Annotated in this window: 46 protein-coding genes and 1 pseudogene (2 of these 47 cut by a window edge); 18 read left to right on the top strand and 29 right to left on the bottom strand. The window is 71.7% G+C overall.

Translation table 11 applies throughout. From position 1 onward, the window contains the following. A protein-coding gene (locus G446_RS0101735) for a Gfo/Idh/MocA family protein (protein ID WP_026408833.1) crosses the window boundary here: on the bottom strand, positions 1 to 679 show its 5' portion. 668 nt of this gene lie to the left of the window's left edge; 679 of the gene's 1,347 nt are visible here — the first part of the coding sequence; it begins with the start codon at positions 677 to 679; its stop codon lies beyond the left edge, outside the window. A 424-nt stretch (positions 680 to 1,103) separates the two neighbouring features. Here G446_RS0101735 and G446_RS18565 point away from each other — a divergent pair, with 424 nt between their 5' ends. After that, complete coding sequence (locus G446_RS18565) at positions 1,104 to 2,111, top strand: glycosyltransferase family 2 protein (RefSeq protein WP_051285549.1); 1,008 nt, start codon at positions 1,104 to 1,106, stop codon at positions 2,109 to 2,111. A 49-nt stretch (positions 2,112 to 2,160) separates the two neighbouring features. On the opposite strand, the gene G446_RS0101745 is transcribed toward G446_RS18565, so the two are convergent. The 3 genes and pseudogenes from G446_RS0101745 to G446_RS15360 all read right to left on the bottom strand — a co-directional run. Continuing rightward, positions 2,161 to 3,045: a LicD family protein gene (locus tag G446_RS0101745; RefSeq protein ID WP_084778839.1), complete on the bottom strand. Its 885-nt coding sequence runs from the start codon at positions 3,043 to 3,045 to the stop codon at positions 2,161 to 2,163. Positions 3,046 to 3,104: 59 nt separating this feature from the next. Next, positions 3,105 to 4,100: a DMT family transporter gene (locus tag G446_RS15355; protein ID WP_051285551.1), complete on the bottom strand. Its 996-nt coding sequence runs from the start codon at positions 4,098 to 4,100 to the stop codon at positions 3,105 to 3,107. A gap of 98 nt (positions 4,101 to 4,198) precedes the next feature. Then, positions 4,199 to 5,083 (bottom strand): annotated as a pseudogene (locus tag G446_RS15360) (MarR family transcriptional regulator); the annotation flags it as partial. A gap of 365 nt (positions 5,084 to 5,448) precedes the next feature. Here G446_RS15360 and G446_RS0101760 point away from each other — a divergent pair. Together G446_RS0101760 and G446_RS0101765 are read left to right on the top strand one after the other, a co-directional pair. Then, positions 5,449 to 6,729, top strand: coding sequence for a lipopolysaccharide biosynthesis protein (locus G446_RS0101760; protein ID WP_156916473.1), 1,281 nt, complete (start codon positions 5,449 to 5,451; stop codon positions 6,727 to 6,729). An 86-nt stretch (positions 6,730 to 6,815) separates the two neighbouring features. Further along, positions 6,816 to 7,934 carry a glycosyltransferase family 4 protein gene (locus G446_RS0101765; protein ID WP_026408836.1) on the top strand — a complete coding sequence of 373 codons (1,119 nt, stop codon included), beginning with the start codon at positions 6,816 to 6,818 and terminating at the stop codon, positions 7,932 to 7,934. Positions 7,935 to 7,953: 19 nt separating this feature from the next. Here G446_RS0101765 and G446_RS15365 read toward each other — a convergent pair whose 3' ends face one another. The 5 genes from G446_RS15365 to G446_RS0101790 form a co-directional block, all read right to left on the bottom strand. Next, a complete protein-coding gene (locus G446_RS15365) occupies positions 7,954 to 8,400 on the bottom strand; it encodes a DUF2304 domain-containing protein (RefSeq protein WP_051285554.1) in 447 nt (148 codons plus the stop codon). Beyond that, positions 8,397 to 9,149 carry a glycosyltransferase family 2 protein gene (locus tag G446_RS0101775; RefSeq protein WP_026408837.1) on the bottom strand — a complete coding sequence of 251 codons (753 nt, stop codon included), beginning with the start codon at positions 9,147 to 9,149 and terminating at the stop codon, positions 8,397 to 8,399. Before G446_RS0101775 ends, G446_RS15365 begins: the two co-directional genes overlap by 4 nt. Before the next feature lie 39 nt (positions 9,150 to 9,188). After that, positions 9,189 to 10,796 carry a DUF2142 domain-containing protein gene (locus tag G446_RS15370; RefSeq protein ID WP_156916474.1) on the bottom strand — a complete coding sequence of 536 codons (1,608 nt, stop codon included), beginning with the start codon at positions 10,794 to 10,796 and terminating at the stop codon, positions 9,189 to 9,191. 8 nt (positions 10,797 to 10,804) lie between these two features. Next, positions 10,805 to 12,241 carry a sugar nucleotide-binding protein gene (locus tag G446_RS0101785; RefSeq protein WP_026408838.1) on the bottom strand — a complete coding sequence of 479 codons (1,437 nt, stop codon included), beginning with the start codon at positions 12,239 to 12,241 and terminating at the stop codon, positions 10,805 to 10,807. A gap of 66 nt (positions 12,242 to 12,307) precedes the next feature. Beyond that, positions 12,308 to 13,444: a glycosyltransferase family 4 protein gene (locus tag G446_RS0101790; protein WP_026408839.1), complete on the bottom strand. Its 1,137-nt coding sequence runs from the start codon at positions 13,442 to 13,444 to the stop codon at positions 12,308 to 12,310. An 80-nt stretch (positions 13,445 to 13,524) separates the two neighbouring features. Here G446_RS0101790 and G446_RS0101795 point away from each other — a divergent pair, with 80 nt between their 5' ends. Both G446_RS0101795 and G446_RS0101800 read left to right on the top strand, forming a co-directional pair. Continuing rightward, positions 13,525 to 14,676 carry a glycosyltransferase family 4 protein gene (locus tag G446_RS0101795; RefSeq protein WP_245574545.1) on the top strand — a complete coding sequence of 384 codons (1,152 nt, stop codon included), beginning with the start codon at positions 13,525 to 13,527 and terminating at the stop codon, positions 14,674 to 14,676. Beyond that, positions 14,673 to 15,698, top strand: coding sequence for a glycosyltransferase family 2 protein (locus tag G446_RS0101800; protein ID WP_051285556.1), 1,026 nt, complete (start codon positions 14,673 to 14,675; stop codon positions 15,696 to 15,698). The genes G446_RS0101795 and G446_RS0101800 overlap by 4 nt, the downstream gene beginning before the upstream one ends. Here the strand turns inward: G446_RS0101800 and G446_RS0101805 are convergent. Continuing rightward, a complete protein-coding gene (locus G446_RS0101805; protein ID WP_084778845.1) occupies positions 15,689 to 18,229 on the bottom strand; it encodes a glycosyltransferase in 2,541 nt (846 codons plus the stop codon). The two genes, G446_RS0101800 and G446_RS0101805, sit on opposite strands and share 10 nt — an antisense overlap. 1 nt (position 18,230) lies before the next feature. Next, complete coding sequence (locus tag G446_RS0101810) at positions 18,231 to 19,724, bottom strand: hypothetical protein (protein ID WP_156916475.1); 1,494 nt, start codon at positions 19,722 to 19,724, stop codon at positions 18,231 to 18,233. A gap of 170 nt (positions 19,725 to 19,894) precedes the next feature. Between G446_RS0101810 and G446_RS0101815 the strand changes: the two genes are divergently transcribed. Continuing rightward, a complete protein-coding gene (locus tag G446_RS0101815; protein WP_026408844.1) occupies positions 19,895 to 20,800 on the top strand; it encodes an ABC transporter permease in 906 nt (301 codons plus the stop codon). A gap of 2 nt (positions 20,801 to 20,802) precedes the next feature. Continuing rightward, positions 20,803 to 22,008: an ABC transporter ATP-binding protein gene (locus tag G446_RS0101820; RefSeq protein ID WP_034468682.1), complete on the top strand. Its 1,206-nt coding sequence runs from the start codon at positions 20,803 to 20,805 to the stop codon at positions 22,006 to 22,008. Positions 22,009 to 22,075: 67 nt separating this feature from the next. On the opposite strand, the gene G446_RS15375 is transcribed toward G446_RS0101820, so the two are convergent. After that, positions 22,076 to 23,593 (bottom strand): N-acetylmuramoyl-L-alanine amidase, encoded by a 1,518-nt coding sequence (locus G446_RS15375; RefSeq protein WP_051285558.1) that lies wholly within the window; start codon positions 23,591 to 23,593, stop codon positions 22,076 to 22,078. Between the two features lie 300 nt (positions 23,594 to 23,893). On the opposite strand from G446_RS15375, the gene rfbB reads away from it, so the two are divergent. After that, a complete protein-coding gene (gene rfbB / locus G446_RS0101830) occupies positions 23,894 to 24,889 on the top strand; it encodes a dTDP-glucose 4,6-dehydratase (protein ID WP_026408846.1) in 996 nt (331 codons plus the stop codon). Between the two features lie 12 nt (positions 24,890 to 24,901). Here rfbB and G446_RS0101835 read toward each other — a convergent pair whose 3' ends face one another. The 3 genes from G446_RS0101835 to G446_RS0101845 form a co-directional block, all read right to left on the bottom strand. Further along, the gene (locus G446_RS0101835; RefSeq protein WP_026408847.1) at positions 24,902 to 26,803 is read right to left on the bottom strand and encodes a DUF6541 family protein; all 1,902 of its coding nucleotides are present in this window, start codon (positions 26,801 to 26,803) and stop codon (positions 24,902 to 24,904) included. A 160-nt stretch (positions 26,804 to 26,963) separates the two neighbouring features. After that, entirely contained in the window at positions 26,964 to 29,027 is a 2,064-nt protein-coding gene (locus tag G446_RS0101840; RefSeq protein WP_051285559.1) for a DUF6541 family protein, read from the bottom strand. 42 nt (positions 29,028 to 29,069) lie between these two features. Continuing rightward, positions 29,070 to 30,374 (bottom strand): nucleotide sugar dehydrogenase, encoded by a 1,305-nt coding sequence (locus G446_RS0101845; RefSeq protein WP_026408849.1) that lies wholly within the window; start codon positions 30,372 to 30,374, stop codon positions 29,070 to 29,072. 133 nt (positions 30,375 to 30,507) lie between these two features. On the opposite strand from G446_RS0101845, the gene G446_RS0101850 reads away from it, so the two are divergent. Beyond that, a complete protein-coding gene (locus tag G446_RS0101850; protein ID WP_026408850.1) occupies positions 30,508 to 32,106 on the top strand; it encodes an asparagine synthase-related protein in 1,599 nt (532 codons plus the stop codon). A gap of 37 nt (positions 32,107 to 32,143) precedes the next feature. On the opposite strand, the gene G446_RS0101855 is transcribed toward G446_RS0101850, so the two are convergent. From G446_RS0101855 to G446_RS0101865, 3 genes are read right to left on the bottom strand one after another with little or no spacing between them, the layout of a single operon-like run. Further along, positions 32,144 to 34,261, bottom strand: coding sequence for a DUF6541 family protein (locus G446_RS0101855; RefSeq protein WP_026408851.1), 2,118 nt, complete (start codon positions 34,259 to 34,261; stop codon positions 32,144 to 32,146). Beyond that, positions 34,258 to 35,670, bottom strand: coding sequence for a glycosyltransferase (locus G446_RS15380; protein WP_084778846.1), 1,413 nt, complete (start codon positions 35,668 to 35,670; stop codon positions 34,258 to 34,260). The genes G446_RS0101855 and G446_RS15380 overlap by 4 nt, the downstream gene beginning before the upstream one ends. Then, complete coding sequence (locus G446_RS0101865) at positions 35,667 to 36,821, bottom strand: glycosyltransferase (RefSeq protein WP_026408852.1); 1,155 nt, start codon at positions 36,819 to 36,821, stop codon at positions 35,667 to 35,669. The genes G446_RS15380 and G446_RS0101865 overlap by 4 nt, the downstream gene beginning before the upstream one ends. 143 nt (positions 36,822 to 36,964) lie before the next feature. Between G446_RS0101865 and wecB the strand changes: the two genes are divergently transcribed. Next, the gene (gene wecB / locus G446_RS0101870; protein ID WP_026408853.1) at positions 36,965 to 38,050 is read left to right on the top strand and encodes a non-hydrolyzing UDP-N-acetylglucosamine 2-epimerase; all 1,086 of its coding nucleotides are present in this window, start codon (positions 36,965 to 36,967) and stop codon (positions 38,048 to 38,050) included. A gap of 56 nt (positions 38,051 to 38,106) precedes the next feature. Further along, positions 38,107 to 39,252 (top strand): glycosyltransferase family 4 protein, encoded by a 1,146-nt coding sequence (locus tag G446_RS15385; protein ID WP_051285560.1) that lies wholly within the window; start codon positions 38,107 to 38,109, stop codon positions 39,250 to 39,252. 42 nt (positions 39,253 to 39,294) lie between these two features. Here G446_RS15385 and G446_RS0101880 read toward each other — a convergent pair whose 3' ends face one another. The 5 genes from G446_RS0101880 to G446_RS0101900 are packed head-to-tail and all read right to left on the bottom strand — an operon-like array spanning position 39,295 to position 44,700. Further along, positions 39,295 to 40,539: a glycosyltransferase gene (locus tag G446_RS0101880; protein ID WP_026408854.1), complete on the bottom strand. Its 1,245-nt coding sequence runs from the start codon at positions 40,537 to 40,539 to the stop codon at positions 39,295 to 39,297. Between the two features lies 1 nt (position 40,540). Beyond that, positions 40,541 to 41,896 carry a lipopolysaccharide biosynthesis protein gene (locus G446_RS15390; protein WP_051285561.1) on the bottom strand — a complete coding sequence of 452 codons (1,356 nt, stop codon included), beginning with the start codon at positions 41,894 to 41,896 and terminating at the stop codon, positions 40,541 to 40,543. Positions 41,897 to 41,955: 59 nt separating this feature from the next. Further along, positions 41,956 to 42,948: a Gfo/Idh/MocA family protein gene (locus G446_RS0101890; RefSeq protein ID WP_026408855.1), complete on the bottom strand. Its 993-nt coding sequence runs from the start codon at positions 42,946 to 42,948 to the stop codon at positions 41,956 to 41,958. A gap of 1 nt (position 42,949) precedes the next feature. After that, positions 42,950 to 44,077, bottom strand: a complete 1,128-nt coding sequence (locus tag G446_RS0101895; protein ID WP_026408856.1) for a DegT/DnrJ/EryC1/StrS family aminotransferase — start codon at positions 44,075 to 44,077, stop codon at positions 42,950 to 42,952. After that, complete coding sequence (locus tag G446_RS0101900) at positions 44,077 to 44,700, bottom strand: acyltransferase (protein WP_026408857.1); 624 nt, start codon at positions 44,698 to 44,700, stop codon at positions 44,077 to 44,079. Before G446_RS0101900 ends, G446_RS0101895 begins: the two co-directional genes overlap by 1 nt. An 81-nt stretch (positions 44,701 to 44,781) precedes the next feature. Here G446_RS0101900 and G446_RS0101905 point away from each other — a divergent pair, with 81 nt between their 5' ends. Both G446_RS0101905 and G446_RS15395 read left to right on the top strand, forming a co-directional pair. Next, a complete protein-coding gene (locus G446_RS0101905) occupies positions 44,782 to 45,501 on the top strand; it encodes a glycosyltransferase family 2 protein (RefSeq protein WP_026408858.1) in 720 nt (239 codons plus the stop codon). Positions 45,502 to 45,547: 46 nt separating this feature from the next. Then, positions 45,548 to 45,967, top strand: coding sequence for a DUF2304 domain-containing protein (locus G446_RS15395; RefSeq protein WP_211228217.1), 420 nt, complete (start codon positions 45,548 to 45,550; stop codon positions 45,965 to 45,967). 107 nt (positions 45,968 to 46,074) lie between these two features. Here the strand turns inward: G446_RS15395 and G446_RS15400 are convergent, their stop codons facing one another. Further along, a complete protein-coding gene (locus G446_RS15400; protein ID WP_084778848.1) occupies positions 46,075 to 47,013 on the bottom strand; it encodes a glycosyltransferase family 2 protein in 939 nt (312 codons plus the stop codon). 187 nt (positions 47,014 to 47,200) lie between these two features. On the opposite strand from G446_RS15400, the gene G446_RS15405 reads away from it, so the two are divergent. Then, a complete protein-coding gene (locus G446_RS15405) occupies positions 47,201 to 48,499 on the top strand; it encodes an LCP family protein (protein WP_034468686.1) in 1,299 nt (432 codons plus the stop codon). 445 nt (positions 48,500 to 48,944) lie between these two features. Beyond that, positions 48,945 to 50,177, top strand: coding sequence for an LCP family protein (locus G446_RS20515; protein WP_245574546.1), 1,233 nt, complete (start codon positions 48,945 to 48,947; stop codon positions 50,175 to 50,177). A 54-nt stretch (positions 50,178 to 50,231) separates the two neighbouring features. On the opposite strand, the gene galE is transcribed toward G446_RS20515, so the two are convergent. From galE to G446_RS15410, 3 genes are read right to left on the bottom strand one after another with little or no spacing between them, the layout of a single operon-like run. Continuing rightward, entirely contained in the window at positions 50,232 to 51,221 is a 990-nt protein-coding gene (gene galE / locus G446_RS0101930) for a UDP-glucose 4-epimerase GalE (protein ID WP_026408860.1), read from the bottom strand. Between the two features lie 10 nt (positions 51,222 to 51,231). Next, positions 51,232 to 51,744 carry a 5-(carboxyamino)imidazole ribonucleotide mutase gene (gene purE / locus G446_RS0101935; RefSeq protein ID WP_026408861.1) on the bottom strand — a complete coding sequence of 171 codons (513 nt, stop codon included), beginning with the start codon at positions 51,742 to 51,744 and terminating at the stop codon, positions 51,232 to 51,234. Beyond that, positions 51,737 to 53,209, bottom strand: a complete 1,473-nt coding sequence (locus tag G446_RS15410; RefSeq protein WP_425393862.1) for a 5-(carboxyamino)imidazole ribonucleotide synthase — start codon at positions 53,207 to 53,209, stop codon at positions 51,737 to 51,739. The genes purE and G446_RS15410 overlap by 8 nt, the downstream gene beginning before the upstream one ends. 231 nt (positions 53,210 to 53,440) lie before the next feature. Here G446_RS15410 and G446_RS0101945 point away from each other — a divergent pair, with 231 nt between their 5' ends. The 3 genes from G446_RS0101945 (at position 53,441) to G446_RS15420 (ending at position 56,280) form a co-directional block, all read left to right on the top strand. Then, the gene (locus tag G446_RS0101945) at positions 53,441 to 54,649 is read left to right on the top strand and encodes a hypothetical protein (RefSeq protein ID WP_084778858.1); all 1,209 of its coding nucleotides are present in this window, start codon (positions 53,441 to 53,443) and stop codon (positions 54,647 to 54,649) included. Positions 54,650 to 54,872: 223 nt separating this feature from the next. Further along, on the top strand, positions 54,873 to 55,430 hold the full coding sequence (locus tag G446_RS15415; protein WP_315216918.1) for a GtrA family protein: 558 nt from the start codon (positions 54,873 to 54,875) through the stop codon (positions 55,428 to 55,430). 85 nt (positions 55,431 to 55,515) lie between these two features. Then, positions 55,516 to 56,280: a VTT domain-containing protein gene (locus G446_RS15420; RefSeq protein WP_425393863.1), complete on the top strand. Its 765-nt coding sequence runs from the start codon at positions 55,516 to 55,518 to the stop codon at positions 56,278 to 56,280. Between the two features lie 97 nt (positions 56,281 to 56,377). Here G446_RS15420 and G446_RS0101960 read toward each other — a convergent pair whose 3' ends face one another. Both G446_RS0101960 and G446_RS0101965 read right to left on the bottom strand, forming a co-directional pair. Further along, complete coding sequence (locus tag G446_RS0101960) at positions 56,378 to 57,457, bottom strand: sensor histidine kinase (protein ID WP_026408863.1); 1,080 nt, start codon at positions 57,455 to 57,457, stop codon at positions 56,378 to 56,380. Between the two features lie 200 nt (positions 57,458 to 57,657). Continuing rightward, a protein-coding gene (locus G446_RS0101965; protein WP_026408864.1) for a response regulator transcription factor crosses the window boundary here: on the bottom strand, positions 57,658 to 57,671 show its end. 655 nt of this gene lie beyond the right edge of the window; only the last 14 of its 669 coding nucleotides appear in the window; its start codon lies beyond the right edge, outside the window — the gene reads right to left on this strand; the stop codon is at positions 57,658 to 57,660.

Consider the following 57,671-nt stretch of genomic DNA (forward strand, 5'->3'; position numbering starts at 1 on the left):
CGTCCAACGCGACCGGGGTCTCGCACAGCACGTGGACCCCGTGCTCCAGCGCCTTCTTCGCGACCAGTGAACGTTTGCGCGGCGAGACCACCGCGTACACCGCGTCCACGGCCGGGAGGAGCTCCTCGAGGTCGGCCGCCTCCTCGACCGGGGATTCGCCCCCCCTCCCCGCCGTCCCGGACGGCCCCCGGTCGGCGTCGAGGCACATCGTCACGCGCAGTCCGCCCACGTGGCCGCACTCCTCCAGGAGGCGGTCGAGCGATGTCCCGTCCCCCACGACGCCCAGGCGCAGGTCGTGGCCGCCGCTGCGCAACTCGGTGCTCGAGATCCCCCGGGTCCGCGGCAGGTAGACGACCTTGCAGAACTCCGAGAGGTAGTCGAACCTGCCCGCCCAGTCGTCGCCGATGGCGAAGACGTCGACGCCGTAGCGCCTGATGTCGTCGATCTTCTGCCCCTCGTACTCCTCGATGATCACCTCGTCGGCCAGGCCCGTGGCCTTGACGGCCTCGACCCGCTCATTGAGGGACTGGCGCACGAGGAGCTTGCCCCGCATCTTGTCGAACCCCTCGGTGGTGACGCCCACGATGAGGCGGTCCCCCAGGGCGCGCGCGTTGCGCAGGAGGTTGATGTGTCCGCGGTGCAGGAGATCGTACGTGCCGTACGTGATGACGGTGACCATTATTCTTTCCAATCGGGCGGAGTCGGGATCTTCGTGGCTCAGGGCTCATCCGGATGCGCCCGGCGATCGGCGGCACACCGACGCCGGACCCCTCGGGCCCCTCGATCCACCGCGTGAACGGCCTTGACGCGGTCATGGTACTCGTGCGCCGCCCAAGAGGCTCGCCGCCGCGACCGGACCCCGGCGCCGCCCGCCGCGGGCGTGCGCCCGGAGCGCCGGCGATGTCCAGGCCACTGGATCGCCCCCGCGGAGCCCGCGTTGCACTCCCGGTCAACACGCCGAGAACCCGGGGCACCGGGCAACCGGCCGCAGGCTTTGCCGCCCCCTGGCCGGAGGCCGGGCGCCGTCGTATGCTTCCGGGTGCTGGCTTCCCCCTTCAGCCCTAGGCCGATCAGGGCTCCATTGACGTCAGAGTGAGGCTTCATTGACTTTCATCAGCATTATCATCCCGGTGTACAATGCGGAGGAATTTCTGGACTCCTGCCTGACAAGCATTATCGGACAGACCCACGATGACTGGGAAGTCATCGTCGTGGACGACGGCTCGTCCGACCGGTCTCCCGAGATATGTGACGGGTACGCCGCCCAGGACCCGCGGTTCCGCGTCGTCCACCAGGACAACGCCGGGACGAGTGCGGCGCGCAACGCCGGTATCGCCATCGCCGAGGGCGACTACATCACCTTCATGGACAATGACGACTGGTGGCTGGACTCGACGTGCCTCGCCAAGGTCGTCGCCTCTCTGGTCGAGCGGCCCGTGGACCTGTTGTGGCACATGAGCTGCCGGTCGAACTTCGACGGCACGCAGATTCAGGACACCGAATCGACCGCCCTGGCTCGACGCGTCGCCGAGTTGCCAGTCGGAGATGCGATCCGCCTCATCATCGATAGCGGGATGACGACGAGCGCCGTGTGGACCAAAGTGGTGCGTCGCCGCCTGCTGGCAGAGCATGGCATCGTCTTCCCCACGGGGATGCGCAACGAGGACACGGAGTGGAGCGCCAAGGTCCTGGCCCATTGCGCGTCCGTCGGCTGGTTCGACGAACGCTTCTACGTGTATCGCATGGGGCATCCCTATGCGCAGACCTCGCACAGGCTCGCGCCTTCGTCGGTCATTGATCTGGAGAAGATCCTGCGCGAGAACCTCACTCTGGCAGAAACACTGCCCGGTGATCGTTGCGCCGCGCTCAAGGCATTCTTGGCGTACCCGTTCATCGTCTGGGTCGGTCAGGCGTCCGCGCTGAAACTGCTCAAGGAGCACGACGTCGCGCGACGGGAACTGCTCTCCCAACTGGGCCCGGTCACGGGCTTCAGCCGCGACTCGACCGCCCGCGCGGTGAGTATCGCGTGCCGCGTCCTGGGTGCCCGGAATACTGCGCGTCTGCTGGGGCTGGCCTTCAGGAGGAAGCACCCCCAGCACACAGCCGCCTGAGCGGAAGCGGATCGGATCCGTCGCCGCGGGCCGCGGACGGGCCCCGGCATCAGCTCCGGGGGGCGTGGGGCCCCAGGATCACCGTCGACGCCTCGTGGTTGACCCGCTGGTCCTCCGGCGGCAACTGCATGTAGTCGCCGTAGTGGCGGGTCAGGATGGTGTCGAAGTCCCGGGCGGTCATGACGGTGGTGTCCTCGAAGGGGACGCGCTGGGCGGGGAACAGTTCGTCCAGTGAGGCCGACCAGTGCGCAGGATCCCGGGTCGAGAAGTCCCCCAGTCTCGTCGATCCGCTCCCCTCGTAGCGACGGGCGGCGCGCTCCCAGCGCCTTTCGAGGGTGATCGGCTTGACGCGGGCGGCGCGCAGCCCCCAGTGGATCAGGTGCATGATGGCGCCGGCGAGCTGCTTGACGGGGAAGGGCAGATCGACCTCGGGGGTCGGGGTCCCGTGGAGGAACAGCAGACGCCCCCACAGCCACGTCGACCGGGCCTGGCGGGAGAAGGCGGACGGGTCCTCGGGGATCGGGTCGAGCGGGAAGAGGTCGATGCCGATGGGAATGGGGAATTTTCGGTTCCTGGCCACCTTCGGGGTGAAGGTCGACCCTACCAGCCCCAGGATGCCGAAGGTTTTGGGGTAGTCGGGGTGCGACCGCGAACTGAGGACCTCGAACTCGGGCGGCAGGATCGCCGGCGCCTCGGCGAGGAAGCGCTCGTAGTCCCCACGAGGCATATACACGTCGATGTCGTCGTCCCAGGGGATGAATCCCTTGTGCCTCGCGGCGCCGATCGCGGTCCCGCCGCACACGACGTAGGAGATTCCCAGCTGCTCGCACACGGCGTCCAGCTCCCGGAGAATCATGAGGAGCGCCGCGTGGATCTTATTCAGCAGCTCGGGGTCGGTCGTGTCCTGAGGATCTTTTTGTTGCGAGTCACTCATGGCGGTCCTTCGCACGGAGGCGTACCTATCGCGGGCATACTACTCGTAGTCGAGGCGGGTCATGCTGCGGTTACGCCGCCGTCGCCGTCAGGACTGGCGCCGAGCCCGCCGTCAACGCCGGCCCGCCTCCGACCGCGCAGTGGTCGCAGGTCCTCCCAGCGGGGGGTCGCCGCGAGCACCGTGCCCGTGAGGATGACGACGCAGCACCCCACCTGGAGCGGGCTCGGCGCGGTGCGCAGCAGGATCAGGGCGAAGACGACGGCCCAAGCGGAGTAGGAGATGTTGAGCGCCATGCCCCGGGAGGCCCCGATGGTGCCGATCGCCTTGTAGTAGAACAGGTAGGAGGCGGTCCCGGCCAGGGCGGCCAGGGCGATGACGCCGGTGGCGGGGGTCGGCACGGCCCGGGCGGCGAAGCCGAGGGCCCCCGAGACCGGTGCGACGACGACGAGGTAGGTCAGTCCCGACGTGGTCTGCCGGATGTGCAGGGCGGTCTCGTTGTCCACCTTGTCGTCCCTCATGCCCCAGGCCAGGACGACGGCCTCCGAGCCCCAGCCGAAGACGCAGCCGAGCGCCGCGAGCACGCCCACGAGCGCGGAGCCGCGCGTCTGCTCGGCGGAGGAGGACCAGCCGATGAGCACAATGGCGCTCAGGGCGACCAGGAGGGCGGCGATCTGGCGGGGCCGCATCCGCTCGCCCAGCAGGAGGAGGGCCAGCAGGGTCCCCACGGCGGGGTAGAAGGTGGAGATGATCGCGGTGTACCCGGGGCCGATGTTATTGATGGCGATGAGGTAGCCGGTCATGCCGACCGGTCCGCCGAGCAGGGCCCCGACCACGACGGCCAGGCCCGAGCGCGTCCTGATCGCGGCCAGGGTGTCGCCCAGGCGCCCCCGCACCGTCATGTACACCAGGAGGATGAGGGCGCAGACGGCGTCGTGGAGCGCGGCACTGGCCAGGGAGGCCTGTCCCGCGCCGAGGAAGGGCGCCAGTGCCAGGGCCATGCCGAGCACAACCGTGTCCAGGCCCCACAGGGCTCCGGAGAAGATGCCGTACCTCATGCCCGGGCCCCCTTCGCGGTCGCGCGGGCGGCCGACTCGTACTCGGCCAGCAGACGATCGACGTGGTCCGCGGCGTGGCGGTAGTAGATGAACAGCCACTCGCCGACGAGCTCCAGGGAGGCGGTCTCGGCCCGCCGGTCGATGATCTTGTCGGTGCCGATGCCCGGATGCCGGTAGACGTACTCCCGGTCGTCGACGGCGAAGTGGCAGAACGGGTTGGTGATGCCCTGCTTGAGGGGGTAGAAGTCGTGGATCTGAGACTTGGCGCAGCCCAGGGCCGAGGAGATGATGCCGATCACCTTCGAGTCGACGTTCTCCATGAGCATCGGGTCGAAGCCCCTGATCTCGTCGACGGAGTCGAACTCGTTGATCACCCCCGCCGGGTAGCGCCGGATGACCATGTCGAGCTCCTTGACGTGGTCGAGGTAGATCGACTCCCGCAGCAGGGGGGCGGTGCGGGGCAGGTCGTAGACCTCCTCCGGGATCCGGGTGAAGGCGGCGGAGAAGGCCCGGTCGAAGTAGGCGTGGCCGAGCATGATCCAGGCGTCGCGCCCTCCGATGGTCGCGCCGAACTGCTCGGCCAGGTGGAAGAAGTACTCCTTCTTGCAGCCCACCACCACGGCGACGTCAGTGATGCCCGCCTCGTGGAGCTGGCGGATCTGGCACTCGATGAGGGTCTCACCGCGCACGCGCAGGGTCCCCTTGGGGTGCTCGTAGGAGATGGGGGCGAAGCGCTCGGACAGGCTCGCAACCATGATGACGGCGTTGTTCACGCGGTACGGCTCCGTCGCCTCCAGGCCGGCGTCCGTGATGCGCCGCCGGCCGACGACGCAGCCGCGGGCCTCGAGCTCGCGCACGGCGGCGTTGACGCTTCCCAGGGACATGCCCGTGGCCTCGTGGAGCCGGCACTGGGTGAGGGGCTCGTCGGCGCGCGCGAGCGCGTGGAGGACGTCGAACTGGGACTGGGTGAGAGAAGTGGGCATCGGTCCACCATTCGTTCGTCGAGGTCGAAGTGCCGGCGTGCGTTCGAATGTAGCCGGTGGCCGGGAGGCGCGAGCGCCGAGGAGGTGTCGTCTTCCTCTCGGCGCTCGCCCCAGGGTGTCGGCGAGGCCGGAGGCGGATTGTCCGATGTCCGGTGTTCTCGGGGTGCCGGCGTGGCGGGGCGCGGCCGATCCGCGGGATGGACGCTGGGCGTGGCGCGCCCCGGGACGTTCCTCGAGAACTGGCGCGACAGGCCGGTCGTGATGGATGATGGCGCCGGCCCCGGGGCGGGGCTCGACTCTCAACACCACCCGTCGTCCCCGCAGTACCGTCGGCGCCCACCAGGCCCTACCCAGTCAGGTTTTTGATGACTCCACCAGATCCCTCAGTCGGGTCTTCCGATCAGCCCGAGCAGCTCCCGCTGCGGACCAACATCATCTGGAGCTCGACGGGCTCCTTGACCAAGACGATGTGCAACTGGCTCATCACCATCGCCGCGGTCCGCCTCTCGTCGGGTTTCGACACCGCCGGCGTTCTCGCGCTCGCCATGTCCATCTCCAACCTCGTCGTCCCGATCGCCGAGTACCGCCTGCGCACCGTGCAGGTCACCGACGTCCGAGGAGAGCACACCGCGCGGCAGTATCTCGGCATGAGGGTCCTGTCCTCCGCGGCGGCGATGATCATCGGCGCGGTCTACACGCTCGTCACCAGCAAGCTGAGCCTGTTCCTCGTCATCACCGTCTACTGCGCCTCGCAGGTCATCGCCACCTTCCTCGAGGGGTTCCACGCGACGGAGCAGAGGCACATGCGGATGGACTACATCGGCATCTCCTACCTCCTCCAGGGCGGTGGCGGGCTCATCGCCTTCATCGTCGGCATCTCTCTTCTCGACTCGCTCCTGGCAGCGGTCAGCCTGCTCACGCTCATCACCCTCGTGATCGCCGTCGCCTACGACATCCCCCGCGCGCGGCGGTTCGGCAGCATCCGCCCGGTGATCGACTGGAGGGACGCGGGACTGACCTTCGCCAGGCTCTTCCCCCTCGCCATGGTCACCGCCGCGCTCAGCGTCGTGACCCTGGTGCCCCGCCAATACCTCGACACGCATCTCGGCTCCAAGGCCCTCGGGATCTACGCCTCGGTCGCCGTCCCCGCCGTCATCATCCAGGCGAGCGCCGCGTACATCTACACGCCGATCCTCGGCCGCCTCATCGAGCTTCTGACCACCCGGAAGCGCAAGGCCCTCACGCTGCTCGCACGGATCCTGGCCCTGTTCATCGGCGTCGGCGCTCTCGCCGCCATCGCCTTCCGGATCGCCGGCGAGTGGTTCCTCACGCTGCTCTTCGGGGCTCAGATCGCCCCGTACACCTACCTCATCCAGCCGGCTCTCGTCCTGTCGCTGATCACCGCGTTCGTCTGGTTCGCCAACGACATCCTGCTCGGACTGCGCGACTACCTCGGCTGCTTCCTGGGCGGGGTCGTCGCCGCCGGGGTCACGGTGCTGATCACCGGGCCGTTCACCCGGATCTTCGGCCTGAACGCTCCGAGCGCCGTGGGCATCGCCGCGAGCGCGTCCGCGCTGGCGCTCATGGGCTGGTTCTTCGCCCGCGATTACTCGCGCCTGCGCCCCGTGGTGGCTGCCGTAGACTGAGGCGCCCGCGGGCCCAGGGCCGAGCCGTCCCGCCGACCAGTCTCCTCCCCGGGGTGAAGACCCGCCGCTACCAGGAAGGCACTCCCGTGAAGATCGCCATGATCGTCAACAGCTACCCGCCCCGGCTCGGCGGGCTCGAGTCCCACATCCGCAATCTCGCCCACGGCCTGGCGGAGCAGGGGCACCGGGTCTGGGTCCTGACCATCTCCGACTCCCCCGGCCGGCGCACCGACGACGGCGTCCGCGTCCTCACGGGGCGCTCCCACCTGCCCGTCGCGGAGGTCATCAGCTTCCCCTCACCGGGGGCCCGCCGCGGCATCACCCGCTTCCTGCGCGCCCACGACATCGACGTGGTCTCGACCCACACGCGGTTCTTCCCCATGAGCCTCATCGGCCTGCGGGCCGCCCACGCGGCGGGAACGCCCGTGATCCACACCGAGCACGGCAGCGGGTTCGTGGCCACGCCCTCGCCCGTCATCGCCCTGGGATCGCGCGTCGTCGACCTCACCGCCGGACGCTACGTCCTGCGCCGCGCCGAGAGGGTCCTGGCCGTGTCCCCGCAGGCCGCCGCCTTCGTCAAGCGGCTGGGCGGCGTGGACGCCGACGTCTTCTACAACGCCATCGCCCCGTCGGCGTATGCGGACCGGGCCCCGCAGCGCCCCGGCCGCCTCGTGTTCGTGGGGCGGACGGTCGCGGGCAAGGGCTGGGACGTCTTCCTCGACGCGGTGGCCGCCCTGCGCAGCCGGGGGACGGATGTGGACGGCGAGCTCCTGGGGGATGGCGCCGAACTCGATAAGGCCCGCCGCCGCGCGGACGAGCTCGGTCTCGACGGGGTGGTCGCCGTGCGCGGGCGGGTCAGTCCGGACGAGGTCCGCCGGGCCCTGCGGGGGGCGACCCTGGTCAACCCCACCGTCTTGTCGGAGGGATTCCAGACGACGCTGCTGGAGGCGATCGCCGAGTCCGGACGCGTGGTCACCTTCGAGGTTCCCGGCGCCCGCCTGCTGCGCGACTCCGGTGCGCCCGTGCGCATCTGCCCCGACCGCACCGCCGAGTCCCTCATCGACACGCTCTCGGACGCGCTCTCCGCCCCGGATCCCCTGGCCCCGCCCGAACTCATCACCGGGTGGACCTGGCCCGTGCGCGCCCGGGAGTACAGCCGGATCGTCGAGGAGGTCGTCGAGGCGCACCAGAGGGCGCGAGCCTGAGGCGCGCCCCGTCCGGGATTCACCGACCGCCGTCGTTCCCGGTGTCCTCGCCATCCTCCTTACTCGCGTCCTCCTCACCGGCCCCGGGACTCCCGGGATCGGACGACGGCGATCCGCCCGCCCGCGCCTGCAGCGCCTCGACCTCGGCCCGTAGGATCGCGATCTCCTCCGTGAGCCTGCGCCGGTCCTCCGACGACTGGGACAGATCCACGCTGAAGCGCAGGGACAGCAGCAGCAGCGCGATCCCGGCGACGAAGAAGGCCAGGTTGAGGGGCACCTGGACCCCCAGCGCCGTCGAGACCGCCTTGAGCGCGCGGGGGAAGATGGAACCCAGGATGGAGCCGACGGCGATGACGATCCACCACGTCGCGTAGTGCTCCTTCATCCCGGAGTTGCGCATGCGCAGGAAGATCGCCACCAGCACGACGCCGGCGAACAGGACTCCGAGCCAGTACGTGGAGGTCATGAGTCCGCCTTCTGCGGCGCCGAGATGTCTTTCCGCCCCGGGCGGGTGGCCGCGATCCCGAGCGCGAGGAAGGCGCGCAGCAGGAACCTCGCCGCCTTGAGGGGGTTGTGGGAGGGCGCGCCGCCGGCGCGGGGCCTCATCTCCACGGCGGCCTGCCGCACGACCAGGCCATTGCGGCTGGCGATGACGAGCGCCTCGATCGTGTCGCCCAGGTACTCGGCCGGGTACTCCCGGGAGAACAGGCGGATCGCCCGGCGGCCGCACAGCTTGAACCCGGAGGTCGTATCCGTCAGGGTGGTCCGGCAGATCCGGGACAGGATGAGGGAGAGCACCTTCATGGCCCACTGCCGGGGGCCGTGCACCTCGTAGTCCCCCTTGCCCGCGAAGCGCGCCCCGATGACCAGGTCCGCCCCGGTCTCGCGCGCCCGGGCGCGCAGGTCCTTGATCTCGCGCGGATCGTGCTGCCCGTCCGCGTCGAGCTGGACCACCCAGTCGTAGCCGCGGCGCTGGGCGTAGAGATAGCCCGCCCGCATGGCCCCGCCGACGCCGAGGTTGAGGGGCAGGTCCAGCACCATGACCCCGGCGCGTCTGGCGATCTGCGCGGTCGAGTCGGTGGACCCGTCGGAGACGACCAGGACGTCGGCGCCCCCGCCCAGGACCTCACCGACCTCGTGGAGCACCGCCTCCAGGACCGCCTCCTCGTTCCACGCGGGGATGACGATGAGCATGGCGTCCGATCGCTCCGGCATCGGGCTCCCTTCTGTGAGCGCGGAATATTGGAGGCCGGGTCAATTCGAGACCGCGACCCCGATGGTAGAATCTGTCTCCCGATGCGCCTTCGGAGGAACAACGGGATTACGGATGGCATTGCCCGGCCCGTCCGTCCGGCGGCGGGCGAGACACATTGTCGTAGAAACCGCGCCGAGGTAGGCCAGCACTCCCACCAGCCAAACCCCCATCGGACTGATGGGGATGCTCCACCACCACGTCACGCGCGCATTGAGGCTGAAAATCCGGTCGCCGGGATCAGCCCCGATCGCACTGACATAACGTTGAATCAACGTGTGCAGCGCAATGGCGTGGACCGTTGTGGACAGAAGGACGAACAGCACCGTCTGCCCCCGGGAGAGCAGGGTGCGGCGATCGTCGATGACCAACCAGACCAGAAAGGTCACGGCCAGCAGCGGGAGTACGTAACGGGACTGGTACTCCCATACGCGGAAGGATCCCGTCATGCCGATGACCACTGGAATACCCGCCATTGCGCCGAGCATGATCGTCATCGACGCCGCCCGTCGCCAGCTCATCGCACGCGCACCGGCGAAGACGGCGGCGCCGGCCAGCCCCACGGCGAGCACCGCAGCGGGTCCGTCGAGCGGGATGTCGAGCCAGCCCATCCCCCGTCCCCGCCCCTGTCCGTAGAAGCCTGCGAAGTAGCCGGGAATCTCCATGAGATTGCGGTACAGCCGTGTGCGCCACGGAATACCTTCATCCGGCGCCCCGCCCAATGCGGAAGTCTGCCCGAGACCCGACATGTTGATGATTCCCACGACGCTCGCAGCGGCGGCGACAACCGCATGGGGAATCAATCCACGACGCCATCGGACTCCTGCGAGCACCGCGAGAGAGACGACGAACACATAGAAACTGGAATCCGCCCGCGAAGCGAAGGCGAGCACGGCGCCGAGCAGTCCGAGGCCGAGAAGAACCCACTGCCGCCCGCCCTCGGACCGAACCGAGGCGTACAATCCCAGAGCATAGGCGAATACGCCTGTTATCGCCCACGAACTGGGATTGTTGGAGGCTACGAAGTAGATCCCCATCGGAATCCAGGACGCCAGCAGCGCCATAGCGACCCCTTCTCGCAGGCGCACCGGCATAAAATAAGCGATAGCCCCCAGAAGCGCTACTGCGATGAGCACATTGACGCCGCGCATGATGAGCACCGACCGCTCCACGTCGTGCCCCACCAGAAGGTGGTGGAACCGATAGTATCCGGTAGGATAATTGCCGTCATCGTAACGCCTCGAGTACGAACTCCTATCGTCTGACAGGGAAAGTCTGCAGGCCGCGGAGCGATCAAATACAAAGGCATAGCACACGGGGCGACCGACGGCTTCCGGAACCATGACCTCGGTCACGCCGTCGACGACGCGCGTCTGACACCCCGAGGAGGCCACGGGCCGGGGGCACCAGATGCTCCCGAGGTGGTAGTCGTCATCCGGAGAGCCGGCGACGGGTGAGGACACCACCCAAGCCGCTCCGACGATCAGCACCGCAAAGACCAGCACGACGCAGGCCGCTCGCCCCCGATGGAAGCGCCTGACTCGACCGATCCAACGGCTGCGTCCCGTCTGCGCCACCGTACTACTGGTGGAGCGCCCATTCATGTCCATCGACGTTCTCACAGGATCGTGGGAACGTAGGCATCCAGTCGCTCCATGGAGTCACCGGGAACGAAACCGGCGGACTCGATCTTGCTCAGGTCCAGGGCGCTGCTGAGCGGGCGCGGGGCGATGCCCTCCTGTCCGGCGTAGTACTCCTCGGTGGTGACCGGCGTCACCTCGTCCGGGCTGTGCCCCACGAGCTCGTAGACGCGCTTGGCGACGTCGCACCAGGAGACCACCGGACCCTCGCCCGAGAGGTTGTAGGTGCCGAACTCGGCCCGCGTCGTCAGCAGGTGGATGATCCCGGCGGCCAGGTCCGCGGTGAAGGTCAGGCGCCCCGTCTGGTCCGCCACGACCTTCGGGGCGACGCCGCGCCCGGCCAGCGAGGCCATGGTCCGCGCGAAGTTCCTGCCGTCGCCCACGACCCAGCTGGTGCGCACCAGGTAGTGCCTCGGGGCCGCCTGGACGGCCGCGTCCCCGCCGGCCTTGGACTGCCCGTAGACGCCCAGCGGGCTCGGCGGCTCATCCTCGGTGTGGACCGGGACGGTCCCGTCGAAGGTGTACTCGCTGGAGATGTGGACGAGTGTCAGACCGCGCGCGGCGCACTCGCGGGCGAGATTCGCCGGCCCGGTGGCGTTGGCCCTCCAGCTCTGGCGCCGCCCGTCGGGAGTTTCGGCGCCGTCGACATTCGTCCAGGCCGCGGCGTTGATGACGACGTCGTAGGCGGACCAGTCCACCTCCGCCATCTGCGCGGCGTCGGAGATGTCGAATTCGGGCAGGTCCACGCCGGTGGCCGTGAAACCGGCCCGCGGCAGCTGCGCCATGAGCTCGCGGCCGAGCTGGCCGAGCGCGCCCGTGACCAGGACGCGCCGGCCGGGCGCGTCGGCCGCGGGGAAGGGGGTGACCTGCGCCATGCGGGGGTGGGCCCGGTCCTTGTCGGACAGGATCGCCCGCTCCAGGGGGATGGGCCACGGCACCGCGGCGGTCTCGTCGGCGAGGTTGAGGGAGGTGTACCGGGCCGACGGCGACCAGTGGTCGTTGACCAGGTAGGTGTAGGCCGTGTTCGGCTCGAGGGTCTGGTAGGCGTTGCCCACGCCCCTGGGCACGTAGACGGCCACGGAGGGGTCGATCTCGGTGGTGTAGACGGTGCCGAAGCTCGGCCCCTCGCGCAGGTCCACCCATGCGCCGAAGACCCGCCCCGTGGCCACGGAGACGAACTTGTCCCAGGGCTCGGCGTGGATGCCCCGGGTCACCCCGGGCTCGTCGTTGAAGGAGATGTTGTTCTGAACCGGGCCGAAGTCCGGCAGACCCAGCGCGACCATCTTCTCGCGCTGCCAGTTCTCCTTGAACCAGCCGCGGTTGTCACCGTGGACGGTCAAATCGATGCGCAGGAAGCCGGGGATCGGCGTGGTCTCGACGCTCAGGGACTTGGACGTCTCGGTGCTCGCAGTCATAGTCTCCATCCGGTTCATTACAAGCGACTGATATCCGTGCGCCGGTGCAGGACCGGCCTTGATACTCTACCGGCGACTGCGTGCGACCGCCGACTTATAGGCCTCGACGTGGGAGCGGGCGGAGGCGGCCCAGGTGAACCGCTCGCCCAGCGCCCGCTCCTGGGCGGCGGCGCCGAGGGCGGCGCGCCGCTGCGGGTGGGCGTCGAGCTCGACGAGGGCGCGGGCGATGGCCGGGGCGTCCAGGTCGCAGTAGGCCACGGCGTCCCCGCCGACCTCGGGCAGGCTCGTCTCGCGCGTGGTGAGCACCGCGGCCCCGCAGGCCATGGCCTCCAGGACGGGCAGGCCGAAGCCCTCGGCGATGGAGGGGTAGGCGAGGATCTCGCAGCCGGACAGGAAGCCGGGCAGGTCCTCCAGCGGCAGGTAGCCGGGCCGCAGGACGGTCATTCGGTCCGGGACCTCGGCAAGGGCCGGTTCGATCCCCTCGTCCCAGCCCTTGCCGCCGGCCAGGACGAGGGCGGGGGCGTCGGGGTCGTCGTGGAAGGCCCGCACCCAGGCGCGGATGAGGTTGGGCACGTTCTTGCGGGGCTCGAGCGTGCCCAGGAAGCCGATGTAGCGGCGCCCCGCGAGTCCCAGCGAGGCGGCCACGCGCTCTCGCTCGGCGTCGTCGACGGGGTGGAAGACGCTCGTGTCCACCCCGTGGTGGGCGATGTGGAAGCGGGCGGGGTCGCCGTCGACGAAGCGCAGGGTCTCGTCGCGGGTCGCCGCGGAGGGCACGACGAGGGCGTCGGCGCGCCGCACGGCCCGCCTGATCGCGGCGGTGAAGAACCTCCGCTTCAGGCGCGAGTGGGCCCCGGGGTGGGTGAAGAAGGTGGCGTCGTGGAGGGTGACGACGACGGGCACGCGGTGCAGGGCGGGGAAGGTGTAGTGCGGGCTGTGCAGCAGGTCGGGGCGGATGCGGCCGATGAGGGCGGGCAGGCCGGTCTGCTCCCAGGCCATGCGGGCGCCGCGGTTCGTCAGCAGCCCGGGCACGGGGAAGAGGTGGGCCCGCGGCGCCTTGGCGCGGAAGTGGGCGGCGTCGCGCTCCTGGACCGCCAGGGCCAGGTTGACGCCCGCGTTGATGAGTTCGGGGACGAGGTCGTCGACGTATCGGCCCACCCCTCCCAGGTCGGCGGGGATGGCGGTGGCGTCGAGCAGGACCTTCATGGGGGCAGGGTACCGGTATCGCGGGGCGGCGGGGGATTCTCCCCGCGCCGGCGCCGCGGGCGGGCCCGTAGGCTGGGCCCATGGAGTGCACAACAGGCGCGGCGGCGCCCGACCGGGGGCCGCGCGTGGCCATGGTGGTGGAGCAGTTGTGGCAGAGCGTGCCCGGCGGCTCGGGGACCTACATCGTCGAACTCGCCCGCGCCCTGAGGGGGCGCGGCGTCCGGCTGGCGGGCCTGGCGGCCCGGCACGGCGCCTCCCCCTCCCCCGCCGAGCTGGGCCTGGCGGACGTGCCCGTCCGCTTCGCCCACCTGCCCCGCCCCGCCCTGTACGAGTCCTGGAACCGGCTGGGCCTGCCCCGCGCGGAGTCGACGCTGCCGGGGGCCGAGGTCGTCCACGCGACCACCTGGGCGATCCCGGGCACGCGCCTGCCGCTGGTCGTCACGGTCCACGACGTCGCCTTCCTGCGCTCCCCCGAGCACTTCACCCGCCGCGGCAACGCCTACTTCGCCACCGCCCTGGAGCGCACCCGCAGGGAGGCCGACGCCGTCGTCGTGCCCTCGACGGCCACCGCCGACGACTGCGTCGCCGCCGGCCTGGACGCCGGGCGCATCCGCGTCATCCCCCACGGGGTGCGCGCCCGCGCCGTCACCGGCGCCGAGGTCGCCGCCCTCCGCGCCGCCCACGGCCTGGAGCGCGAGTACGTCCTGTGGACCGGCACGCGCGAGCCCCGCAAGAACCTGCCCGTCCTCCTGCGCGCCTTCGCCCTCCTGGCGAAGATCCGCCCGGATCTCGATCTCGTGCTGGTCGGCCCCGCCGGCTGGGGCGACGACGCCGAGGAGCGGACCCTGACGGCCGAACTGTCCGGGCGCGTCCACGTCCTGGGGCGCCTGCCCGACGAGGAGCTGGCCGCCGCCTACACGGGGGCGCGCGTCTTCGCCTTCCCCTCGATCTGGGAGGGCTTCGGCCTGCCGGTCCTGGAGGCCATGGCCTACGGCGCGCCGGTGGTCACCAGTCGCGGCACGTGCATGGAGGAGGTGTGCGGGCCGGCCGGGCTCCTGGCGGACCCCTCCAGCCCCGAGGAGATCGCGGCGCAGCTCGCCGCGGCCGCCGGTCGCGCCCACGACGACCTCGTGGCGGCCGGCCGGGTGCGGGCCCGGGCCTTCACCTGGGAGGCCTGCGCCGCGGCCCACGCCGAGGTCTACGCCTCGCTGGCGGACGGGGCCGCCCGGTGAGCTGCGCCGGTCCCCGCGCGCCCGCCCCCGGCGGCGCCGACTCCCGTCCGACCATCCGCGTCGTCGTCGTCAACTGGCGCCGGCCGGATCTGACCATCCGGGCCTGCGAGTCCATCCGCCCCCAGCTGCGGGGCGGCGACCGGCTCGTCGCGGTCGACAACGCCTCGGCGGACGGCTCCGCCGCGGCCCTGCGCCGGGCGGGGCTGGATGTGGTCGAGACGGAGCGGAACCTGGGCTTCGGCGCGGGGGTCAACGCCGGCGCGGCGGGCCTGGGCGAGGACGTCCTGGTCCTGCTCAACAACGACGCCGTCGCCGCCCCCGGCTTCCTCGACGCCCTGACCGCCCCGCTGGGGACCGGCGGGGACCCGTCCCTGGCGGCGACGACGGCGCTCATCCTCCTGGCGGGCCGCTGGCGCCCCGCCCGCAACGGGGAGACATTCCTCACGGGTCTGGACGGGAGCCGGTGGACGCGGGTTCCCGCCGACGCCGAGGCGCGCGGCGAGGGGGAGGTGCTCGTCAACTCCACCGGCAACCTCGTGGACCCCTCCGGCAACGGCTACGACCGCGACTGGCTGGTCCGGGCGGACCGGCTCGACTCCCCGGCCGAGGTCTTCGGCCTGTGCGGGGGCGCCTGCGCGATCCGCCGCGGCGTGTGGGAGGAGCTGGGGGGCCTGCGCGAGGACCTGTTCATGTACTACGAGGACACGGACTTCTCCTGGCGGATCCGGGAGTCGGGACGCCGGGTGGAGTTCGTGGCCGGCGCCGTCGCCCGTCACGAGCACGCCGCCTCCTCCGGGGCCGACTCCCCCATGTTCGTGCGCGTCAACACCCGCAACCGGATCCTCGTGGCGGCCGAGCACGCGCCGTGGCCGGTCCTTCTCCGGGCCCTGGCGCGCACGACGGCGCGGGCGGCCCGGCACGGCCTGCGCGGCCCGGTGGCCCGGGGGCTGCGTCAGGCGCTCAGCAGGTTCCCCGCCGAACTCGCCCGGCGACGACGCCGACCGAAATTTTATCAGCGCTGAAGACCCATCTGCCGCCTGATGCGCCCCTGGACGCGTCTGACGACCTCTTTGGGCCCGCCCGCCTTCATATAATCGACCGCCAGCTTGAGATCGCCCTTGATGGAAGGCTTACGAGGCGGAAAGGCGTGAGCGCGAAGGCCGGAACCCGCCGGCGTCTTGCCGGTCAGGACAAGGTCCCGAGCACGGTGCGGGTCGGCGCAGAACCTGACGAGGGGCTCCAGGACGGTGGCCCACCGGAACTGCTCGGCGTACCGAGCCACGCGCTCGCGCGCACTGGCCGCCGCCTCCTCGTCGTAGAGCATCTCCTCCAGCGCCGACTCCAGGGCGTCCACGTCCTGCGGCGGAACGCCGCGTCCCAGCCCCTCGGCGTCGAGCACGTTGCCGAAGGAGTCGCCCGTCGTGGCGACGATCGGCAGACCCGTCCACAGGTAATCGAGGATGCGGGTGCGGAAGGAGAAGGCGGTCTCGACGTGCTCGAAGTGAGTCGATACGCCGACGTCGGCGTCCATGAGGACGTCAGCGCGTTCGTTGTAGGGCACCCAGTCGGAATTGAAGAAGATGTATCTGCCCGCCAGCCCCATCTTCTGAGCAAGCCGTTTGGTCTCCCAGGCCATTTTCATGTCGGGCACTCCGGGATTGGGGTGCTTCATGCCCATGAAGTACAGGCGGACATCCGGATGGCGCTGTGCGAGCCTGCCGACGGCCCTCACGAGGGTGAGCGGATCGAACCAGTTGTAGACCCCGCCGCCCCAGATGATGATCTTATCGTCCATGCCGATTCCGGGCACGGCGCCACGGATACCATGTCTCCTCTGCACGGGCGCCTCATCCTGGATCCCGAAGGGGACAACAGAGACCAGGGAGTCGAGGTCCTCATTGGGAGCCACGGTGAGGGGGTTGATCCGGTTGACGCTCGCAAGTTGCCCGAGCCAGAAGAGCCTCTGCTTCTCGGAGGCGCACAAGAAATAATCGGCCCGCATCAACTGCTTGTTCAGGACGTCGGTCACGGAGAAGATGGCCTCGCGACGACCGACGGTTCCAAGGTCCTTGGCCTGCTCCAGCTGCTCCAGGTGCATCGGATCGTAGATATCGGCGACGATGATCTTATCCGAGTCGATGAGCCATGGCGCCCCCTCGAGGAGGAAGCCCTGGAACACAATGACATCCGCCCAGTCAGTATGAGCGCGCAGATGATCGCCCTGGGCGTAGTGGATCTCGAAGCGAGGGTCCTCCACATCCTTCACGCCGGTCGTCGAGAGCAACCGCACCGGATGGGACTGGGAGAGGGCCGCCGCCATCTCCCATGCGCGGATGGCGGGGCCGGCAAGCTTGCTGGACAGCGGCTCCCCCGTGACAACCAGGACGTGGGGGGAGGAGATGAAGAGCCGGTCAATCCCGAAGGAGTCGACCAGGACCTCGTGACCCTTGAGGTAGTGCTCGACGGGGTAGGCGGGCTCGATGGCGTGGCGGAAGAGCGGGAACAGATCCTTGTCGCTCACGGCACGAGCCCGCTGGAGCTGTGCACGGGTCACCGCGAGGGAGTCGAGCTGCTCGTTGAGGTAGTCGACGGCGTAGACGCCGGTCAGACCCATCTTCGGCACGGAGACCTCGGCGTCGTCCGGCAGCGTCGTCGTGTCGACGTCCGCGCGGGCCGTTCCTCGTCGCACGGCCAGGGAGATGGCTGCGGGCAGGGCGACGCGCAGCGTCTCGTCCTCGTAGTTCTTATACAGGGAGAGCAGCGCGTTGCGCTCCAGGAGATAGGACTCGCGATAGTTGCCGAATTTCTTCATCGTCACATGGTGACGGTGATAAGCCACGGAGCCGGGCACATAACGGACCCTGCGTCCCAGCAGATTGATCCTCCACCCCAGATCCACGTCTTCGTAGAACATGAAGAACCGCTCGTCGAATCCGCCGATCTCCCGGAAATAGGCGGCGGGCACGAACATGGCGGCACCGGTTCCGAACAGAACGTCCTTGGGCGTCTCATAAGAGCCGTCATCGATCCATTCCGCCTCGCGCTTGTAACCCATGCCGTACCAGGTGAGCGAGCCGTCGACGTAATCCACGAGCTTTCCATCCCAGTCGAGCACCTTGGAGGCCACTGCGCCGATGGTGGGATCGGCCTCCATCGCGTCGACCGCTGCTTTCACCCAGCCCCGCGCGGGACGAGCATCGTTATTGATGAAGGCGACATACTGTCCGGTCGCATTCTCAACGCCGAAGTTGCACCCGCCGGCGAAGCCGAGGTTACTGCCCGAGGGCAGGACGCGTACGCGGGGGCAGGCCTGGGCGATGGTCTCAGCGGACCCGTCCTGGGAGTCGTTCTCGACGACGATGAGCTCAAGACGGTCCTGGGGCCAGTCGATGTTGTCGAAGTATCTCAGACAGGCGATGGTGTCCTCGGCGCCCTTGTAGTTGACGAGAATGACGGAGACGACGCCGTCGCGGATCTCATGCTCGCGCTGGAGCAGATGGGCTCTGGACGGATCCGGATTGAGGGCCTGCGGAATGCAATTCTCGATCGGCATTTTAGTTGTTCCCCCTCGCAGTGGCGACGCGTCGGATACGACTCCCGACCTTACCCATCACATTCTTCACTCCGCCCTCGCGCATGTAGCGCACGGCCAGAGCGAGGTCACTGGGCCTGCCCGCCTGAGCGACGGCCTCCGCGGCCGAGGAGGAGCCGGCGTCGGCGGCGCGCAGCGGCCGACGGCAGAAGGCCTCCAGCACCTCGCCGTCCGGATCCGCGGCCACGAGACTGTTGAGCGACGGGTCGTTGTCGTACACGATGTCGTTGACGCGCCCCGTGCCCGCGAGCGCTCCGAGGACGAGGTCCCGCTGAGCCTCATCCGCCACGAGGATCCGGTCGGCGCGTTCCATGAGCGCTTCCAGCGCCTGGGCGCGGTTGCCGGTGCGTGCGGTGTTCATGAGCCATCCGAGCACGTCGAGCGTCGACAGGTCCACGATGAGGGGCACCTGCGAGAAGCCGGCGCCGGGGGCGTCGTCGAGAACCGTCTCAATGAGAACAATCACATCCGCCCACTCCGTGTGATCGGCGGTCAGCCCCGGCAGCACGGTGCCGTCCTCGGTGACGACGTTCGCGGGGCCGTTCACCCGGCGGACCCGCACATCGCGTCCGAGCCGCGCCAGAAGCTCGTCCGCTCGCGCGGATCCGCGGCCCTCGGCCGGGGTCACGACCAGGACGTGCATCGGTTCCCACATCACCTCGTCCAGTCCGGTCAGTCGGGCGATCCTGTCGAACTCGCGGCCGTGAGCCGCGGAGTCGATACCGAGGATCGTGGGAAGCGCCACCGCGATCATCTGCGCCAGCGCCACGTCCGGCACTCGACGCACGCGCTGGATGTAGTTGCGCACGCCACGGGCGTCCGAGAGGTTGTCGAGCGCCCCGTCAACGGCGTAGGCGCCGACCAGGCCCCGCGTCGGCACGCGCAGGTCGCCGATGTCGTCCCCCCCGGGCGAGCGCTGAAGGTCGAGCGTCGTGGTGTCCGTGCCCGAGTCGGCCAGGACCCCGGTCACCGCGAGCAGTTGCGCCGCGGGCAGCAGTACACCCCGCCATCGATCGCTCAACACCACGTCGAGTACGGTGAGCAGCCCGCGACGGCGGAGCATCCGGCCCTGGTCCGTGGCCGGCTCCTCCACCCGCGGCGACCCGGCCACCGTGACAACGTGCTGGCCGAGGAGGTTCAGGCGCCACTGGACGTCGAACAGGGCGGTCTCGGGATCGGCGAAGCGGCCCTCCCCCCCGACGTCCACCAGGACCTCCCGGCCCAGCCAGTCGAGAAGCTCCTCGCGCACCAGGAGCGTGTCGGTCAGGACGCCGATGACACGAACGTCCGCGTCGTCGCGCGTGTAGGCCAGGGCGCCGGCGTCGCCGAGCAGCAGGTCATGCGCGTTCCCCTTCAGAACGTTGAGGGGGACGCATGCTTCCCGGCCGCGCACCGTGAGGGCGCACACCCCCGGAACCACGGGATGAACCGCTGCGAGATCCGCGTATGAGGCCATGTGGCACTGCTCCTTCCCAAGCGCACCAGCGAGCATCGTAGCAACAAGAGGGGCCCGGTACAGGGGCGCCCCAGCGCCCCGCGCATCTGCTGATGGGGTCTTGAGGGTACAGTGACCGGGTCGACCGTATGGGGCGACGAACCCGACGCCCGGCCTCCAGGAGGATTCACGTGTCAGCTGCCTCGGAGCGAGAGATGCGGATCGCGCACGAGTCGTTCAGACCCGCCACCCCCAGAGTGACCTTCGTCACAGGCACTCGTTCTTCCCTTCTGGACCTGTGGAACAGGCGCGATCTTCTGATCCGGCTCACGCGCCGGGAGATACGTGCGCGCTACAAGGACTCGGTGCTGGGGATCGCATGGAGCCTTATTAAACCGATTGTCAGCCTTCTGATTTACGTGCTCGTGATCGGCAAGGTCATGGGTGCAGAGCGCTCCATCCCGGATTTCGCGATATACGTTTTCACCGGCCTGACCGCCTGGCAGCTCTTCAGCGATATCATATCGGCGTCGACCGGCTCCATCGTCGGCAACTCGGGGATCATCAAGAAGATCCACCTGCCTCGGGAAATATTTCCACTGGCTTCGACGGGCGCCTCGCTGTTCAATTTCGCAATGCAGTTCCTCATCCTGGTGCTCGCAACGTTCATCATCACCCCTCCCCTCGTGGGATTCAATCTTCTCTATCTGCCCTTGGGGCTCATTCTCCTCGTCGTGTGGGCCACAGCATTCGGTTTGATCCTGGCAGCGGCCAATGTATACTTCCGAGATATCCAGTACCTTGTCGAAGTCGTGCTCCTCGTCGGCATGTGGGCCTCACCGATCGTGTACTCCTGGAGCATGGTCACCTCCATCACCGGAGGGGGCGTCGCGATCGAGGAGGCCTACCTGACCAATCCGGTCACGCTGTCCATCATGGGCTTCCAGCGGGCCATGTGGGCCTCCGGGGCGAATGTGCCGACAGCGCCTCACCTGGGCATCAGGATGATTCTCGCCCTGGCGATCGGGATAGTGGTCCTCGTGATCGCCCAGCGGGTGTTCTCCGTCCTTCAGCGCAATTTCGCCCAGGAGTTCTGAACATGACCGACATCGTCCGAATCCGCAACGTCGCCAAGCGCTTCGTCGTCCACAAGGACAAGTCGCTCAAGGAACGACTCGTCAACGCCCGGTCCTCGCGCGCCCATCGTGAGGACTTCTGGGCCCTGCGCGATATTGATCTGGATGTGCGCGTCGGGGAGACGATCGGTCTCGTCGGCGCCAACGGCTCAGGCAAGTCCACCCTGCTGAAAGTTATCGGCGGCATTCTGACCCCCGATGCGGGCTCCGTTTCCCTACGAGGCCGCCTGGCCGCTCTCCTGGAGCTCGGTGCGGGATTCCACCCGGACCTGACGGGACGGGAGAATGTCTACCTCAATGCGGCGATCCTGGGGCTGTCGGAGGCCGAGACCCAGCGTCACTTCGACGAGATCGTCGCCTTCTCGGGCATCGAGGACTTCATCGATACCCAAGTGAAATTCTACTCCTCGGGCATGTACGTGCGCCTCGCCTTCGCGGTTGCCGTGCACGTGGACCCCGACGTTCTTCTCGTCGATGAGGTCATGGCGGTCGGGGATGAGCCCTTCCAGCGGAAGTGCATGGACAAGATCCATGAATTCCAGGACGAGGGGCGCACGATCATCCTCGTCTCGCACTCCGCCGCGCAGGTGAGCGAAGTGTGCGACCGGGCGGTTATGCTCGAGCATGGCCGGATCGTTGTGGATGGGTCGACCGATGAGGTCCTGGGCAGGCTCCGGCACAACTACGAACTTGTGATCGAGGCCGAGGAGGCCGCCGAGGCGGAACGGCGCGGGGAACCCGTCGTCGTCCGGCCGGCCGAGCAGTTCATCACCTCAATCGCGCTCAATAACACTGCACCCGAGACGCGATTGACGATCGCCCCGGGCGACGATCTCATCGTCTCCGGCACGTTGTCCGCCGCTCCCCCTCTCATTGGCTGGGGGATGTCCCTGACAATATCCACGGTTCTGGGAGGCGCTGTCCTGGGGACGGACACGAAGATGCTCGGCATCGATCCCCCCGTTATCGACGGCGAGGGCAGTTTCGAGTTACGACTTCCCGATCTGCGCCTCGGCGAGGGCGACTACTTCGTATCCCTTTCGCTCCTGGACGGGAACCTGGCTGAGATCCACAAGATGCGTGACGCGGCATGCTTCACGGTTCACACTCCCGGGCATGCGATAGGCGCCGTCTACAGCGAGCCGCTGCTCTTGGTGATGCCGAGTTGACGGACCTTTCCCGCACCACCCCGCGCAACCGGACAAGCCGACCGGCGCCGGGCCGTGGGAACGGGGCCTACCAGGCGCCGCCGTCGATCTGCTCCTGGGCGATGTCGCGGATCTGCCCCATGGCGGAGTAGCCGGCGTCACCCGGGCAGGTGGTGTAGCCGACGTCGCGGTGGGCGGAGATGGTGTCCAGGTCGATGGTCTGGCCCCTGCGGTACTTCTGGGTCGCGCGGAAGGTGAAGCCGGAGGAGCCGTGGGCGTCCGCGATGCCGGCCCGGGCGAGGAACCAGCCGGCCATCTGGCCGACGCGCTCGATCTGGATCTCGGAGGGGCTGACGGAGCTGTAGTTGCCCATCATGGAGATGCCCATGGTGCCGGTGTTGGCGCCGTAGGCGTGCCCGCCGACGACCATGGTGCCGGGGTCGGAGTCGAGCGTGCCGTAGCGCCCCTCGAAGACCTGCCCGTACTTGTCCACCAGGAAATTGTAGCCGATGTCCCCCCAGCCCAGGATGACGGCGTGGTAGTAGTAGATGCCCCGCACGATCGAGGGGGACTGCTCGGCGGTGTAGTCGTTGGTGCCCGCGGTGTGGTGGACGATGACGTGCTCGGCGGGGGCGTAGTTCGGCCTCCAGTTCAGGTAGGCGGGGTTCGCGCCCCACTCCTCGCGCGTGGTCACGAGCGCTGACGGGTCGTCCGCCGCGGCGGCCGGGGCGACGGCCGGGAGCTGGGCGGCGCTCGCGCCGACCGGGTCCTCGGCGGGCCCCCGATCGTCCCGCCGGTCCGGCTGCGCGGCGGCGACGGCGTTCTCCGCCCCGGGCGCCGGGGCCCGCCCGTCCGCGGGACCGTCGTCGGCGGCCGCGGCGGCCACGCCCGTCGGCTCGGCCTCGGCGGTGCGCACGTCCGCGGCCCCCAGGTCCCTCTCCCCCGAGGGGCGGTCGGGCACGAGGGCGAGGGTGAGGTCGGCCGGCAGGTCGGCGGCGTTCCCGACGACGGAGGCCTGGACGGCGTCGGCGCCGCCGGTGACGAGCTCGTCGGTGCCCGCGCGCCCGGCGCCGTCATCGCGTCCGGCGTCGGAGGGCTCGTTGAGATACCAGGGGGACCACTGGCCGTTCTGGCGCACGCGCAGGTAGATGCGCACGCCGTCGGGCGGGGCGTCGCCCTCGCCGCCGGTCCACGTGAAACCGGCGACGAGGAAGTCGTCGACCTTCAGCGGGTCGGTCAGGATGACGGCGTCGAGCTCGGGGTCGACGGCGTCGGCCCCGGAGTCGGGGGCGCCCTCGGGACCGACGTCGCCGGCGGCGGCCGTCAGGGCGTTGACCGCATCGGGCGCGGCAGTCGGGTCCGTGCCCGCCGCGGCGTTCGCCAGGGCCGGGGCCCGGGAGGACCGCGCCCCGTCGAGGCCGGAGCGCGCGATCTCGGTGGCCCGCCCGGACTGCGTGGTCAGGTCCAGGAGCTGGACCGGCGCCGGCGCAGGGGCCGCGGACGCGCCCGGGGCCGGGCCGCCGGGGCAGACGGGGGCGGAGGCGACGAGGCCCGCGAGGACCACGGGCACGACGAGGGCGGGGCGTAGGTATCGGGGGACCGGCATGATGCTCCTTCGGGCGGCGGCTCCACACACCTGTGTCGTAAGCAACACATGATATTGATGTGACTAATGATGTTCATGATGAATCCTACTGCTCCTGTGACGATTCGCAAGGGTCTTTCGGGCACCGCTTCATCACGACGGCGGTCCGGTCGCGGGGCCGTCCCGCCCGAACCGGCCCGGGCGGCCCCCGCAGCCGGCCGGCGGGACCGCCCGCCGCGCCCGGTCCCGCGCCCCTGTGGCATCATGGCCCTGGCCAGCGGCGATCACCCGCCCTCGACTCGGCACAACGGAGCTCCACCCATGAACGTTCTCATCACCGGGGGCGCCGGCTTCATCGGCGCCAACTTCGTCCACCAGACCCTCGTGCGTCACCCCGACGCCAAGGTGACGGTGCTCGACAAGCTCACCTACGCCGGCAACCGGGGGTCGCTCGCGGACCTGGGCGAGCGCGTCGACCTCGTCGTGGGGGACATCGCCGACGCCGACACGGTCGACCCGCTCGTGGCGGGAGCCGACGTCGTCGTCCACTTCGCCGCCGAATCCCACAACGACAACTCCCTGCGCGACCCCTCCCCCTTCATCCGCACCAACCTCGTGGGCACCTTCACCCTCCTGGAGGCGGTGCGCCGCCACAAGGTGCGCTTCCACCACATCTCCACCGACGAGGTCTACGGGGACCTGGAGCTGGACGACCCGGCCAAGTTCACCCCCACGACGCCCTACAACCCCTCCTCCCCCTACTCCTCGTCCAAGGCCGGAAGCGACCTGCTGGTGCGCGCCTGGGTGCGCTCCTTCGGGGTGGAGGCCACCATCTCCAACTGCTCCAACAACTACGGCCCCTACCAGCACATCGAGAAGTTCATCCCGCGTCAGATCACCAACCTCATCGACGGTGTGCGCCCCAAGCTCTACGGCGCCGGTCAGAACGTGCGCGACTGGATCCACGTTCTGGACCACAACGACGCCGTGTGGGACATCATCGAGCGGGGCCGCATCGGCGAGACCTACCTCATCGGCGCCAACGGCGAGAAGACCAACAAGGAGGTCGTCGAGCTCATCTGCGAACTCATGGGCCGCGACCCGCACGACTACGACCACGTGGCCGACCGCCCCGGCCACGACATGCGCTACGCCATCGACAACTCCAAGCTCGTCACCGAGCTCGGCTGGGAGCCGAAGTTCACCGATTTCCGCTCCGGCCTGCAGGCGACCATCGACTGGTACCGCGACAACGAGGCCTGGTGGCGCCCGCTCAAGGCCGGGGTCGAGGCCGGCTACGCCGCCCGGGGGCAGTGAACCGGGCGCCGGTCACTTCTCGCACGCGGTGATCCTGTAGACAGTCGCCGTGTCCAGGGTGGCGATCGGGATGAAACCGGTCGAGGTGTCAACGTCGAGGTAACCCGGGTAGCTCTCGCCGATCTCGTCCGAGCTGGCCGTCGAATCGTCGTAGAACAGCGGTGTACCCCCCTCCTGGCGGATGATCGCGCACACCTCGGGATCCGTGTGCAAATCGCGGAAGTGCCACGCCAGGTAATCCTGCCGCGGATCGGACGGGCTCCCCACGGAGCCGTGAACGCTCCTTCCGCCGGTCAGCACCCCGACCAGCCCCGCACCGGTCTGCGGCGCCCCGTAGACGACGGCGTCGTCGAACACGAAGCGGTCGGTCGTCTCCATATCGCGGCGCTCACCGTCACCGAGCCACGCCGGGTGCACAAGGAAGGCGGAATCGTAGCCGCGCTGCACCCACATGCGGTTGGACGGCACTTGGCTCAGCGTGATGACGAGGCTGATTACGGCGAGCGCCGCGCTCGCGGGAACTCCTGCCCGATGCCGTGAGGCCCAGTCGATGGCGGACTGCGTCCCGAGGCCGGCCAGGGCTCCGACGAGCAGAGCCATGAGGGCGAGGTAGCGGTTGTAGTCCCCCCACCACGCGCCTGTCACGGCCGCGAGGGGCGCCACCGCCGATTGGGCGAGTACTATCAGGGCCGCGCAGACCGACCAGGCCAGAACCAACAGTCTCCTGCTGCGTTCCCGCCCCAGCGCGATCAGACCCAGACCGGCCAGGAGGAGGAACCACGCGTAGTCCCAGGCGCGCCCCTCCCTCGGTGTGAGGAACAGGGCCAGTTCGACGCGCTGAAGCAAGGTGCGGGGCTCTCGCGGAAAGGCCGCCATGCGTTGGAGCTGTGCATTCGCCATCATGAGCGCCAGTATCAGAAGACCCGCCGCCCCGACGAGCACTCTGGACCGCAGCGCGGGCTTCGCGATCTCCGCCGACCCGGACTCACTACGAGCGATCAGCCGACCGGTGAGGGCCATGACGCAGGCGAGCACGATGAGAACCTGGCCTCCCCCGGGGTGTGCGCATCCGGCTCCGAGGCTGAGACACGCGACCAGGACGAGACGTCCGCGGAGGCCGTAGGTCCGAAAGGCCTTCTCCATCGCAGCCAGGGCCCCCGGCAGAAGGGCGATGGCCAGGCCCGTGGGCGTCTGCCCGTTGAAGAACAGGAGGAAGGGCGTCCACATCGTCGAGGCGCAGGCTGCGCCTGCGACGAGGCAGGCCATCGTCCGGCCGTCGTAGGCCCTGACGAGGACCACGACTTCCACGATTGTCAGACAGATCCCGACGCCCACCAAAGTCGCGTTGAAAGCTGTGGGAACATCCGTCACCCCCGTCAGGAGCACCGCGACGGCATGGAAGACCGACGGGTAGAAGGAACCTCCGCTGATCGCAGCCGAAGCGCCCAGGCTGGAGGCCCAACCTGTTGAGCGCATGAGCTCGATGAGGTTGAGATGGAACATGACATCATGATTCTGCAGAAGGGCCCCCGGTCGCCCCATGGCCCTGGTGATGAAACAGACCTGCAGAAGCACCGGGATCGCCGCCAGAACCAGGACGCGATGCCCCTCCCGCCACATCCCGATGGCTGCCGTCTTGACGCCGCTGCGGGGCTCGCCGCCCCGGATCAGACCCATCCCCAGCGCTCCGACGGCGATGAGGGACAAGGATCCGATCCCGGTGAGCGGTCCCCACGGCACGCCGATCCGGCCGAAGACCTCCGTTAAAACGGCGACGAGCAGCACGGTCACCGTCGGCCCGGCACCCCATACGACCATGGGCTCCTGACGCAGAGCCGTCAGAAGGCAGGCTCCGGGCAGCACGACTATGGCCATGACGAGCACGGCCAGGCCCAGAATCACGAACACGCCCACGCCTCGCTCCTTCGTCACACAAGCACAACGTCCACCGCACTCGCGCGTGCCTGCAGGGGAGGAGAACCGCGGGGACGGCGCGCCTTCATACCGAGAGTCCAGGGCACCCGGACCCTCCTCACTGATTCTATGGCACTGGGATCCTACGGGAGACTCGCCCTCACCCGCAGGCGGTGATGCGCCACAGGGCCACGGCCCCGCGTCCGGTATCCGCCCAGCTCACCAGCTCCATGCCCCTCGTCGACCAGGCAACGAGCCGATCATCCCAGCGCAGGGAGGCGTTGCCGTAGCGCAGGCCGTGCGGGCTGCGCTCGACGCTCACGTAGTACTGGGCGCCCAGCCGTTTCACGAGGTCGCAGGTGGCCGAGCCGGGGCTCGGATCCGGGGCCGCCCGCGCCAGGTCCAACTCCGCACTGCCCGCCATGGGATGGACCCGGGTGGGGTAGACCAGCTCGACGTCGGCCACCAGGCCCAGATAGGTCACGCCGCGCGACGGCGAGCCGACGACGACGGCGCCGGCGGGCAGCACGTCGCCGACGGAGGCGTAGAAGGCCAGTTCCTGGGGGGTCGTGAGCGTGCCGAAGGCGATCCGCTCGGCGTCGTAGACGCTGCGGGCGAGCGCGATCTGGAGGGGGATCCGACCGGCCACGGCCACCAGCGCGAGCGAGGCCAGCACCGCGGCGGGTCTGCGCAGCCGCCCCGGGCGCACGGCGCCGTCGGGCGACAGCAGTGCGACGGTGCCGTGGGCCGCCAGCACGAGCATGGGAATGAGCAGCACCGGTTCGATGCGGCTCTTCTGCAGGTACCACGGGAAGCCGACCTGGCGCCCGGGCCACTGGGGGCCGCCGACGAGGACGACGAGGACCAGCGCGACGAGCGCGGCCGCAGCCCACGGGCGCACGCGCTCGTCGCGAGCGCCGCGCAGGCCCAGGACCGCCAGCGCGAGCAGTACGACGCCCACGGGCAGGCCGTGGGAGGCCAGCGGCCCGTACTGGGGCAGATCGATGAGCGCCTGGAAGAGTGTGCCCACGGCCGAGCCGCCCTCGCGCTCGTAATTGAACATGGTGGTCAGCGGCCCGCGCATCGTCCACGCCCCGGCGGCGGCGGCCAGGGCGGCCGCCACGAGGCAGACCAGTGCGATCAGCCGGGTCCTCCCGCCGCGGCGCAGCAGCTTCGCCACAGCGCCGACGGCGACGGGCAGGAGCAGGATCGCGGCGTTGAACAGGCCGGTGCCGTGAGCCAGCGCGACGCCCAGGACCGCCAGGACGGCCGGCGCCGCCGCCTGCGCGCGCCCGTGGCGCTGCGCGACGGCGCGGCGGGCGCGCACGACCAGGGTGAGAGCACCGGGCAGGGCGACGACGCTCAGCGCGTAGGGCCATACCGCCAGCGCGGTGAGCAGAAGCACGGGGGCGCCGGCCGTGGCCGCCGACAGCAGGATGCTCAGCGCCACGGCCTTCTCCCGCGCTCGGTGAGCGGCGCGGGCGTCACGGTCCGCTTCGGCGGCGACGGAGTCAGCGGCGGGAGCCGGTTCGCGCGGGCCGTCGCGCAGCGCCTCGGTCAGGAGCCCGGCGATGCCCAGCGGCCACGCCACCGCCCCGACGACCAGGATCATCGCGTTGGAGGACTCCACCGCCCCGCCCGGCAGGAGGGCGACCATGCCGTGCCACACGCTCGGGTAGTAGACGGGGGCGCCCTGGTACAGGGCGGACAGCCCGCCCAGGCTCGAGGCGCTGCCGCCCTCGCGCACGGCGCCGACCGCGGCCAGGTGGAAGACGGCGTCGAAGGCCTGGGGCGGGGTGGTCGGCGAGCCCATGCCGATGATCAGGGCCGCGCCCAGCGCGCAGACGGCGGCGCCGACCGCCCCGGTCACGAACCGGGAGGTCCCAACGCCCCCCGTCGCGTCCGCGCCTCCCCCCGGGCGCGACGGTGCGGACGGACCGGGGGCGCGGGTGCGCCGTCGTGCGCGCAGCAGCGGGCCGGGCAGGGCCAGGGCGCAGGTCAGGGCGGCGATGACCGCCCATCCCCAGGGGAGCCAGCGCGCACCGATCCTGGCCGCGAGGATCTCCGCCAGGCCCACGACGGCCGAGCCGAGGGGGATGGCCGCACCGGCCGCCGCCCACCGGCGCAGCCCCCACGACCGGGCGATGACCAGTCCGGGGCCGAGCAGGAGGATCAGGGCCGTCGCCGCCGCCGGGACGGCCCGCCACCAGTCGAGGGCGCTCATGCGGTTGCGGCGCGGCGGGGCGCGGGTGTCGTCGTCACGTCATCACTCGCCTCCGCCGATGGTCAGGCGGGGGGTGCCCGCCCACCTGGCGGGGTCGGTGGCGCGGCGCCCGTCCAGCAGGAGGCGCACTCCGGGCAGGTCGGCGGGGGCGAGTTCGCGGTAGGCGGGGTGGTCGGCCTGGACGATGGCGAGGTCGGCCCCCTCCCCCAGGTGGTAGGGGGTCCAGCCGAAGGCGGCCAGCTCGTCGTCGGCGTACATGGGGTCGTGGACGAGCGCCTCGGCGCCGGCCTCGCGCAGGGCCTCCACGACGGGGAAGACGCCGGAGAAGGCGGTCTCCTTGACGCCCCCGCGGTAGGAGGCGCCCAGCACCACGGCGCGCAGGCCCGTCAGCGAGCCGAGGACCTGCTCGGCGCGGCCCACCGCGTAGGCGGGCATGGTGGCGTTGAAGGCGCGGGCGGTGCGCACGATCGAGGCGTCGGGGTCGGTGGACAGGTACAGGCGCGGGTAGACGGGGATGCAGTGCCCGCCCACCGCGATGCCGGGGCGGTGGATGTGGGAGTAGGGCTGGGAGTTGCAGGCCTCGATGACGCGCTCGACGTCGAAGCCGGCCTTGTCGGCGTAGACGGCGAACTGGTTGGCCAGGCCGATGTTGACGTCGCGGTAGGTGGTCTCGGCGAGCTTGGCCATCTCGGCGGCCTCGGCGGCGCCCATGTCCCACACGCCGTTGGGGCGGGGCAGATCGGGGCGGGGGTCGAAGTCGAGGACGGCCTCGTAGAAGGCGATGCCGGCCCGGGTCCCGGCCTCGCTCAGCCCCCCCACGAGCTTGGGGTAGCGGCGCAGATCGGCGAAGACGCGGCCGGTCAGGACCCGCTCGGGGCTGAAGACCAGGTGGAAGTCGACGCCCTCCCTCAGTCCGCTGATCCGCTCGATGAGGGGTTTCCAGCGGCCGCGGGTGGTGCCCACGGGCAGGGTGGTCTCGTAGGAGACGAGGGTGTTCGGGGTCAGGTGCTCGGCCAGGGAGGTCGTGGCGGCGTCCATGAGCGCGAAATCCGGCTCCCAGGTGGCGTCGTCGACGAACAGCGGCACCACCAGGACGATGGCGTCGGCACCGGGGACGGCCTGGGCGTAGTCGGTGGTGGCGCGCAGGGCGCCGCTGCCGGTGGCGGGGCTGAGCGCGGCGAGCTTGTCGGCCAGGCGGGCCTCGCCGGGGAAGGGCTCGATGCCGGCGTTGACGGCCTCGACCGTGCGGGGGTTGACGTCGACGCCGATGACCTCGTGGCCCTTCTCGGCGTACTGGACGGCCAGGGGCAGGCCGATCTTGCCCAGGGCGACGACGGCGATGCGCATGCGGGTTGGTCCTTCCGACGGGTGGGAGTCGGGGCCCATCGTATGACACGGCTCGTACGGTGCGGCGGCCGGAGGGGCGATAATGGGCGCGCACCGCTTTCCCGCCCCGAGCCCACGAGGACCACAGGACCGTATGGACACGCCCGCCGCCGCGCCCGGATACCGCCTTCACCTGACGTCGCCGACGTGGACCCGCGGGTCCTCCCCCGCCGCGCACCTGTGGCGCCCTCTGCCCCCCCGGGCCGGGGACCTCGCCTCTGTGCTGCGCCGCCCCCCCGAGCAGCGCAGGGGGGCGTGGACGCTCGTCGAGGAGCACGACGGCGGTCTGCGTCTGAGCACCGACCGTGCGCGGTCCCATCACCTGCTGTTCGCGCGCGCGGGCGGAACCTGGGTCGTCTGCGACGATCCGCAGGAAATGCGCCGGCTCGTGCCCTCCTGGCAGCGGGACGAGGCGGCTGCCGAGGTCTTCCTCCACACCGCTTTCACCGTGGGCACCACGACCCTGGTCCGCGGGGTGCGCGCCACGCCCGCGGGGGCCGTCGTCGAGCTGCGGCCCGACGGCTCCTGGACGAGCCGGCCGTGGGAGACCTACCGCTACGACCCCGAGCCGATCACGGCGCCGGAGGAATTCTCCGCCGTCTTCCGCGACGCGCTGGACGCGGCCGTCGAGCGTATGCTCCGGGACGCCGGCGATCGCCGGCTCCTCGTGCCCCTGTCCGGCGGGCTGGACTCCCGGCTGCTGGCCGCCTGGCTCAAGCGCCACGGGGCCCGCAACGCCGCGGCCTTCACCTACGGGGTGCCCGGCAGCGCCGAGGCCGCCGTCTCCCGGGACGTCGCCGAGGCCCTGGGACTGGACTGGTTCTGCGTGGAGCTGGATCCCGCCGAGGTCGCCCGCGCCTGGGCGGGCCCGGACGGCGCGGACTTCCAGGAGCGCACCTGGGGGGCGACATCCCTGCCCCATGTCCAGGACTGGTACGCGCTGCTGACAATGCGCGAGCGGGGCCTGGTGGACGCCGACGCCGTCTTCCTGCCCGGCCACACGATCGTGGGCAATATGCACGACGAGGACCTCCTGGACGGCGAGCCCTCGCGCACCCGGGTGCTCACGGCGGTGGCCGCCCACCACTGCCCGCTCCAGGGCGAGAAGAGCGCCTGGCGGCGCCTGCCGCGCCTGCGCCGGGAGGTGGTGCGGGCCGCCGACGAGGTCTCCTTCCCCGACGGCGCGCGCTCGGTCCAGGAGCTCATCGAGTGGTTCAACCTCCGCGAGCGCCAGGCGAAGTACATCAACGGCTCGATGAAGGCCTACGAGGCCTTCGGCTACGGCTGGGCCCTGCCCATGCTCGACGTCGAGGTGTGGCGCACCTGGCTGCGGGGCTCTCAGGAGCTCACCGCGACCCGTCGGTGGTACAGGAGCTTCACGGCCGAGGCCTTCGCCGAGGCGACGGGCACGACGACGCGCCTCTTCGAGCCGCCTGCCGCGCGGATCCCGGCGGCCCCCAGGCGAGTGCTCCTGGCGGCGCTGCGCGCCACCGGGATGCGCGCGGCGGTGACGCGGGCGGTGTCCGTGCGCACCATGCTCCACCACCCGATGGCCTTCGAGGCCTTCAACGAGCCCATGGCGCGCCCCGAGCAGCTCATGCGCATGGCCCGCGGGGCCGGCTCGCTGGGCCTGTGGACGAGGCTGTTCCTCGACGGGACCTGGGGGGAGCGGCCCGTCGCCCCGCCCGTCTGAGGCCGTCCGGCGCCGAGGCGGGCCCTTCGGCGCGACGCTACCGACAGGCGTCGATGCGCCACACCGATGCCGAGCCCCCGTGGTCGATGAGGGTGAAGCCCCGGGAGGTGTCGACCCGGTACAGACCGGGGCGGAGCTTGTCGAGCCACACGCCGTTGAAGTAGGTCGTCACATCGGCGTAGTAGTAGTCGATCTTGTGCCGCCTGAGGATCTGACACACCCTGGGGTCGTCGTGGATCTCGTTGAAGTGCTCGCGCAGGTATATGCCGTCCTCGTCGTCGGGCGCCTCCCCGGGGAAGACCCACACGCTGCGCAGACCGGTGAGGATGGGGATGTACCCCGCGCCGGCCACGGCATCGCCCAGGACGATGGCGTCGTCGGGCAGCTCGTCGGGCAGACGGCGGATCATGGCGAGCTCCTGGTCGTCGACGATGAAGCGCGTGTCCCCCCGCGCGGGCAGGTAGCCGTAGCGCACGTCGGAGGCGATGGCGCGCCCTTCCACGAACAGGGCGCCGGCCAGGACGGCGATGCACAGGAGCGCGACGCCGCCGTTGGTGATCGAGCGCGACGCCGTTCCCGCCCCGGCGGCGGGCAGACCGGCCTTCTCCAGCGCCTCTCCGATTCCGGTCCTGACTCGATTCACGACCGGTGCGAGCCGAGTACGCAGGAAGTCCAGTGCGAGGACGACGACGAGCACCGCCAGGGCGGCGGTCATCGCCTTGATCCGGTGGGGATTGCGGTAGAACAGGCCGGTGATCCGCGAGATCACGGGAACGGGGGCGGTCGCGGCGAGAATGAGGGGCAGGCAGAAGGCCCAGCCGACGACGACCTTCCAGTGCCGCCGGCGCCGCAGCGAGACCACGGCCCCCAGGACGCTCAGCACCGCGAGCGGCGCCTCGATCCAGCGACTGATCCAGTCGCCGAAGTAGGTGAGCGTCAGGGGGATGAGGAGCTTGGTGGTCAGGTGGCTCCAGTCGAGCGCGGTGGACCGGCCGAAGTGCTGCTGCTGGGGGCCGGGCAGGTAGACGAAGGCCACCGCGAGGATCAAGGCGACCGCGGCGATCAGCCGCCATGCCCTCGCCGCCTGCGCCTGGTGGAGGCGCCGGGCCCTCATGGCGCGCAGCACCGTCCAGCACCAGGCGATCCCGATCAGCGGCCACAGCAGAATCGCGGCCGCAGAGGTGTGGATGAGGCAGGCTCCGATGAAGAAGGGCATGACCGCGCCCATTGCGGTCGCGGCGCGCAGCAGCGCGTCCCGCCTCGAGGCACCCGGCTCCCGGGCGGTGACCGTGACGAGTGTGCGCGCGCGGCGCCAGCACTCGATCGCCAGGGCGCTCACGGCGGGGCAGGCGGACACGGCCATGCAGTAGGGCCACAGGGCGGCGCCGTAGGTGATCCGCCACGGGAAGACCGGTACGAGGAGCGAAGCGGCCAGGGCCAGGTAGGGGGCGTGACGGATGTCCGGCAGCGCGGTGCGGGCGAGGTAGACCAGCCCGAGGTACCACACGAGCGCGACCGCCAGGAGCAGGACGTTGTTGGCGGTGAGGGTCTCCCGCCAGCTCCACGCGCCCAGGCTGGCGACCTGGTGCCACACGATCGGGTAGAAGCCCGAGTGGCGCGTGAGGCCGAACATGCCGGCGTTGGGGTCGAGCATCGAGGCGTAGTCCTCCCGCTCGATGAGGGCCACCTGCATGTAGTGGTAGAGGGCGTCCCCGCTCTGGGACACCGCCCCCGGGGGAATCGTCAGGACGACGGATCCGGCGGTGATGACCCAGGTGGCCAGGACGGTGAGGAACAGGCGGCGCTCGGCGCGCCCGCCGTCGGTGCGCGTGGTCATGCCCTCGCGCTCCTGCGCGGGCATCATGAGAATGCCGGGATCCCAGCGGTCGATCACGCGCTTGGCGCAGTAGGCCGCGATCGCGGTGATCGAGGTGGTCGTCATGACCGAGACCCAGCCCCAGGTCCCGTGCACGGCGGCCTGGATGAGCCCGTCGACGGTGAGGATGAGAGCGCTGATCGTCGGCGCCAGCGCCACGGGCCTGAGGCCGCGCATACCGGCGGCGCGCAGGACGATCCACCCGACGCCGAAGAGCGCGCACAGCAGGAGAACCGCGGTCGGCAGGGTGTTGAACCAGTCGACCAGCCTGTCGGTCACCACTGCCGCCCCTCGTGAATCGGATGCGGTCCACCGACCCGGGCGGCGCCGGCGGCGACCTCGTGGAGAATGCGCCCGACGGACTCGCCGGTGGCCCGCAGGGACCGGTGATCCTCGACCCAGTCGTGGAGCCGCTGCGCCGCGGCGCGCTCGGCCGACCCGGTCCCGTGGGCGTCCAGGGCCGCCCGCATGGCCCGGGCGACCGCGGCGGGCTCGTGCTCCGCGGCCCATCCCAGGTCGAAGTCGCGGATATCGGCGACTACGGGCCCCCGGCCCGCGTAGAGCACGGGCGTCCCGCAGCCCAGGGCGGAGAGCACCTTCGTGGGGTAGGCGAAGTCGTAGCCCTGCCCGGGCCTGATGGACACCAGGGCGGCGACGGCGGCCCGCTGCCACCGGGCGGCCTCGGCCGCGGGCACCAGGGGGTGCATGACGACGGCGGGGGCGCCGTCGGGCCCCGCGGGCAGCCGGGAGGCCGCCCGCTCGATCTCGTGCCAGGCCGATCCCTGTCCGAGGAAGAGCAACTGGACGCCGGGGCGAGTGCGGCGCACCTGCTCCAGGGCGTGGACGAACACCTCGGCCCCCTGCCACTCTGAGGCGGTCCCGGCGTAGACGAAGTAGTGGCCGGTCAGTCCCATCCCAGCGCGCTCCCGGGGGTCGGGCCGCGGGCCGAGGACGTCGAAAACGGTCGTATCGACTCCATTGGGAACCACGCGCACGTTCTCCCTCCGCACGGACCGGGGGACGGCGGCCGCGGCGCCGTCCGAGCGCGCCGCCCCGCCCCGGGCGAGTCCGCTCACCGCCCGGGCGACCTCGTCATTGACGGCGATGACGCGCGCGGCCCCGCGGACCGCGAAGGCCTCCAGCGCCCGGACCGCGCGGACGACCGGCCCGGGGGCGCCGGTGGACAGTGCGGCCGTCGACCACACGTCCGGGGCGTACCACACGTAGGGCACGCCGCGCAGGGCCGCCACCACCCGCACGACGGCGCCGGTGGTCGGCGGCGGCTCGACGAGGACGACGCCGGGTCGCGGAACCAGCAGGAGCCGCAGCGCCAGGGGCAGGTCGAAGGAGAGATAGGGCGCGTAACCGCGCAGGTAGCCCGAGGAGTCGCGCAGGGCGGGCCAACGGGACACGCGCACGCCCTGAGCCTCGCCGTCCGCGTGCTCGACGTCGGCGGGCGGGCGGGTGGTGAGGACCCGCACGGGGACGCGACGGGCCGCGAGCGCCCTCTCGACGCCGTCGAGCCGGAAGGAGGCGGCGGCCGCCTCGGGCAGGTGGATGCGGGTGGCCACGAGGACCCCGCCGCGCTCGCCCGCACGCGCCAGCCGCCACGCGGCGACGGGCGCGGCCAGTGCCGCGGCGGCGCCGGCGACGCCCAGGCACACCCTCAGGACGCTGCGCGCGCTCACTGCCCCGCCCCCGTCCGCGGGGCCCGCGCCCGGGGCAGCTCACCCGCACGCACCGCCCGCATGTCCTCGACGACGGTGTGCGCCCGGCGCAGCCAGGTGTGCTCGGCGCGGGCCTGGCGGGCCCGCCCGGCCGCCTCCTCGACGGCGTCGGGAGCGGTCAGGAGGCGGCGCAGGAGCCCGGCGAGCTCGGCGGCGTCGTAGGGGGGCGTCCAGCCCGCTCCGCAGGCGGCGACCGTCTCGGCGGCCAGCGTGCCCGCGGAGGCGATGACCGGCTTGCCGTGACCGAGGTACTCGTAGAGCTTGACCGGCGCGGCGAACTCCCGGTACGGATCGGGCTCGACGAACAGGACGCAGGCGTCGGCGCGCTCGTACAGGGCCTCCAGCTCCTGCCCCGAGCCGTGGACGACATCGATGCGCCCGTCCGCGGCCTCCACCAGGGGGGCGTACTGCTCGCGCGCGGCCTCCCACTGGGCGGCCCTGGTGCAGATCGTCAGGCTCGCCCCCGGAACGCCGGTGACGGCTCTCAGGCACTCCTCCAGGCGGTAGTGACCGCCGAGTCCCCCGATGTAGAGCAGATGCAGGCCGCCGGAGGACCGGCACGGCTCAGCCCCGTCCACGACCTGGCAGCCGGGGGGCAGCGGCGCCATGCGCTCGGCCGGGAAGCCGGGGACGTGGGGGCCCATGCGCGAGGAGGGGATATAAAGACGATCGATATAGTGGGAGTACCAGGCCAGATCGTAGCGGTAGACAAGACTCATCGCCCCCGCCACCGCGGCGCCCACCCGCTCGCGATAGTCGGGGAAGGCCCAGTAGATATCCCGGTAGAACAGGGCTGTGGGCACGCCGTGGCGCCGCACCAGACGCATGAGCGCGGGATCGAGGAGGGGGTGCGGCGGCAGGTGCCGGGGCTCTGTGAGCATTGTGGGGATTGTCGCACTCTCCGAGTAGAGGAACTCGATGCTCTGCCCGCCCTCCAGCCGGGCGCGCAGGGCGCGCAGGCGCCGGGAGCGCTCGCGCGCCGAACCGGTGACGGTGAGAACCTCGAAATCGAGTTCGCGGAAGGCGTCGAGCATGCGCACGGGGCGGATGCCGGAGGCGGAGGCCGCCCGCCGGTCCAAGGGGAAAGGGGCATGGTAGACGATCGCAGCCATATGCGACCTCCTCTCGGGAGCGGGGGGTGGGACATTGCTGGGACCAGGCGCGACCGCCCAGGCAATCGGTGGTGGGTGCGCGACATACTACCATTGGGGGATCTCGGCGAGAACCGCGACGCCGAGGCGGTAGAGTGTCGGGCGTGCGAATCATTTCAGTCGTGGGCGCCCGACCCCAGTTCGTCAAGCTGGCCCCCGTCGACGCGGCCTTCCGGGAGATCGGCATCGAGCATGTGATCGTCCACACCGGACAGCATTACGACCCCATGCTCTCCGACGTCTTCTTCGACGACCTGGGCATCTCCGCCCCCGACGTCCACCTCGGCGTCGGCTCGGGCTCGCACGGCGTGCAGACCGGCGCCATGCTCGCCGCCCTGGACGAGGTCATCGCGGACCGCCGCCCCGACCGGGTCCTCGTCTACGGGGACACGAACTCGACGCTGGCCGGGGCGCTGTCCGCCGTCAAGCTCCACGTGCCGGTCGCCCACCTGGAGGCGGGGCTGCGCTCGTTCAACCGGGCCATGCCCGAGGAGATCAACCGGGTCCTGACCGACCACGCCGCCGACCTCCTCCTGGCCCCCACCGACGTCGCCGCGGCGCACCTGGCCAACGAGGGCCTGGCCGACCGGACCGTCGTCGTCGGCGACGTCATGACCGACGTCCTGCTCTCCGTGCGCGACTCGGTGGCCGACTCCCCCTCCCCCGTCGCCGCCGAGCTCGGCCTGCCCGACGGCGGTTACTCGCTGGCCACCATCCACCGGGCCGAGAACACCGACGACCCCGGGCGCCTGCGCGCCATCCTGGACGCGCTGGCCGACGTCGACCACCCGGTCGTCCTCCTGGCCCACCCGCGACTGGCGGCCAAGTGCGCCGCGCACGGCCTGCCCCTGGAGGATGCGGGGAATCTGCGGGTGCACCCGCCCCTGGCCTACCCCGGGCTCATCGCATCGGCCCTGCGCGCGCGCGGCGTGATCACCGACTCCGGCGGCCTGCAGAAGGAGGCCTTCCTCCTGCGCGTGCCGTGCACCACGGTGCGCCCCCAGACCGAGTGGGTCGAGACGGTCGAGCTGGGCTGGAACCTCCTCGTCGAGCCCGGCCCCGCCCTGGTCGCGGCGGCCTCGCGCCCGCGTCCGGCCGAGCCCGCCCCGGAGCTGGCCCATCCCTACGGGGACGGCCGCGCCGCGGCGCGCGTGGCCCGGGTGCTGCTCGCCGAGCACCTACCGGGTTGAGAACGGGCTCGACGGCGATGGCGCGAAGAGAATGAAGAGAATTCGGTGAGAACGCAATGCGCGTAACGATCGTCACCACTTGGTTCCCTACGGAGCGCTCGCCGGGGCTCGGCATATTCGTCGCACGGCACGCCGCTTCAATGACGGCTGCCGGACACAGCATCCGCGTCGTCCACCTTGCGGTCGCATCCATAGATGACGGCGTGCGACGCACCCGCGTCATGGGCGTGCCGGTGGTACGGCTGCCCATGACTCCTTCACGGCCCCACGAGGTACTTCAGGCCAGACGGGCTCTGGGACCGTTGACCGCGGGCAGCGACGTCGTCCACACCCATGCCGTCTCGGCCCTTCTGCCGTACACCTTGGCCAGACCACGGGAACCCTGGCTCCACACCGAGCACTGGTCGGGAATCGCAAACCGCGGCGCCGCTCTTGGCATCGGTTCCCGCCTGGGAGCCCAATGGATACTGCGCATGGAGAGGCGGCCTGACGTCGTGACCGCCGTCTCCGACCAGCTCGCCGCCGATCTGCGGATTCTTCGTCCGCATGGCGAGATCCGCACGGTGCCCAACGAGGTGACGCGGCCGGCGGTTCTGACTCCGCGCCGCGAAGTGGTCCTCGGGCGAGATACGCTGCATCTTGTAGGTGTCGGCTGGATGGGCGAGGGGAAACGACCCGACCTGGCAGTCCAGATCGTCGCAGCGCTGACCGGCCGGGGCGTGCCGGCCCGACTGACCTGGGTGGGCAGTGGACCTCTGGCCGAGCGCTGCGCTGTTCTCGCCGAGCATCTCGATGTGAACCTCACGCTTACCGGGCAGCTACCGGGTGAGCGCGTTGCCGAGGTGTTGGCGGATGGCGACATCTTCCTTGTACCGACGCTCTCGGAGACCTTCTTCCTCGCGGCGGCTGAGGCCATCGCCGCCGGCCGCCCGGTGGTCACCGGCGATCGCGGCGCCCACACAAGTTTCCTCGATCCCTCCGTCGCCGCCTTCGTCGGCCGGAAGGACTCCGCCGACACGTGGGCCGATGCCGTCGTTGACCTGGTGCAACGTTGCAGGACAATGTCGGCCCAGAGCATCCAGGACACGCTCCCACGGGCCTTCACGCCTGAGGAGGTGGCACGCGCTTACGGGCGGGCCTACGAGGCCGCTGTCACGATAAGCTCAATGGAGCGCCGTTCCACGCGCATCCACATCCAGTAGTCCCAAGCCTGACCCCGGTTGGCCAGATGGACAGCGCCCCGGTCACTCGTTCAGCGTCCTGCCCCTTAGCGCCTGCTCATAGAATTCCAGACTGGCACTCACGAATATTTTCTCGCCGAAGCGCTCGCGGGCCCGGGCGCGAATCGCCTCGGGCCGGTAGTCGCCGTCGCGCACGGCGGCGGTCACCCGCGTGAGCGCCCGCGTCAGAGCGCTCACGAGGACCTCGCCGCCGGCCTGCGCGGCGGCGGGCAGGACGACGCCGCACTCCGGCTCGACCATGAAGCGCCCCGCCCACGTGGGGGTCGCCACGCAGGCCAGGCCGAGCGCCTGGGCCTCGGCCAGGACGGTGCCGCCGGCCTCGACCCCGCTGGCCAGGACGAAGACGTCCGAGCGGGCCATGAATCCGGCCACCTCCTCGTGGGGGACGCGCCCGGTGAAGGTCGAGCACTGCGCGATCCCCTCGGCCCGGGCCAGGGCCCGCAGCGGCTCGATCTCACCGGGCTCCCCGCCCACCAGGAGCAGGCGGGTGGGCTCGCGCCCCGCCGCCCGGTCCGCCCGGGCGAGGCGGGCGACGGCCCGAACGGTCTCCTCGGGGCGCTTATTGGGGCCCAGGTGGGAGACGTGGCAGACCGTGAGCGGGCCGGAGTCCCCCCCGCCGCCCGCGCGCCGTCGGTCCTCGGGGCGGGGCACGTCGAAGACGGCGTCGTTCACGGGCAGGGCGATGACCTCCCAGGACCCGACCCCCCAGTAGTCCTCCAGCGCCCGGGCGAAGGGCGTCGAGACGGCGGCGCGGGCCCCGGCCCGCCGCAGGTCGCGGCGCAGCGCCCGATACCTCCAGCCGAGCCTGGAGCGGTCCGTCGAGCTGGGCCGGTGCTCGGTGATCGCCAGCCCCGCGCCCCAGCGCTCGGCCGCGCGCAGGCCCACGTGGATCCCGGTGAACACCGAGTGGGCGTGCACGACGTCGGGAACGGGGTCCGTGCCGCCCAGCTCCCGGACAGTCCTGTCGTAAAGGTCCGCGGCGCGCCCGGCCGCCGCGCGGGCCGAGGCCCGATCTCCGGGCGCGATCCCCTTGGGCACCAGGGGAACGTCTCCGCGCACGACGACGACCCCGTCCTCGACGTCGACGCTCAGCCCGCGCCGGGCCCGCCAGGCCGAGGTCGGCGTGAGGGCGATAATGCCCACCCGCATGCCGGCGCGCCGGAGCATGCCCGCCTGGTCGCGGAAGAAGGAGCCGTTGTTGGGGTGGCGCCGATCGGGGTACCACGAGGGGGTCAGGACCAGATGCACCTCAGCCCTCCTCCTCCCGAACGCCCGCTGCACCGGGGGCGTCCGCAGCGCCCTGCGCCGTCGCGTCCTCCGCGCGCTCCCCGGCCGCCTCGTACTCGCCCTCGTTGGCCTCCGAGCGGGGCGGGCGGGCGTCGAAGCCGCGGGCGGCCAGGTCCGCCATGACGGTCATGCCCACGAGGATGACGCACATGATGGCGCCCAGGACGTAGGTCGTCGTCAACAGGGAGTAGGGACTGAGCCACAGCCAGGCCAGGGGGACCGCGGCGTAGACCACCGAGAAGACGAGCATCCAGTCCTGGTTCTCGGTGACGACGAAGAGGTTGGACAGGGGCGAGGTGACCAGGAGGATGAACAGCCAGGGCGTCAGCGCCCGGGCGAAGTCGCCCGACTCGGTCCACTGGCTGCCGAAGAGCAGGGGGAAGAGCCACGGCGCCGAGACGTAGATGAGGGCGAAGGGCGCCGTGCCGATGAGCAGGACCCGCTTGATGACCTGGCGGACGAGCGGGCGCATCTGCCCGGGCCGGAGCGTGGCGAGCTTGTGGAAGAAGACCTGCCCTACCGCGGCGTTGACCAGGGCGAGGGGGGCCTCCAGGCAGCGCCACGCCATGTTGAACTGGCCCAGGCTCGCCACCGAGTAGGTGCCCACGAGCAGGTTGATCCCGTTGAGCCGCACGGCGTCGACGAAGGCGTTGGTCCCGTTGAGCAGAGGCATGCGCCGGTAGCGGCGGGCGACCCTCCGCAGACTCGGCGCCTCGGGGGGCAGTGGCCGGCGCAGCGGCTTCGCCTTGCGCCCCAGATTGACGAAGGCCCACAGCTGGCCGATGGTCTGCCCGAGCAGCAGCCCCCCGACGCCGACCATGCCCGCCGCCCCCAGGACGAGCTGGCCGAGGGACTGCCCGACCTGCTGCTCGACGCGGTTGACCGAGATGGTCCGGTAGTCCGACTGGCGGTTGTACCAGTACTGGAAGAGCTGGACGGAGGACAGCAGGAAGGTCGTCACGCCGATCAGCGGCAGCCAGGCCGCCACCTCGCCCCCCCAGCGCGCGGCGACGAGCGGCCGCAGCAGGAGGGCGACGAGGCTCGCCGCCAGGGAGACCGCGGTGATGCACACCATCCCCAGCCGGGCGCAGGCCAGGGCCCAGGCCTCCTTCTTGGGCAGCATGATCGTCATGTCGTAACGCAGGGCGGCCACGGCGACGATGATCGACACGATCGAGGTGTAGCGCGCGAACTGGCCGAAGTCCTCGGTGGAGAAGATGCGGGCCAGGACCATGGTCATGATGAAGACGACGACCTGGGCCACCACGGTCCCGCTGACGAGGGTGAGCACGTGCCGCAGGAAGGGCGAGGAGTCCACGACGGAGCGCCCCCGGGCGAGCAGTCCCGTCCGGGGGCCCCTCGGAGCGGCCGGCCGGTTCAGAGCCCGACCACCCGGTTCTCGCTCGCCGAGGTCAGGACCGCCTCGACGACGGCGAGGGTGTCCGCCCCCTCGGCCATGGTGACGTGCTCGTGGCCGACCCCGCGCACGGCGTCGCGGAAGCGCTCCTGCTCCAGGGCCAGGGGCTCGCGCTTGGGGATGGCGTAGCGGATGACGTCGCCCTCGCTGACCCCGCGGAAGGCGGCGACCTGGTCCCAGGTGGAGGCCACGGTGCCGTTGGCGTGGAAGGTGAGGTCCCCGGTGAGGGTGTCGGCGACGAAGGCGCCCTTCTCCCCGGTCACGACGGTGACCCGCTCCTTGAAGGGGGTGAGCCAGTTGACCGTGTGGGAGACGATGACGCCGTTGGCCAGGCGCCCGGTGGCCAGCACCATGTCCTCGTTCTCGCGCCCCGAGCGGTGGGCCACCCGGGCGTGGACCGACTCGTAGGGGGCCCCGGCCACCCAGGCGGTCAGATCGATGTCGTGGGTGGCCAGGTCCTTGACGACGCCGACGTCGCTGATGCGCGCGGGGAAGGGCCCCTGGCGGCGGGTGAGGACCTGGTAGACCTGCCCGAGCTCGCCGGCGTCCAGGCGCTCGCGCAGGGCCCGCAGGGCCGGGTTGCACCGCTCCACGTAGCCGACGGCGCCCACGAGATCGCGCTCGGCGAAGGCGTCGGCGACGCGCCGGCCGGCCCGGGAGCAGTGGGCGATGGGCTTCTCCACCAGGGTGTGCACGCCCGCCCGCGCCAGGGCCAGGGCGACCTCCTCGTGGTGGATGGTGGGCACGGCCACCACGGCGGCGTCGAGCCCGACGCCGATGAGGGCCTCCACGTCCGGCAGGAGGGGCAGGGGACCTGCGACGCCGAAGCGGTCGCCGCCCGGGTCGGCCACGGCCACGAGCTCCATGCCGGGGGTGGCGCGGATGACGCGGGCATGATGGCGGCCCATCGACCCCAGGCCGATGAGTCCGATGCGCAGGCCGTCCTGTCCCATATCAGGCCCCCGCCGTCACGGCCGCGCCCACGGCCCGCACGATCCGCTCCAGGTCCGCCTCGCTCAGCGAGGGGTGGACCGGCAGGGACAGGCACTCGCGGGCGGCCCTCTCGGTGCCCGGCAGGTCCACGCCCGGCGCGTAGGGCGCCAGGGAGGGCAGGCGGTGGTTGGGGATGGGGTAGTACACGCCGGTGCCGATGCGCCACTGCTCGCGCAGGACCCTGGCGACCTCGTCCCGCTCGGCCGCGCTCGCCCCCTCCAGGCGGATCGTGTACTGGTGGTAGACGTGGGTGTAGCCCGGCGGCACGTGCGGGGTGACGACGCCGGGGGCGTCGGCCAGGCCCGCGTCCAGGGCGGCGGCGTTGGCCCGGCGGGCCGCCGTCCACCCGGCCAGCCTGGTCAGTTGGACGCGGCCGACGGCGGCGGCCACGTCCGTCATGCGGTTGTTGAGGCCCACGACCTCGTTGGCGTACTGGCGCTCCATGCCCTGGTTGCGCAGCAGGCGCACCCGGCGCGCCAGCTCGGCGTCGGCGGTGGACACCATGCCGCCCTCCAGGGAGGTCATGTTCTTGGTGGGGTAGAAGGAGAAGGAGCCCCAGGCGCCGAAGGCGCCCACGGGCTCATCGTCGATGGCGGCGGCGTGCGCCTGGGCGCAGTCCTCCCACACGGCCAGGCCGTGGCGCCGGGCGATGTCGAGGATCTTGGGCATATTGGCCGGCAGGCCGTAGAGGTGGACGACCTCGATGGCGATGGTGCGCTCCGTGACGGCCGCCTCGACGCTGGCCGGGTCGAGGGTGAAGGTGACCGGGTCGATGTCGGCGAAGACCGGGCGGGCCCCGGTGATCGCCACCGAGTTGGCGGTCGCGGCGAAGGTGAAGGAGGGCACGATCACCTCGGCCTCGCGGTCGGCGCCCGCCCCGGAGGCCAGGGCCGCCAGGTGCTGGGCGGAGGTGCCGGAGTTGACGGCCACGCAGTGGGCGCCGCCCACCACCCGGGCGGAGAACTCCTCCTCGAAGGCCGCCACCTGCGGGCCCTGGACCACCATGCCGCCGGCCAGGACGGCGTCGACCGCGGCCCGCTCCTCGGCGCCTATCAGCGGCCTGGCCGCGGGAATGAACTCCAGTGACATCAGTCGGCAACCTCCCGAATCGTGTCGTCGTGCTCCTCGAAGACACTACCCGTCCGCGGGCAGCGCCACCGGCGGACCCCGGGGCGGAAGGCCGCCTCGCCGTCGGCCACGGCCTCCAGGGGCAGTCCGGCGCGCCCCACCCAGCCGATGCGCCGGGCCGGGACGCCGGCCACCAGCGCGTGCGCGGGCACGTCCCCGGTCACCACGGCGCCGGCGGCGACCATCGCCCACTCGCCCACGCTCACCGGCGCCACGCACACGGCACGCGCGCCGATGGCCGCGCCCGTGCCGATCGTCACCCCCACGGCCTCCCAGTCGGAGGCGGACTTGAGGGTGCCGTCCGGGTTGACGGCGCGCGGGAAGCGGTCGTTGGTCAGGACGACGGCGGGTCCGATGAACACGCCGTCGCCCAGGCGGGCCGGCTCGTAGACGAGGGCGTAGTTCTGGACCTTGCAGTTGTCCCCCAGGCGCGCCCCCTCGCCGATGTAGGCGCCGCGCCCCACGATGCAGCCCGCGCCCAGAACGGCGCGCTCGCGCACCTGCGCCAGGTGCCAGATGCTGGAGCCCTCGCCGATGACGGCCTGCTCGGAGACGTCTGCGGACGGGGCGATGCGTGTGCTCATACGGCTCCTCATGCGGGGGTCCGGGCTGCCGGACGACGGCGATGATGCCATCCTAGGCTCAATCCGTGCAACAATGCGGGCGTGACGAATCGAACGGCGCAGGCCGAGGGGGCGGGCGGCCCGTCCGCCTCGCTCCTCGCCGACACCTGGCTGGTCGTGCCGCTGTACAACGAGGCCCCCGTTGTGCGCGAGGTCATCGCCGAGGCCCGCGCCGTCTTCCCCCGCATCGTCGTCGTCGACGACGGCTCCACGGACGGCTCGGGCGCCGAGGCCGCCGCCGCGGGCGCCGTCGTCGTGCGCCACCCCATCAACCTGGGCCAGGGCGCGGCCCTGCAGACCGGGATCACCTACGTCCTGGAGCGCACCGACGCCCGCTACCTGGTCACCTTCGACGCCGACGGTCAGCACTCCCCCGCCGACGCGGCGGCGATGGTGGAGCGCGCCGAGGCCGAGGACCTGGCGATCGTGCTGGGCTCGCGCTTCCTGGACGGGAGCGCCGACGTGGGGCGGCTCAAGCGCCTGGTGCTGCGCACGGCCGCCCTCGCCAGCTCGCGGACCTCGGGGATGCACCTGACCGACGCGCACAACGGCCTGCGCCTCATCCGGCGCGACGCCGCGCAGCAGCTGAACCTGACGCAGAACCGGATGGCGCACGCCTCCCAGATCATCCGCCAACTCGGCGCCACGGGGCTGCCGTGGCGCGAGCATGGCGTCCACATCGTCTACACCGACTACTCGCGCGCCAAGGGCCAGTCCCTGTGGAACTCGGTCAACATCCTCGTCGACCTGCTGTTCTCATGACGGCGCCCGCCGTCATGGCCACCACCGCCGCCGAAGGAGGGCGTCCATGAGCACCATGAGCAGCTCTCGGATCATCATTCAGGTTCTTCTCATCGTCGCGGTCGGCGTGATCGGCTGGATGATGCTGCGCTCCCCGGGCGGAGCCCGCCACCGGGCGGGCCGCCGGATCGTGACCCTGACCTTCGTCATCTTCGCCATCGTCTCCATCGCCGTGCCCGCGGTCATCTCGAGGATCGCCCACTTCGTGGGGGTCGGACGCGGCACCGACCTGCTCCTGTACGTCCTCGTCATCGCCTTCCTGCTGCAGATCCTGTCCTCCTTCCGCCGCAACGCGGCCCTGGAGCGCCAGATCACCCGTCTGGCCCGGCGGATCGCGATCGACAACACCCCCGATCCCGCCCCTTCCGCGCAGCCGGTTCGGGCGGACGACGAGACCGGTCCGGGCGGGCGCCGGGGCCGGTCGTAGGGACCGGGCGGGGCCGCCGGGGCCGATGGAACCGGCCGCCGGGACCGCTCGGACGGCCGACGGACCCGGAACGCATCGATTCGCATACCGTCTCCGCCGGTTCCGCGCTATTTCCGCCGGTCTGGGCGAGGGCGGCGGGGGGCTGAGACGCGGACCTCCAACTCCTCGCGCAGGCGCAGGCCGCCGTCGACCGCCCAGCGCAGGGGCGCCTGCCAGGGCGCCGAGTACACCCCGTCGAGGTAGCGCCGCGCGGAGGCGTGGTGCGCCCGGATCATCCGCTCCGGCCGCGCCTTCCACGAGGCGCCCTGCTCGTGCACGACGACGGCGGCGGGCACCTGGACATTGCGCCACCCGGCCCGCGCCACCCGGGCCCCCAGGTCGACGTCCTCGAAGAACATGAAGTAGCCCTCGTCGAAGCCGCCCAGCTCGCGCCACACGGGCGCGGGCAGGGCCAGGCAGGCGCCCGACAGCCAGCCGACCTCGCGCACGGCGTCGTTGCCGCCCTGACTGTGGTAGGCGGCGGAGAAGGGGTTGGACGGCCACACGCGCGTCAGGGCGGCGTGCCCGGCGCCGCGCACCAGCGTGGGCAGCGCCCGGCCCGAGGGGTAGACGCTGCCGTCCGGGTTGAGCAGGCGCGGGCCCAGGCAGCCGGCCCCGGCGGTGTTCAGGCCCGCGTCGATGAGGACGTCGAGGCTGTCCGGCCGCCACACGATGTCCGGGTTGGCGACGACGATCCAGTCCTCGCTCAGGTCCCGCGCGGCCAGGTTCGCCCCGCCCCCGTAGCCCCGGTTCGTGCCGTCCGTCACGATCTCGGCGCCGAAGCGCTCCGCCGTCTCCCGGACGAGTTCGTGCTCGGAGCCGTTGTCGGCGATGACGACCCGGACCCGTCTCCGGCTGGCCCGCCCCAGGGAGTCGAGGAAGCGCACGAGCTCCTCGCCGGGGTTGTAGGCGACGGTGACCACTCTCACCGTCCCGCGCCGCTGGACGGCCCGCCGACCGTCCTGACTGTCCTGACTCTGCGGGGCGGTGGCGTCTGTCGGCTCCATCCCACGAGCGTATCGGACTCGCCCGTCGGCGGTGACGACGACGTTGCGGTTCGGCAACGGTCGCGCGCAGCCCCGCGGGCGGACGGGCAGCGCTCCCCGGCCGAATCCGGCCTCAGAGGCGAAGATCATCCTCTGGAACGAGGGGTTCACCGGCCCACGCCCCCGCTCGATTCCATATGATCGAGGCGTGCGATCATTACCACGGCCGCGAGTGCGGCACGCCTCCAGGGAGTTCAAGCGCCGCATGGTGCGAGGGCTCCTGTCAGTCGGACTGGCCCTGGTGGTCTTCGCAGCCTCCTTCTTCGCCTTCGCCTACTACGACCTCCAGAGCCAGATCACCCCGATCGACCCCAGCACCTTCCTCGGAACGGACCGCCCCTCGCGAGACCCCGTCTCGGACGGCTACGAGGGTCACGCCGTCAACATCCTGGTCCTGGGCACGGACTCGCGCGCCGGCGCCAACAACGTCGACGGCTCCGAGGGCGACGACGACGTGGTCGTCGCCCGCTCCGACACGGCCATGATCATGCACATCTCCGCCGACCGCTCCCGGGTCGACGTCATATCCATCCCCCGCGACACCGTCGTCGACATCCCCAGCTGCACCTCCTCCGACGGCTCCACCGTCGAGGAGTCGGAGGGCCAATTCAACACCGCCTTCGCCAACGGGGCGGGCACCGGCAGCGACAAGAAGGCCGTCACCGCGGGCGTGGCCTGCACGATCAAGACCGTGGAGGCCCTGACCGACATCTACATCGACGAGTCCATCGTCGTGGACTTCTCCGGGCTGTCCACCATGGTCGACGCCCTGGGCGGGGTCACCCTCTACGTCGACGAGGACATCGACGACACCGAGTACACGGGCCTGGTCCTGGAGCGGGGCTGCCACCACCTTGACGGGGCCACGGCGCTGCAGTACGCGCGCGTGCGCCACGGCGTGGGCGACGGCTCCGACATCTCGCGCATCTCCCGCCAGCAGAACCTCATGAGCGCCATGCTCCGAACGGCGCAGTCCAAGAACCTGCTGACCGACGCCGACAAGCTCTACTCCTTCGCCCGCGAGGCCCTGGGAACGCTGACGGTCTCCAAGGGCATCGCGGACCTGACGACCCTGGCCGGACTCGCCCAGTCCATTGCGAGCATCGGCATGGACCACATCAACTTCGTCACCATGCCCCACGAGCCCGCCGCCTGGGACCCCGACCGGGTGGTCCCCTCCGAGAGCGCCGACGCCGTCTGGAAGGCCCTCAAGAGCGACAAGCCCATACCCGCCGAGTCCACCCACGCCGATGGAACCGTGTCGGGCCCCACCGCGGGCGCGAGCGAGACCCCCTCGAACGGATCGGCCCCGGACGAGACGCCCACGGACGACTCCGACCCGGACGGCCCGTCCGCGGACGAGGGCACCTCCGAGCCCCCGATGACGAGGCCGACGGATCCGAAGACCGCCACCGCGACGCAGAATCCCGCCGAGCAGTGCCGATAGCTGGAATGAGGCGCTTCGTCCCATGACTCCCACCGACAGTCTGCCCCCGTCCTTCCGCCCGGGCTCGGACGGGCCCGCCGATCGGCGTCGGATCCGCAGAGAGCCCCCGCCCCAGCCGGCGGCGACCGGGCGACCGACGCCGCGCCGCCGGTCCACCGAGGGGCGCTTCCCTCCCGCCGGCGCCGCCTCCCCCGCACAGGAGGGCGCGACGCGGGCCATGCCGAGTGAGACGAGGGCTGTACCAGGCGAGACGAGGGCCATGCGCCGCCCCGCGGTCCCCAACCGCCCCAGGCCCGCGGAACCGACCAGGGCGCTGCCCGTGCCCGGGGCGACGTCGCCCGCCGATCCGGACGGTCCTCACAGTCACGCCCGGCCAGGATCCTCGGCCGTGCCGATGGGGGGCCCCGCCGATGCGGGCGCCCCGGAGCCGACCCGTGTCATACCCGTGTCGTCGCGGTCCCGGGGGACCTCGGTCTTCCCGGAGTCCGGGGGGACCTCCGTCTTCCCGGAGTCCGGAAGAACCTCCGTCTTCCCGGAGTCCGGAAGAACCTCCGTCTTCCCGAACTCCGGGGCGCCGTCGGCCCCCTCGCGCCCCGAGCCGTGGCGTCCCGAATCCCGCCGCCCCGAGCCGTGGCGCTCGGCCCCCTCGGCGGGAGAGCCGTCCCCCCCGCCGCGACCGGCGCCCGCCCCGCGGCCGGTCCCGCCGGGGCAGGCCCCGCCCCGGCGGCGTCGGCGCCTGCGCCCGCTGCGCTGGATCGCCGTCGTCCTGGTCCTGCTCATCGTCCTCGTCGCGGCCCGCGCGGCCTGGCTGTGGCACAGGGTCGAGGACGGCGTCGGCCGGGTCGACGCCCTGTCCGGAGCCGCGGACACCGATGGCGAGACCTGGCTCATCGTCGGCTCGGACGCCCGGAGCAGCGGCGGCCCCGTCCAGGACGAGACCGAGGGGGCGCGGGCCGACTCGATCATGCTGCTGCACAAGGCCCCCAACGGCAAGGCCGCCCTCATCTCCCTGCCGCGCGACACCTACGTCGAGATCCCCGACGAGGGCGGCGACAAGATCAACGCCGCCTACTCCTACGGCGGGCCGGAGCTGCTGGTCCGCACCGTCGAGGAGCTCAGCGGCCTGACCGTGGACCACTACGTCGAGGTCGGCATGGGCGGCGTCCAGGAGATGGTCGACGCCGTCGACGGGGTGGAGGTGTGCCTGGACTACGACGTCGACGACCCGGACTCGGGCCTGACCTGGGACACCTCGCAGGGCACCTGCCAGACGGTCGACGGCACCAAGGCCCTGGCCTACTCGCGCATGCGCAAGTCCGACCCCACCGGAGACATCGGGCGCGGGCTGCGCCAGCGGGCCGTCATCTCCGCCGTCGTGTCCAAGGCGATGGGCGTGCAGACTGTTGTGAACTTCTCGCGCCAGAACGCCCTCGTCGACGCGGGCACCCAGGCGCTGACAATCGACAAGGACAGCGGCACGAGCTCCCTGTTCGGGATGCTCATGGCCTTCCGCTCGGCCTCCAGCGACGGGCTCACCGGCGCCCCGCCCATTGAGAGCCTCGACTACGAGCCCGGCGGCATCGGAGTGGCCGTCCTCCTCCAGGACGAGACCGCGCCCGACTTCTTCGCCAAGCTGCGCGAGGGCGAACTGACGACGTCGGACTTCAACCAGACCTGAGGCCGGGCCCGCCGGTCCGGTCCGCCCACCCCGGCCCCGCGCCGGGGCGCGGCGTCAGCCGATGCGCCTGCGCGCCGGGTCCGCCTGCCAGGAGGAGAAGGAGGAGGTCACGATGTCGTCCAGGTCGTGCTCGGCCCTCCAGCCCAGCACCGCCCCGATGCGCTGGGCGTCGCCGATGAGCTGGGGCGGGTCGCCGGCGCGGCGGTCCAGCTCCTCCGGCTCGACGTCCAGGCCGGTGGCCGCGATGACCTTGGAGACGACCTCGCGCACGCTCGACCCCTTGCCGGTGCCGACGTTGAAGACGTGCTCGGCCATGTCCCGGCCCCCGGCGAGGTAGTCCAGAGCCGCAATATGGGCGACGGCCAGGTCGCGCACGTGGATGTAGTCGCGGATGCAGGTGCCGTCCGGCGTGGGGTAGTCGGTGCCGAAGATCTTGGGGGTCTCGCCGCGCGAGAGGCGGTCGAGCACCATGGGGATGAGGTTGAGGGTGGCCATATCGCCCAGGTCGTCCCAGCCGGCGCCGGCGACGTTGAAGTAGCGCAGCCCCGCCCAGCGCAGGCCCCAGGCGCGCTCGCAATCGGCCATCATCCACTCGCCGATGAGCTTGGTCTCGCCGTAGGGGTTGATGGGGCGGCAGTCGATGTCCTCGGGCACGACCTCGACGGGCGGCATGCCGTAGACGGCGGCCGAGGAGGAGAAGATCATCTGCCCCACGCCGGCCCCCTCCATCGCCAGCAGCATATTCGCCAGCCCGCCGACGTTCTGCTGGTAGTACCAGGCGGGACGGGCCACCGACTCCCCGACCTGCTTGCGCGCGGCGAAGTGGATGACCGCGCTCACCCCCCGCCGCCCCATGACGTCGGTCAGGGCGTCGACGGCGCCCCCGGAGGCGACGTCGAGCTCGACGAGGTCGGCGCCGGCCACGCGCTCGGGCGTGCCGTAGGACAGGTCGTCGACGACGATCACCTCGTCCCCGCGCTGCAGAAGGAGACGGACGACGTGGGCGCCGATGTAGCCGGCGCCACCGGCAACGAGGATGCTCATGGGGCCAAGCCTAGCGGCGCTCGCGCAGGGCCGCACCCTTGGCACGGGCCGTCTCGGCGAGCCCGGCCTGGAAGGAGCGCATGGCGGCGCGGATGCGCTGCGCCTCCTCGCCCTGCCCGGCGCCGAGGATGCGCGCGGCCAGCAGCCCGGCGTTGCGGGCCCCGCCGATGGACACGGTGGCGACGGGCACGCCGGCCGGCATCTGCACGATGGACAGCAGGGAGTCCATGCCCTCCAGGTGCTTGAGCGGCACCGGCACGCCGATGACGGGCAGCTCGGTGACGGCGGCGAGCATGCCGGGCAGGTGGGCGGCCCCGCCCGCGCCGGCGATGATGACGCGCAGGCCGCGGGAGCAGGCCCGGCGGCCGTAGTCGATCATCTCGGCGGGCATGCGGTGGGCGGAGACGACGTCGGCCTCGTAGGCGATGGCGAGCTCGTCCAGGGCGTCGGCGGCGGCCTCCATGGTGGGCCAGTCGGAGTCCGAGCCCATGACGATCCCGACGACGGGGCGGCTGTCACTCATGAGGGTTCCTTCCTTGGTGGTGGGGGCCGGTCCCGGGGCGGGTCCCGGCCGATCCGACGGGCTGCTCGGCCCGGCCCCGCCTCTCCGCCCCGGCCGCTTCGGCGGGCGGGGCGGGATCGCCTCGCAGGAGGGCGACGACGGCGCGGGCGCGCTCGCGCAGGAGCTCCACCTCGCGGGGGTCGGGCGCCCGGTCCGGGTCGCCGGGCAGCACGAGGTTGACGTGGCCGAGCTTGCGGCCCGGGCGCCAGTCCTTGCCGTACAGGTGGATGCGGGCCGCGGGCTCGAAGGCCAGGGCGCGGGCGAGCCCGTCGGGCGGCGGAGGGGCCTGGCCGCCGAGCAGGTTGACCATGACCGTGGCGCGGGCCGTCGGCGCGCCAGAGCCCAGCGGCAGGTCCAGCACGGCGCGCAGGTGCTGGGCGAATTGGCTGGTGAGGGCGCCGTCCTGCGTCCAGTGCCCGGAGTTGTGGGGCCGCATCGCCAGTTCGTTGACGTAGAGCGCGCAGGCCCCGCCCGGCTCCTCGACGGCGAAGAGCTCGACGGCGAGCACGCCGGTGACCCCGAAGCGCTCGGCGATGACCCGGCCGATCCGCTCGGCCTCCGCCGCGGCCCCCGCGCCGAGGCCCGGCGCGGGGGCCAGGACCTGCGCGCACACGCCGTCGGCCTGCACGGTCTCGACCACCGGCCAGACGACCACCCGGCCGCCGGGGCTGCGGGCGAGCAGAACGGCGAGCTCGCGGGTGAAGGGCACCGCCCGCTCGATGAGCAGGCTGGTGACGGGGCCGCCGCCCAGGCTGCCGCCTCCCCCCGCGCCCGCGCCCCCCGGGCCGGCGGCGCGGCCGTCCCGGGCCGCGGCGACCCGGGCGATCCAGGCGGCGGCCTCGCCGTCGACCAGCTCCCCGGGGCCGTCCACGAGCAGCACGCCGTGACCGTCGTAGCCCCCGCGCGGGGTCTTGAGGACCACGGGCCAGCCGTGCCGGGCGGCGAAGGCGCGGATCCGCCCCATCATGGCGTCCGCGTCGCCCGCCGCCTCCGCCCAGGCGGGCTGAGGCAGGCCCGCCTCGTCCACGGCCCGGCGCATGGCGAGCTTGTCGCGCGCCAGCAGCAGGGCCCGCGGGTCCGGCCGCACGGGCACACCCTCGCCCTGGAGCGCCAGGAGCAGCTCCTGGTCCTGGTGCTCGTGCTCGAAGGTGAGCACGTCGGCCGCGCCGGCGGCCTGGAGGGAGGGGGCGTCCGGGCCCGTCGCCGCCCGGCCGGCCACCAGCGCGCGCACGGCGGCCTCGTCGTCGGCGCCGCCCACCGGGGCGTCGACCGTGACCTGCGCAGCCGACCCGCGGGGGGACTCCACCAGGGCCCGCAGGTGGACGCCCAGGGCCGAGGCCTCCTCCTGCATCATGCGGGCCAGCTGCCCGCCCCCGATGACGGCGACCACCGGCGTCGAACCGCCGGCGGGAGTGGAAGCGCTCACGGCCCCCAGGCTACCCGTCCCCGTACCCTGGGGCGCGTGCCAGCCTCGACGCCGCCCGTCCCCGCTCCCCCGCCCGACCCCGCCGCCGACACGGCCCGGGGGGACGGGGGCGCCCGCGCTCGCGCGGACATCCCCGCGAGCGCGAGCGCGGATCCGGCCCCGGGCCCCGCGGATCCGGCCCCGGGCCCCGCCGGCCCGCCCCGCGCCGTGCGGGTCCTGGATGCTGCGCCCATCACGCACGGATCGCTCCCGGGTCCACCCCGCGCCGTGCGGGTCCTGGGCGTCTGGGCGGCCTGCACCCTGCTCACCCTCGTCCTGGCGCGCCTGGGGGCCCAGGACACCCCCGCCACCCCCTGGGGCGGCTCCGCCCCGTCCTGGCTGGAGCACATGGCCTTCTGGGACGCCGGCTGGTACGAGAGGATCCTCACCGAGGGCTACCCCTCCGTCCTGCCGGCGTCCGCCGACGGCGTGGTGCAGCAGAACACCTGGGCCTTCATGCCGCTGCTGCCCCTGCTGGCCGCCGCCTCGTCCTCGGTGACGGGGCTCCCCTTCTACGCGAGCGCCGCCCTGGTCTCGCTGACGGCCTCCGCCGCCGCCGCCCTGGGGCTGGACCGCTGGCTCGCACCGCGCACGGGCGCCCGGCAGTCCCTGTGGGCGGTGGCCCTGGTCTGGTCCTCCCCCTGCGCCCTGGTCCTCCAGACCCCCTACGCCGAGGCGCTCGGGCTGGCGCTGACCGCCGCCGCGCTGGGCCTGGCCCACCGGCGCCGGTTCCTGCTCGCCGCCCCGATCGCCGCCCTGGCCTGCCTGTCGCGGCCCATCGGGGTGCCGCTGGCCGCAGCGCTGGGACTGTGGTGGGCGTGGGAGACGGCCTGCGCCCGGGGGCTGGTCCCGGACGCGGTCCGCGCCCTCCTGCCCGGGGCCCGGCCGCTGACCGCCCGCCAGCGGCTGGGGCTGCTGGGCCTGACGGCGTGGACCGGGGCGGCCGCCCTGGTCTGGCCGGCGGCGGCCTGGGCGGTCACCGGCCGGGCGGACGCCTACACGGCCACGGAGACGGCCTGGAGGGGCGAGCGCCTGGCCCCCTTCCAGCCGTGGCTGACGCGCTCGGGCTGGTGGGTCGGTGAGCACCTGGGCCCGGTGCTGCTCGCCGCGGTGCTGGCGCTGGCGGCGCTGGGCCTGGCCTCCCGCGCGCTGCGGTCGCTGGGGCCGGCGGCGTGGTTCTGGTGCGCGGGCTATATGATCTATCTCCTGGCCTTCTTCGATCCCACGACATCCGTGTTCCGCCTCCTGCTGCCCCTCGCGCCGGCCGCCTGGGCCCTGCCCGCCCTGGTGCGCGGCCGCAGGGGCCGGGCGGCGCTGCTGCTGGGCGGCGTCGTCGGCCAGCTCGTGTGGATCAGCTGGGTGTGGGACCTGGGCAGCGTCGCCATCCGGTGGGTGCCCTGACCTCGATCTTTCATGAGTGGTCCGGGCGGGGCCGGTTGGCGTCGCCGCCGGGACCCGGCGCCCTCCGTCGCACCCGGGGCGGTCCAGGGATCACTGCCATGGGACTCGAGGAAGCAGTCGTCGGGGCTGTGCGAGTGGGCGACTCGGATGGCGTTGAGCGGTGGGGCCGCCCCGGGGAGCGCTCCCCCGCCGCCCTCGCGGCGCCGGGCTTAGGATCTTCCGCGTGACTGAGGAGACCGTTGCCCTGAAGACACCGTCCGCCGCCCTGGTGACCCGCCTCGTGGCCTGGGTGCGCGAGTTCGTGCAATTCGGCCTGGTCGGGGCCCTGGCCTTCGTCATCGACGCCGGCCTGTTCAACCTCTTCCAGCACGGGCCGCTGGGCTTCCTCGCCGGTCACCCCAACACCGCCAACGTCCTGTCCGCCGCCATCGCCACGACCTTCTCGTGGATCGCCAACCGCCTGTGGACCTACCGGGGGCGCACCCGGGACAACGCGGCCCGTGAGGCGCTGCTGTTCGCCTTCGCCAATATCGGCGGGGTGCTCATCACCCAGTTCTGCCTGTTCTTCACCCACGAGGTCCTGGGGCAGCACTCGGCGCTGGCGGACAACATCGCCGCCTACGTCGTCGGCTTCGGCCTGGGCACGGCCTTCCGCTTCACCTTCTACCACTACATCGTCTTCACCGGCACCGCCACCGAGCCGGACCCCGAGGGCGCCGAGGTGGGCGCCATCATGGGCGGGGTCCCCACCACCCGGTCCGCGAACGACGCCGGGGCCTGAGCCGCGCGCGGACGTGCCCGATCGCACACCCCAGGTGTGTCCCCGCTCCTCGGCGCGTCGTCCCGTTCCTCCCTACCCTGGCGCCGTGATCCCCCTCGTCGCCTCCGCAGCCGCTGTGACGGCCGCGCCCGCGCCCACCGCGTCCCTGCCCATGCTCGGCCCCGAGTGGCTGGACGCCTCCCACATCATCACCACCTTCGTCGGCTGGATCGGCCCCTGGGCCATCCTCGGCGTCATGCTCGTCATCTTCGCCGAGACGGGCCTGCTGGTGGGCTTCTTCCTGCCCGGGGACTCCCTGCTGTTCACGCTGGGCATGTTCGTGGCCATGGGCGAGGCCGACCCCACCAAGGGCGTGCCCGTCCACATCTGGATCGCGGCCCCGCTGGTGTGGCTGGCGGCGATCGCCGGCAACCAGACCGGCTACCTCATCGGCCGCAAGGCGGGCCCGGCCATCTTCAACCGGCCCGACTCGCGCCTGTTCAAGCAGGAGTACGTGGAGCGCACGAGCGACTTCTTCAGCCGCCACGGCGGCAAGGCCATCACCCTGGCCCAGTTCGTCCCCATCGTGCGCACCTTCACCCCCGTCATGGCGGGCGTCGGGCGGATGCACTACGTCCACTTCCTGGCGTTCAACGCGATCGGCGCCACCTTCTGGGCCTTCGCCATCACCTGGCTCGGCTACTTCCTGGGCAATATCACCTGGATCCAGGAGAACATCGACCGGATGATCGTGGGGATCGTGTTCGTCTCGGCGCTGCCCATGATCATCTCGGCCCTGCGCTCGTGGCTGTCGTCGCGCTCCCGCAAGAACGCCCTGGACTCCTCCAGCGCCCCCAGTGCCGAGGTCTGACGCCTTCCCCGCCTCCACCCCCGCTCTCGCCTCCCCCGACTGGGGGAGGCGAGAGCGGAGCGGTCCCGGCGGGCGCCGCAGACGGGCCCGCGCGGCCTCAGAAGCGCCGGCGCCGGCCCACGCTCACCAGCGCCCCCTGGGGCAGCACCTTGTTGGGGTCCAGGCTCTTGGGCACCGAGTTGAGCAGGATCGAGAACACGGGCGGGCGCCGTCGGCTCAGTTCGATGCGGCCGCCGTCGGCCTCCACCAGGTCCTTGGCCAGGGCCAGGCCCACCCCCGTCGAGCCGTGCCCGGACACCGAGCGCTCGAAGATGGTGGGGGCCAGGTCGTCGTCGACGCCCTCGCCCTCGTCGGCGATGTCGATGAACACGCCGTGCCCGCCGTTGGCGCTGCGCACGCTGACCGTCGTCGTGCCCGCGCCGTAGCGCAGCGAGTTCTCGATGACGGTGGCCAGCTCCTGGGCCAGCGAACCGGGCGTGGCCAGCACCGGCCGGTCCACGTCGTCGCGCAGCACGAGGGCGCGCCCGGCCGCCTCGAAGGCCGGCCCCCACTCGTCGCGCTGCTGGGCGAAGACCTCTCCCAGGTGCAGGGCCTCGGTGGTGCCCCCGCCGGTGCGGCGCGAGACCTTGAGCAGGTCCTCCACGACGCCGGTCAGGCGCTCCACCTGCTCGATGCAGGCGCGCGCCTCGTTGCGCATCCCCTCGTCGTCGGCCAGCAGCTCGATCTCCTCCAGGCGCAGGCTCAGGCTGGTCAGGGGCGTGCGCAGCTGGTGGGAGGCGTCCGAGGCGAACTGGCGCTCGGCGGCCAGGCGCCCGGCCACGCGCTCGGCGGAGCGGACGAGCTCGGCCTGGACCAGGTCGATCTCCTCGATGCCGGAGCGGCGCAGGCGGGGGCGGACCTGGCCGCTGCCCAGCTGCTCGGCCTCGGCCGCGAGGTAGATCAGCGGGGCGGAGATGCGCCGCGAGGCCGCCGCGGCCACGGCGTAGGCCGCCGCCAGCGCCACGAGCGTGAGGACGATGACGGTCAGGACGACGGTGAGGACCACCTGCGCGCGGTCCTCGGGGGCGAGGGTGGTGCGGAAGGCCAGGACCATCCAGGCCCCGCCCAGGGGGATGCCCAGCAGCACGACGGCCACCGCGACCGCACCCATTGTCATCTGCAAGGCTCGGCGTCGCATCCTCGTCCTCCCTGTCCGGGGCCGGTTGGCGGGCGGGGCCGCGTCCGCCCCCGCCTCCCCCGAATCGTCTCACCCCCGGCGAGCCTCCCCGGACCTCACGCGCGCCGGCCGGCCGCCGCGCCGCCGCTCGCAGCGTCGAGGGACCGCGCGCCCCGGCCCCGCGTCGAGCGGGCGGCCGGGGCGCGGCGGGGACGACGGCGTCACACGGCGATGC

It is taken from the genome of Actinomyces dentalis DSM 19115 (genome assembly GCF_000429225.1).
GTDB classification, from domain to species: Bacteria; Actinomycetota; Actinomycetes; order Actinomycetales; family Actinomycetaceae; genus Actinomyces; species Actinomyces dentalis.

What these genes read in the sequence shown, in the direction of transcription:
- G446_RS0101745 (WP_084778839.1), bottom strand. Translation starts at nt 3,045, where the DNA reads ATGAGTGACTCGCAACAAAAAGATCCTCAGGACACGACCGACCCCGAG.
- G446_RS15355 (WP_051285551.1), bottom strand. Translation starts at nt 4,100, where the DNA reads ATGAGGTACGGCATCTTCTCCGGAGCCCTGTGGGGCCTGGACACGGTT.
- G446_RS0101760 (WP_156916473.1), top strand. Translation starts at nt 5,449, where the DNA reads ATGACTCCACCAGATCCCTCAGTCGGGTCTTCCGATCAGCCCGAGCAG.
- G446_RS15365 (WP_051285554.1), bottom strand. Translation starts at nt 8,400, where the DNA reads ATGACCTCCACGTACTGGCTCGGAGTCCTGTTCGCCGGCGTCGTGCTG.
- G446_RS0101775 (WP_026408837.1), bottom strand. Translation starts at nt 9,149, where the DNA reads ATGCCGGAGCGATCGGACGCCATGCTCATCGTCATCCCCGCGTGGAAC.
- G446_RS15370 (WP_156916474.1), bottom strand. Translation starts at nt 10,796, where the DNA reads ATGGACATGAATGGGCGCTCCACCAGTAGTACGGTGGCGCAGACGGGA.
- G446_RS0101785 (WP_026408838.1), bottom strand. Translation starts at nt 12,241, where the DNA reads ATGACTGCGAGCACCGAGACGTCCAAGTCCCTGAGCGTCGAGACCACG.
- G446_RS0101790 (WP_026408839.1), bottom strand. Translation starts at nt 13,444, where the DNA reads ATGAAGGTCCTGCTCGACGCCACCGCCATCCCCGCCGACCTGGGAGGG.
- G446_RS0101795 (WP_245574545.1), top strand. Translation starts at nt 13,525, where the DNA reads ATGGAGTGCACAACAGGCGCGGCGGCGCCCGACCGGGGGCCGCGCGTG.
- G446_RS0101805 (WP_084778845.1), bottom strand. Translation starts at nt 18,229, where the DNA reads ATGCCGATCGAGAATTGCATTCCGCAGGCCCTCAATCCGGATCCGTCC.
- G446_RS0101810 (WP_156916475.1), bottom strand. Translation starts at nt 19,724, where the DNA reads ATGGCCTCATACGCGGATCTCGCAGCGGTTCATCCCGTGGTTCCGGGG.
- G446_RS0101820 (WP_034468682.1), top strand. Translation starts at nt 20,803, where the DNA reads ATGACCGACATCGTCCGAATCCGCAACGTCGCCAAGCGCTTCGTCGTC.
- G446_RS15375 (WP_051285558.1), bottom strand. Translation starts at nt 23,593, where the DNA reads ATGCCGGTCCCCCGATACCTACGCCCCGCCCTCGTCGTGCCCGTGGTC.
- rfbB (WP_026408846.1), top strand. Translation starts at nt 23,894, where the DNA reads ATGAACGTTCTCATCACCGGGGGCGCCGGCTTCATCGGCGCCAACTTC.
- G446_RS0101840 (WP_051285559.1), bottom strand. Translation starts at nt 29,027, where the DNA reads ATGAGCGCCCTCGACTGGTGGCGGGCCGTCCCGGCGGCGGCGACGGCC.
- G446_RS0101845 (WP_026408849.1), bottom strand. Translation starts at nt 30,374, where the DNA reads ATGCGCATCGCCGTCGTCGCCCTGGGCAAGATCGGCCTGCCCCTGGCC.
- G446_RS0101850 (WP_026408850.1), top strand. Translation starts at nt 30,508, where the DNA reads ATGGACACGCCCGCCGCCGCGCCCGGATACCGCCTTCACCTGACGTCG.
- G446_RS0101865 (WP_026408852.1), bottom strand. Translation starts at nt 36,821, where the DNA reads ATGGCTGCGATCGTCTACCATGCCCCTTTCCCCTTGGACCGGCGGGCG.
- G446_RS15385 (WP_051285560.1), top strand. Translation starts at nt 38,107, where the DNA reads ATGCGCGTAACGATCGTCACCACTTGGTTCCCTACGGAGCGCTCGCCG.
- G446_RS0101890 (WP_026408855.1), bottom strand. Translation starts at nt 42,948, where the DNA reads ATGGGACAGGACGGCCTGCGCATCGGACTCATCGGCCTGGGGTCGATG.
- G446_RS0101895 (WP_026408856.1), bottom strand. Translation starts at nt 44,077, where the DNA reads ATGTCACTGGAGTTCATTCCCGCGGCCAGGCCGCTGATAGGCGCCGAG.
- G446_RS0101900 (WP_026408857.1), bottom strand. Translation starts at nt 44,700, where the DNA reads ATGAGCACACGCATCGCCCCGTCCGCAGACGTCTCCGAGCAGGCCGTC.
- G446_RS15395 (WP_211228217.1), top strand. Translation starts at nt 45,548, where the DNA reads ATGAGCACCATGAGCAGCTCTCGGATCATCATTCAGGTTCTTCTCATC.
- G446_RS15400 (WP_084778848.1), bottom strand. Translation starts at nt 47,013, where the DNA reads ATGGAGCCGACAGACGCCACCGCCCCGCAGAGTCAGGACAGTCAGGAC.
- galE (WP_026408860.1), bottom strand. Translation starts at nt 51,221, where the DNA reads ATGAGCATCCTCGTTGCCGGTGGCGCCGGCTACATCGGCGCCCACGTC.
- purE (WP_026408861.1), bottom strand. Translation starts at nt 51,744, where the DNA reads ATGAGTGACAGCCGCCCCGTCGTCGGGATCGTCATGGGCTCGGACTCC.
- G446_RS0101960 (WP_026408863.1), bottom strand. Translation starts at nt 57,457, where the DNA reads ATGCGACGCCGAGCCTTGCAGATGACAATGGGTGCGGTCGCGGTGGCC.